General features: G+C 61.9%; 52 protein-coding genes and 5 pseudogenes. 25 read left to right on the plus strand and 32 right to left on the minus strand.

From position 1 onward, the window contains the following. Both BLJ79_RS17605 and BLJ79_RS17610 read right to left on the minus strand, forming a co-directional pair. Positions 1-334 (minus strand): annotated as a pseudogene (locus BLJ79_RS17605) (hypothetical protein); the annotation flags it as partial. A gap of 108 nt (positions 335-442) precedes the next feature. After that, positions 443-724 carry a hypothetical protein gene (locus BLJ79_RS17610; RefSeq protein WP_139194943.1) on the minus strand — a complete coding sequence of 94 codons (282 nt, stop codon included), beginning with the start codon at positions 722-724 and terminating at the stop codon, positions 443-445. Positions 725-2,033: 1,309 nt separating this feature from the next. Here BLJ79_RS17610 and BLJ79_RS17620 point away from each other — a divergent pair. Beyond that, a pseudogene (locus BLJ79_RS17620) lies at positions 2,034-3,321 on the plus strand (IS3 family transposase). Positions 3,322-3,398: 77 nt separating this feature from the next. Here BLJ79_RS17620 and BLJ79_RS23585 read toward each other — a convergent pair. Then, the gene (locus BLJ79_RS23585) at positions 3,399-4,001 is read right to left on the minus strand and encodes an integrase core domain-containing protein (RefSeq protein ID WP_217641931.1); all 603 of its coding nucleotides are present in this window, start codon (positions 3,999-4,001) and stop codon (positions 3,399-3,401) included. A 97-nt stretch (positions 4,002-4,098) separates the two neighbouring features. Here BLJ79_RS23585 and BLJ79_RS24105 point away from each other — a divergent pair. Further along, positions 4,099-4,866: pseudogene (locus BLJ79_RS24105) on the plus strand (integrase core domain-containing protein); the annotation flags it as partial. Positions 4,867-4,954: 88 nt separating this feature from the next. Continuing rightward, the gene (locus BLJ79_RS17635; RefSeq protein WP_071216095.1) at positions 4,955-5,521 is read left to right on the plus strand and encodes a recombinase family protein; all 567 of its coding nucleotides are present in this window, start codon (positions 4,955-4,957) and stop codon (positions 5,519-5,521) included. A 49-nt stretch (positions 5,522-5,570) separates the two neighbouring features. Here the strand turns inward: BLJ79_RS17635 and BLJ79_RS17640 are convergent, their stop codons facing one another. The 7 genes and pseudogenes from BLJ79_RS17640 to BLJ79_RS17665 form a co-directional block, all read right to left on the minus strand. Further along, on the minus strand, positions 5,571-6,836 hold the full coding sequence (locus BLJ79_RS17640) for a M20 family metallo-hydrolase (protein WP_071216096.1): 1,266 nt from the start codon (positions 6,834-6,836) through the stop codon (positions 5,571-5,573). 27 nt (positions 6,837-6,863) lie between these two features. Further along, positions 6,864-8,129, minus strand: coding sequence for a thiamine pyrophosphate-binding protein (locus BLJ79_RS17645; protein ID WP_353615491.1), 1,266 nt, complete (start codon positions 8,127-8,129; stop codon positions 6,864-6,866). Positions 8,130-8,138: 9 nt separating this feature from the next. Then, a pseudogene (locus tag BLJ79_RS23955) lies at positions 8,139-8,486 on the minus strand (thiamine pyrophosphate-binding protein); the annotation flags it as partial. A gap of 6 nt (positions 8,487-8,492) precedes the next feature. Further along, positions 8,493-9,494 carry a dimethylarginine dimethylaminohydrolase family protein gene (locus tag BLJ79_RS17650; RefSeq protein WP_071216098.1) on the minus strand — a complete coding sequence of 334 codons (1,002 nt, stop codon included), beginning with the start codon at positions 9,492-9,494 and terminating at the stop codon, positions 8,493-8,495. A gap of 83 nt (positions 9,495-9,577) precedes the next feature. Then, positions 9,578-10,348 (minus strand): amino acid ABC transporter ATP-binding protein, encoded by a 771-nt coding sequence (locus BLJ79_RS17655; RefSeq protein ID WP_071216099.1) that lies wholly within the window; start codon positions 10,346-10,348, stop codon positions 9,578-9,580. After that, entirely contained in the window at positions 10,341-11,084 is a 744-nt protein-coding gene (locus BLJ79_RS17660) for an amino acid ABC transporter permease (protein ID WP_071216100.1), read from the minus strand. The genes BLJ79_RS17655 and BLJ79_RS17660 overlap by 8 nt, the downstream gene beginning before the upstream one ends. A 2-nt stretch (positions 11,085-11,086) precedes the next feature. After that, positions 11,087-11,938: a transporter substrate-binding domain-containing protein gene (locus tag BLJ79_RS17665; RefSeq protein WP_071216101.1), complete on the minus strand. Its 852-nt coding sequence runs from the start codon at positions 11,936-11,938 to the stop codon at positions 11,087-11,089. 80 nt (positions 11,939-12,018) lie between these two features. Here BLJ79_RS17665 and BLJ79_RS17670 point away from each other — a divergent pair, with 80 nt between their 5' ends. The 9 genes from BLJ79_RS17670 (at position 12,019) to BLJ79_RS17715 (ending at position 20,515) form a co-directional block, all read left to right on the plus strand. Then, a complete protein-coding gene (locus BLJ79_RS17670; protein WP_071216102.1) occupies positions 12,019-13,374 on the plus strand; it encodes an aminotransferase class I/II-fold pyridoxal phosphate-dependent enzyme in 1,356 nt (451 codons plus the stop codon). Positions 13,375-14,670: 1,296 nt separating this feature from the next. Beyond that, the gene (locus BLJ79_RS17680) at positions 14,671-15,291 is read left to right on the plus strand and encodes an isochorismatase family protein (RefSeq protein ID WP_071216104.1); all 621 of its coding nucleotides are present in this window, start codon (positions 14,671-14,673) and stop codon (positions 15,289-15,291) included. Next, positions 15,288-16,559, plus strand: a complete 1,272-nt coding sequence (locus tag BLJ79_RS17685) for an MFS transporter (RefSeq protein ID WP_071216105.1) — start codon at positions 15,288-15,290, stop codon at positions 16,557-16,559. Before BLJ79_RS17680 ends, BLJ79_RS17685 begins: the two co-directional genes overlap by 4 nt. Before the next feature lie 86 nt (positions 16,560-16,645). Next, a complete protein-coding gene (locus tag BLJ79_RS17690; RefSeq protein ID WP_071216106.1) occupies positions 16,646-17,581 on the plus strand; it encodes a LysR family transcriptional regulator in 936 nt (311 codons plus the stop codon). 488 nt (positions 17,582-18,069) lie between these two features. Beyond that, positions 18,070-18,837, plus strand: a complete 768-nt coding sequence (gene istA, locus BLJ79_RS17695) for an IS21 family transposase (RefSeq protein ID WP_175475526.1) — start codon at positions 18,070-18,072, stop codon at positions 18,835-18,837. 56 nt (positions 18,838-18,893) lie between these two features. Further along, positions 18,894-19,217, plus strand: a complete 324-nt coding sequence (locus tag BLJ79_RS17700; protein ID WP_071216108.1) for a hypothetical protein — start codon at positions 18,894-18,896, stop codon at positions 19,215-19,217. Between the two features lie 43 nt (positions 19,218-19,260). Further along, a complete protein-coding gene (locus BLJ79_RS17705) occupies positions 19,261-19,542 on the plus strand; it encodes a hypothetical protein (RefSeq protein WP_071216109.1) in 282 nt (93 codons plus the stop codon). After that, complete coding sequence (locus BLJ79_RS17710; RefSeq protein WP_175475527.1) at positions 19,539-20,183, plus strand: ATP-binding protein; 645 nt, start codon at positions 19,539-19,541, stop codon at positions 20,181-20,183. The genes BLJ79_RS17705 and BLJ79_RS17710 overlap by 4 nt, the downstream gene beginning before the upstream one ends. A 5-nt stretch (positions 20,184-20,188) precedes the next feature. After that, positions 20,189-20,515: a helix-turn-helix domain-containing protein gene (locus tag BLJ79_RS17715; RefSeq protein WP_502686112.1), complete on the plus strand. Its 327-nt coding sequence runs from the start codon at positions 20,189-20,191 to the stop codon at positions 20,513-20,515. A 35-nt stretch (positions 20,516-20,550) separates the two neighbouring features. Here the strand turns inward: BLJ79_RS17715 and BLJ79_RS17720 are convergent, their stop codons facing one another. From BLJ79_RS17720 to BLJ79_RS17740, 5 genes are all read right to left on the minus strand, one after another. Continuing rightward, entirely contained in the window at positions 20,551-21,249 is a 699-nt protein-coding gene (locus BLJ79_RS17720; RefSeq protein WP_083411424.1) for a helix-turn-helix domain-containing protein, read from the minus strand. A gap of 129 nt (positions 21,250-21,378) precedes the next feature. Further along, complete coding sequence (locus BLJ79_RS17725; RefSeq protein ID WP_083411425.1) at positions 21,379-22,581, minus strand: oxamate carbamoyltransferase subunit AllG family protein; 1,203 nt, start codon at positions 22,579-22,581, stop codon at positions 21,379-21,381. After that, the gene (locus BLJ79_RS17730) at positions 22,566-23,198 is read right to left on the minus strand and encodes a hypothetical protein (RefSeq protein WP_071216111.1); all 633 of its coding nucleotides are present in this window, start codon (positions 23,196-23,198) and stop codon (positions 22,566-22,568) included. The genes BLJ79_RS17725 and BLJ79_RS17730 overlap by 16 nt, the downstream gene beginning before the upstream one ends. Before the next feature lie 25 nt (positions 23,199-23,223). Further along, positions 23,224-24,141: an NAD-dependent epimerase/dehydratase family protein gene (locus BLJ79_RS17735; protein WP_071216112.1), complete on the minus strand. Its 918-nt coding sequence runs from the start codon at positions 24,139-24,141 to the stop codon at positions 23,224-23,226. A gap of 33 nt (positions 24,142-24,174) precedes the next feature. Next, the gene (locus BLJ79_RS17740; RefSeq protein WP_071216113.1) at positions 24,175-25,401 is read right to left on the minus strand and encodes an aromatic ring-hydroxylating oxygenase subunit alpha; all 1,227 of its coding nucleotides are present in this window, start codon (positions 25,399-25,401) and stop codon (positions 24,175-24,177) included. Positions 25,402-25,581: 180 nt separating this feature from the next. Between BLJ79_RS17740 and BLJ79_RS17745 the strand changes: the two genes are divergently transcribed. Continuing rightward, positions 25,582-26,877: an amidase gene (locus tag BLJ79_RS17745; RefSeq protein ID WP_071216114.1), complete on the plus strand. Its 1,296-nt coding sequence runs from the start codon at positions 25,582-25,584 to the stop codon at positions 26,875-26,877. A gap of 414 nt (positions 26,878-27,291) precedes the next feature. On the opposite strand, the gene BLJ79_RS17750 is transcribed toward BLJ79_RS17745, so the two are convergent. Further along, positions 27,292-28,296: a PDR/VanB family oxidoreductase gene (locus tag BLJ79_RS17750; protein ID WP_083411426.1), complete on the minus strand. Its 1,005-nt coding sequence runs from the start codon at positions 28,294-28,296 to the stop codon at positions 27,292-27,294. Next, the gene (locus BLJ79_RS17755) at positions 28,293-28,865 is read right to left on the minus strand and encodes a type 1 glutamine amidotransferase domain-containing protein (RefSeq protein ID WP_071216115.1); all 573 of its coding nucleotides are present in this window, start codon (positions 28,863-28,865) and stop codon (positions 28,293-28,295) included. The genes BLJ79_RS17750 and BLJ79_RS17755 overlap by 4 nt, the downstream gene beginning before the upstream one ends. A 261-nt stretch (positions 28,866-29,126) precedes the next feature. On the opposite strand from BLJ79_RS17755, the gene BLJ79_RS17760 reads away from it, so the two are divergent. Next, positions 29,127-30,644, plus strand: a complete 1,518-nt coding sequence (locus tag BLJ79_RS17760; RefSeq protein ID WP_083411427.1) for an MFS transporter — start codon at positions 29,127-29,129, stop codon at positions 30,642-30,644. 531 nt (positions 30,645-31,175) lie between these two features. Here BLJ79_RS17760 and BLJ79_RS17765 read toward each other — a convergent pair. The 4 genes from BLJ79_RS17765 to BLJ79_RS17775 form a co-directional block, all read right to left on the minus strand. Continuing rightward, positions 31,176-31,913, minus strand: coding sequence for a GAF and ANTAR domain-containing protein (locus BLJ79_RS17765; RefSeq protein ID WP_071216117.1), 738 nt, complete (start codon positions 31,911-31,913; stop codon positions 31,176-31,178). Positions 31,914-32,165: 252 nt separating this feature from the next. After that, positions 32,166-32,537, minus strand: a complete 372-nt coding sequence (locus BLJ79_RS17770) for a hypothetical protein (protein WP_071216118.1) — start codon at positions 32,535-32,537, stop codon at positions 32,166-32,168. Further along, positions 32,534-32,920, minus strand: coding sequence for a J domain-containing protein (locus BLJ79_RS23965; protein ID WP_139194948.1), 387 nt, complete (start codon positions 32,918-32,920; stop codon positions 32,534-32,536). The genes BLJ79_RS17770 and BLJ79_RS23965 overlap by 4 nt, the downstream gene beginning before the upstream one ends. A 318-nt stretch (positions 32,921-33,238) precedes the next feature. Further along, positions 33,239-33,661 (minus strand): Hsp20/alpha crystallin family protein, encoded by a 423-nt coding sequence (locus BLJ79_RS17775; RefSeq protein ID WP_071216119.1) that lies wholly within the window; start codon positions 33,659-33,661, stop codon positions 33,239-33,241. Between the two features lie 150 nt (positions 33,662-33,811). Between BLJ79_RS17775 and BLJ79_RS23970 the strand changes: the two genes are divergently transcribed. The 10 genes and pseudogenes from BLJ79_RS23970 to BLJ79_RS17820 all read left to right on the plus strand — a co-directional run bounded on the left by BLJ79_RS23970 (position 33,812) and on the right by BLJ79_RS17820 (position 40,352). Beyond that, the gene (locus BLJ79_RS23970; RefSeq protein ID WP_353615489.1) at positions 33,812-34,000 is read left to right on the plus strand and encodes a MerR family DNA-binding transcriptional regulator; all 189 of its coding nucleotides are present in this window, start codon (positions 33,812-33,814) and stop codon (positions 33,998-34,000) included. Next, on the plus strand, positions 33,967-34,113 hold the full coding sequence (locus BLJ79_RS17780; protein WP_353615490.1) for a MerR family transcriptional regulator: 147 nt from the start codon (positions 33,967-33,969) through the stop codon (positions 34,111-34,113). The genes BLJ79_RS23970 and BLJ79_RS17780 overlap by 34 nt, the downstream gene beginning before the upstream one ends. A gap of 103 nt (positions 34,114-34,216) precedes the next feature. Beyond that, positions 34,217-34,444 (plus strand): hypothetical protein, encoded by a 228-nt coding sequence (locus BLJ79_RS17785; RefSeq protein ID WP_071216120.1) that lies wholly within the window; start codon positions 34,217-34,219, stop codon positions 34,442-34,444. 270 nt (positions 34,445-34,714) lie between these two features. Continuing rightward, entirely contained in the window at positions 34,715-35,476 is a 762-nt protein-coding gene (locus tag BLJ79_RS17790; RefSeq protein WP_217641932.1) for an alpha/beta hydrolase fold domain-containing protein, read from the plus strand. Between the two features lie 547 nt (positions 35,477-36,023). Further along, a pseudogene (locus BLJ79_RS17795) lies at positions 36,024-36,389 on the plus strand (LLM class flavin-dependent oxidoreductase); the annotation flags it as partial. A 578-nt stretch (positions 36,390-36,967) separates the two neighbouring features. Further along, positions 36,968-37,957 (plus strand): DUF4192 family protein, encoded by a 990-nt coding sequence (locus BLJ79_RS17800; RefSeq protein WP_071216122.1) that lies wholly within the window; start codon positions 36,968-36,970, stop codon positions 37,955-37,957. Between the two features lie 696 nt (positions 37,958-38,653). After that, complete coding sequence (locus tag BLJ79_RS17805) at positions 38,654-38,908, plus strand: glutaredoxin family protein (protein WP_071216123.1); 255 nt, start codon at positions 38,654-38,656, stop codon at positions 38,906-38,908. Continuing rightward, entirely contained in the window at positions 38,905-39,147 is a 243-nt protein-coding gene (locus BLJ79_RS17810) for a hypothetical protein (protein WP_071216124.1), read from the plus strand. The genes BLJ79_RS17805 and BLJ79_RS17810 overlap by 4 nt, the downstream gene beginning before the upstream one ends. A 325-nt stretch (positions 39,148-39,472) precedes the next feature. Next, positions 39,473-39,712 (plus strand): hypothetical protein, encoded by a 240-nt coding sequence (locus tag BLJ79_RS17815; protein WP_071216125.1) that lies wholly within the window; start codon positions 39,473-39,475, stop codon positions 39,710-39,712. 163 nt (positions 39,713-39,875) lie between these two features. After that, positions 39,876-40,352 (plus strand): hypothetical protein, encoded by a 477-nt coding sequence (locus tag BLJ79_RS17820; protein WP_139194949.1) that lies wholly within the window; start codon positions 39,876-39,878, stop codon positions 40,350-40,352. A gap of 44 nt (positions 40,353-40,396) precedes the next feature. On the opposite strand, the gene BLJ79_RS17825 is transcribed toward BLJ79_RS17820, so the two are convergent. Next, positions 40,397-40,750 carry a hypothetical protein gene (locus tag BLJ79_RS17825; protein ID WP_071216127.1) on the minus strand — a complete coding sequence of 118 codons (354 nt, stop codon included), beginning with the start codon at positions 40,748-40,750 and terminating at the stop codon, positions 40,397-40,399. A gap of 488 nt (positions 40,751-41,238) precedes the next feature. Between BLJ79_RS17825 and mobF the strand changes: the two genes are divergently transcribed. After that, the gene (mobF, locus tag BLJ79_RS17830; protein WP_071216128.1) at positions 41,239-45,582 is read left to right on the plus strand and encodes a MobF family relaxase; all 4,344 of its coding nucleotides are present in this window, start codon (positions 41,239-41,241) and stop codon (positions 45,580-45,582) included. A gap of 56 nt (positions 45,583-45,638) precedes the next feature. On the opposite strand, the gene BLJ79_RS17835 is transcribed toward mobF, so the two are convergent. The 10 genes from BLJ79_RS17835 to BLJ79_RS17880 all read right to left on the minus strand — a co-directional run bounded on the left by BLJ79_RS17835 (position 45,639) and on the right by BLJ79_RS17880 (position 56,678). Then, a complete protein-coding gene (locus BLJ79_RS17835) occupies positions 45,639-46,403 on the minus strand; it encodes an RES domain-containing protein (RefSeq protein WP_071216129.1) in 765 nt (254 codons plus the stop codon). Further along, complete coding sequence (locus tag BLJ79_RS17840; protein ID WP_007270754.1) at positions 46,400-46,783, minus strand: hypothetical protein; 384 nt, start codon at positions 46,781-46,783, stop codon at positions 46,400-46,402. The genes BLJ79_RS17835 and BLJ79_RS17840 overlap by 4 nt, the downstream gene beginning before the upstream one ends. A 182-nt stretch (positions 46,784-46,965) precedes the next feature. After that, complete coding sequence (locus BLJ79_RS17845) at positions 46,966-47,559, minus strand: hypothetical protein (protein WP_175475529.1); 594 nt, start codon at positions 47,557-47,559, stop codon at positions 46,966-46,968. Beyond that, positions 47,501-49,279 carry a type IV secretory system conjugative DNA transfer family protein gene (locus BLJ79_RS17850; RefSeq protein ID WP_083411430.1) on the minus strand — a complete coding sequence of 593 codons (1,779 nt, stop codon included), beginning with the start codon at positions 49,277-49,279 and terminating at the stop codon, positions 47,501-47,503. The genes BLJ79_RS17845 and BLJ79_RS17850 overlap by 59 nt, the downstream gene beginning before the upstream one ends. Further along, positions 49,266-50,741, minus strand: a complete 1,476-nt coding sequence (locus BLJ79_RS17855) for a putative type IV secretion/conjugal transfer ATPase (RefSeq protein ID WP_286135478.1) — start codon at positions 50,739-50,741, stop codon at positions 49,266-49,268. The genes BLJ79_RS17850 and BLJ79_RS17855 overlap by 14 nt, the downstream gene beginning before the upstream one ends. Positions 50,742-50,857: 116 nt before the next feature. Then, positions 50,858-52,384 (minus strand): hypothetical protein, encoded by a 1,527-nt coding sequence (locus BLJ79_RS17860; protein WP_071216133.1) that lies wholly within the window; start codon positions 52,382-52,384, stop codon positions 50,858-50,860. 2 nt (positions 52,385-52,386) lie between these two features. Then, a complete protein-coding gene (locus tag BLJ79_RS23040) occupies positions 52,387-54,024 on the minus strand; it encodes a hypothetical protein (RefSeq protein ID WP_139194951.1) in 1,638 nt (545 codons plus the stop codon). A gap of 376 nt (positions 54,025-54,400) precedes the next feature. Then, on the minus strand, positions 54,401-55,117 hold the full coding sequence (locus BLJ79_RS17870; protein ID WP_139194952.1) for a hypothetical protein: 717 nt from the start codon (positions 55,115-55,117) through the stop codon (positions 54,401-54,403). 23 nt (positions 55,118-55,140) lie between these two features. Continuing rightward, a complete protein-coding gene (locus BLJ79_RS17875; RefSeq protein ID WP_071216136.1) occupies positions 55,141-55,482 on the minus strand; it encodes a hypothetical protein in 342 nt (113 codons plus the stop codon). Further along, positions 55,482-56,678 (minus strand): MinD/ParA family ATP-binding protein, encoded by a 1,197-nt coding sequence (locus tag BLJ79_RS17880; protein ID WP_139194953.1) that lies wholly within the window; start codon positions 56,676-56,678, stop codon positions 55,482-55,484. The genes BLJ79_RS17875 and BLJ79_RS17880 overlap by 1 nt, the downstream gene beginning before the upstream one ends. Positions 56,679-56,726 lie beyond the last annotated feature (48 nt).

Genomic DNA, 56,726 nt, shown 5'->3' on the forward strand with positions numbered 1-56,726 from the left:
CCGGATCGTTCCCGCCCACAAAAGATCCATCCTCAATGTGGGCGGCGCCGGCGTAAATCCGAACGGACTGTGCGGTGCCGGAGTTGTTTGTCACCTCGATGCGGCGGGTGATCTCAGTGCCCGGAGCCAGACGGTCCACGATGTAGGACCGTGCCCGAGGGTCTTTCTGCGTCGCTGCCGGAATATCCAGCAGCCGCACGCCCACGCCGGTGGGTGCCGGGGGCGGTGTGTCCTTGGCACTCTGGATGGGCACGGAGGTGGGTTGGGCGCTGACCGGTCCTGCGGGAACCAGCATCAGGCCGAGCAGGCAGAAGGCAGTAATCAGATAACGCACGAAAAGACCAGGGACCCCTGTGTTGTGGGCGTTTACTCGCCAGAAGTTTGAAGATTCTCCAGGGCAGGCGAAGGGCGCCCGTGAGTACGGGCGCCTCCCCTTGCGCATTTAGAGAACCGAGTGCGTCAGCGTTGCGGTGTATGTGTCGGCCAACGCCTGGGCCGGAACCTCGATGGCCAGGACGGCACCCCAAATTGCCGTGTTGTTTCCGGTCACGCCCGTGGCCGTTTGGACTGCCACGGCAGTTCCCACATCGGTGGCCCCCAGTACGGAAACCCCAGCTGCTGCTTCTGCCACGGTCGAAGTGCCCGTCAGGGCTGCCAACTCGGGAGTGTAGAGGGCGCTGGCCGGGGCCAAGGTTCCTGTAGAGACACTTTCGAAGGGGCTCATGAAGACAGACGCCGTCCATCCTTCAACGCCGGCACGGGTGTCGGTCACCGTTACATCTGTCAAGGTAAAGTTTGCCATTTGTCCTGGGTCTAGGGTGGCACCTGCCGGTGCGGTTCCGCCATCAATTGCGAGATCTCCGCCATTGACCTCCACGCTGAGATTCGTGGGATCGGTGGGGGCTGCAGAAGCGGGCAGGGCCATCGAACCGATGAGAGCTGCCGAGCCGGCCATGACAAGGGAAACGCGTGTGAGACGACGCATGAGAGAGACCTTTGGTCAAAAGAGACGAATGCCGGTGAGAATCCCGGGCTGGGGCCGGAAAGGAATTTGCACTGTGGCCCTGGGGACAAAATATCATATTAGTGGATTTATTCCTAATCAGTGGGTCATTAAAAATGATCTACGGCGAGGGCAATCGCAAGTGTCATTGGTAGTTGCCGGACAGGCGTGAAGGCAATCCTTCGACCGGGGTTGGCCCCGACAGCCATTTGCCTTCCGGGTTTGCTGGCTCTCTGATCATGCAGCCGCGGAGCAAGCAGCGCAGTGAAGGTGGTAAGCACGTATTGGTTGGAGTGCGTTTCAGCCGCGGGTAAGCAGCGCCCGGGGAGTTTGGCAGGAAACCTCCGTTTCTCAGGCGGAGGTTTCCTGCGCGGACACGACCCCAAGGTCGCCGGTGGGCGAAAAGCAGCCCACGGTGTGCCCGTAGCATGCGGGCGTCTCTAGTTCCCGCATGCCCCCACTATGTCTGGGCTTCCGCTGTTTTTCCGCAGGTAAAGACGCAAGGTTGGCGCAAGATTCGGACGATGGCATTCCTGGCCCGGCAGTACCCGCGGGGATGTGAAACGCTGCTCCTCCTTGTACGCGCGCATCGGCGCGGCATCGTACTGGTGTGCCGCGTTTCCTGGCGGGAAGGGGACAGCGGTGGCGTTTTGCCGCTGGGGTCCATCGCGACTAGCGTGAAGTGTTCGTCCGGAAGTGCGGTTCCCCCAACCTGCCACCGGACGGGATGGAAGGCCCCCGCATCCGCGCCCACCCCCAACGTGCGCGGGTGCGGGGGTTTTCCTTTGGGTCGGGATGTCCTCCACCGGACCCCTTCGAAAGTTGGTTCTCGCCCCGCGCTGGCGCCGGCCCGTACGAGAGGGGGATCATGCGTTTTCGCCTGCTCCCTGGCTGTGCGTCCAATTCCGCCAGATCCCTGCCCGCCGGGCAAGCAACGGGACACGGTAGGCGGAATACCTCGGACCCCGGTACCACCGGCTGAACCGTCCCTGATTTGATGCCGCTGTCTTTCGAGAGAAAGATAGCAACCATGCCCAAGAAATACCCTGCCGAAGTTCGTGACCGCGCCGTAGCGATGGTTGTGGACCGGCTCTCCGAATATCCTTCCGTGTATGCAGCGTGCAAGGCCCTGGCTCCGAAGCTGGATGTCGGTCCCGAATCATTGCGTCGCTGGGTGCTCCAAGCTCAGGTCGATACCGGTGTGAAGGACGGCCCAACGACCACCGAACTTGATGAGCTCAAGGCGTTGCGGGCGGAGAATCGGGATTTGAAGGAAGCGAACGAGATCCTGAAAGCTGCATCGATTTTCTTCGCGAGGGAACTCGACCCTCGCCGCCGCTAATCTGCCGATTCGTTGACGAGCAGCGGGCCGAAGGTCATGCGGTCGAGTCGACCGGGACCGCCCGCACGTGAAGGGCGTGCAGGTCGCCGCACGAACCTACCGGGCCTGGAAAACACGGCTGCCGGCCCTGCGAGCAGTTGAAGATGCGAAGGCCATTGACATATTGCGCGGGCTCAACAAGCGAGATGCCAAAGGACGGCCCCGGCCGGAAATCCTCTACGGCCGCCGGAAAATGACCGCATGGCTGCGTCGCAACGGCTTCCCCGAGGTCTCCAAACACACCGTTGACCGACTCATGCGTGACGAGTCCATGAACGGCCTGATCCGGGGCCGCAAGATCCGCACCACCATCCCTGGCGAGGACGGCAAGCGCGCAGGAGATTTACTGAACCGGAACTTCAGCGCCAGAGCCCCCAACCGCATTTGGGTCACGGATTTCACGTACGTGCCGGTGTATTCCGGATTCGTCTACGTGGCGTTGGTGATCGACCTGTATTCGCGGGCCATCGTCGGGTGGGAAACCTCCACCGTCAAGGACACGGCGTTCGTGGAGCAGTGCCTGAAAATGGCCCTGTGGCGCCGAAAACACAACAATAGGCCGGTTGACAAGGGACTTTTGCATCACTCAGATGCGGGAAGCCAATACACCTCGATCCGGTACACCGACACCTTGGAAATTGAGGGGCTGATTCCTTCGATCGGCAGCGTCGGCGACGCTTACGATAATGCCGCCGCGCAGACCGTGATGGGCTTGTTCAAGAACGAGGCCGTGGCCAAAGGTTCCCCCTTCCGCCATGGTGCATTGAAGACCGATTCCGACGTCGTAGAGGTCGTCTTCGACTGGGTCTATTGGTACAACAATGACCGCTTGCATTCCTCGCTGGATCACCAAACTCCAGAGGAATTTGAGCGAGCCTACTATGATGAAATGACAGGCTCGTTACCCGAAGCTGCCGCACACAAGACGGCGGCATGATTTCCGGGACGGTTCAAGATGACACTTCTGCATCAGGTCATCGGTGACGTTTCGTGTCTCAGCAGATCGGTGACAGTTTATTCTCGGCCGCCCGGTTGGTAGGCGTTGCGTGCGTTTTTCATTCCCCGGTACGCAATGCCCTTCGGGGGCCAATCGAATTCAGCAAGGATCTGTCCTTCGGCATCGATGAAGGTGATTCCGTGGGGATCCCAGTGCACCCCCACGGTGCGGTGGGCCATTCTGGTCGTCAGGGAATAGACGACGTTGCTGAAACGAACGGTTCCGTTGGAGTAGACCTTGAGCAGGTGGTGCCCTTCGGTTGTTGCCGGCAGCAGGCTGCCTGTGGTCTTGGAACTGGTAGCCGGTGACGGTTTGTTGTTCGGAAGCGGAGGTTGCGGAGCGATGAGTGCGCTTTCCTGTGCAGGTGGTTCGGTGCGCGGTTGCGGGCGGGGCGGTTCGGCTACCGGGGTGGCCTCCCATGCTTGCTGAGGGGTGATACGTCCAGGCAGGCTCTGGTGGGGTCGCTGCGTGTTGTAGATGGTGTCGAAACGATCGACTTGCTGTTGCATCTCATCTAGCGTCGCGGCGATGGGTTGCTTGTCCAGGTACCGGAACAAGGTCTGGTGGAACCGTTCGTTCTTTCCCTGCGTCGTGGGCTTATAGGGTTTTCCCGTAATCATGGAGACCCCCAGTGAGCGCATGTAGGTCAGCAGCTGGCTTTCCCAACCACGGCGAATGGGGTTGAGTGCAAGCCCGTTGTCGGTGCTAAGGCGAATTCGCCTTAGCAGCGACAACGGCGCTGCGCTGAACCCCTCGCGCCGCGGGGTCGAAGGGCAGCTGGTCGCCTACGTGACCTCGCTCGGGGTCAAGGCGATCACCGGTAAGCCGTACAAACCGACCACCCAGGGGAAGAACGAGCGCTTCCACCAGACCCTGTTTCGCTGGCTGGACAAGCAGCCCCTGGCCCAATCCCGCTCCGAGCTCCAGGCCCAGGTTGACCAATTCGACCACATCTACAACACCGAGCGCCCACACCAGGGACTGCCCGGGCGCATCACCCCGCAGCAGTCGTGGGATGCCACGGCCGTGGCCGAGGAACCCAGGCCAAGCCCTATTCCTCCAGAGGCCACTGCGCCCGAACCAGGAACCCTTGGCGTTGCCCAACGCCCGGCGGGAGCCATGGAGCAGGAAGCCGCCGCTTCCACCGCCGGCGCAATGAAGGACGACATGCTTGCGGGCGGTGGGCCGGGGCGGGTCACCGGCAGCATCATCCAACCCTCCGGCGCCGGGAGCCGGAAGCTAAAGGCCTATTCCAACGGTGTCGTCAACATCGGACGAACCATGTTCTCCCTGACCGCATCGATGAGCGGACGAACCGTCATCGCGAGCTGGGATGATGACGGCGTCATCTTCGTCAACATCGAAGAGGRAGTCGTTGCCGACTATGCCTGGCCGCCGAAAGGCACGGCCTACGTCGGCATCTCCAAGTCCCGCCCAGTCTTTGGCAAGGACCAGAATCTCGGGCAACTGTCACCGAAGTCCTGATACATCAACCGTCACCGGTGTCCTGAGGCAGAACTGTCACCGATCTCCTGAGACATCACAAACCTTTAACGAGACTTTGGAGCCAAATTTGGCCAGTATCGGATATGCACGTGTCAGCAGGGTGGACCAGAACGCCCAGCTGCAGCTGGATGCCCTGAAGCAGGCCAGGTGCGAACGGATCTTCATCGACCACGGGGTTAGCGGGACCCGGGCCAGCCGCCCGGAGCTGGAGAAGATGCTGGACCACCTGCGTCCGGGTGTGGACGAGGTGGTGGTGTGGAAGCTGGACCGGCTGGGACGCAACACCCGCAATCTCCTGGCGCTGATCGATGACCTCGAATCCCGAGGGATCCATTTCCGCTCGCTCACCGAGGGGATCGCCACCACCGGGCCCATGGGCACGGCCATGCTGACGGTGATGTCGGCCTTCACCCAGCTCGAGCGCGACCAGCTGGCCGAACGCACCCGCGCCGGGATGGCGGTGGCGGCCGCCAACGGGAGGCCCGCGGGCCGGCGGGAGATCACCGCGGACCACGGACAGGTGAAGCGCGCCCGGGATCTGAAGGCCCAGGGGATCAAGCCCGCGGACATCGGCAAGATCCTTGGAGTCAGCCGCGCAACGGTCTACCGTTACCTCAGCTTGGGTGGGGAGTGACCGTTCAATTCCACCGCACCAAGAAGGGAGGGGCCAGTTCGGTGACGGTTCATAATGCCCCATTTACGAGTCGTCTTACCACTGCTGTGAGGTGATTTACGCCGACAAGGAGATCTTCGTCTTTGGTCAACTCATTAAGATTGTGCGAAACTCCGTTGACACTAGGTACGAAGAGCATGATGGTTGGCACCAGGTCCTTCATGTTGGTGGAATCGTGTCCAGCGACTGTCATGACAAGGTCATGCTCGAGTTGGAGTTCTTCGGCAACCTCTCGAGCTAGCTCCACTCCGGACTCCGGGTAGGGATTCTGGTCCCAGCAGTGCTCAGCGACAACTTCAATATACACATGATCCTCCCGCTGGACTCGCTCTACAGTTCGCATGAGCGCCCTGTATGCGGCGTCGATGACTTCGGCACTCGGGGAACGTAGGTCAACAAGCAACCGCACCTCGCTGGCCACCACCACCGGAGAATTAGGGTAAACCGTCAACTCTCCACAGGCAGTGTGCAGTTCCCCAGGTTCGAATTCGTTTACTAGTTCACGCGCTGCGACTACCAAGCGCGCGGCACCGAGAAGCGCATCACGACGTTCCTCCATGAGCGTTGATCCGCTATGCGCTTGCTCTCCCGTTACCCGAAACTCGAACTTGTGCGCTGCCCACGTAGCGTTCACGATTCCGATCGCTATTCCGTCATCCTCCATGCTGCGCCCCTGCTGCACATGGATTTCAGCGTACGAGGCCACATCTAACCCCTCAAATTCACCGCGCTCATCAATCGAATCCAGCGCGTCCTTGACACTGATACCGCGTTGATCGAGTGTCGTTAGGGCAGCGGCAAGAGGCAATTTGCTTGTGAAAACTGAGCTACCCATCATGGATGGCTTGAAGCGGGATCCTTCCTCATTGAACCAATTGACGATTGCTAAGTTGTAGCGCGCCGACGAGATATCGATCTGAAGTTCCTCGGCCACGCGGAAGCATGCATGCGTGGACGCCATTACACCGTACGCGCCGTCGAATCTCCCGGATGTCGGCTGCGAGTCCATGTGTGAGCCGGTCAGAACAAACGGCGCACCAGGTATGAGCTCGAGAAGCCCAAACTGATTACCTATCGGATCGCGGTGAACCGAGAAATTACGCGATTCTAGGAGCCTTGCGAACCACTTGCGCTGTTCCCCGTCGGCTTCGCTGGCCGCTTGACGATCAACACCAGTCGTCCCTAGGACCGCGCCGAAGCGAGAATGAACGGCCCAATCCGAAAGAAATTCCTCGTCTTTCTCAGTCAAAACCTGTTCCCTCTCTCGACCTTGCATCTGGCAAGTACACCTACTTGGTGTTAGCTAGTGGCGCCAAACCGGGGCGTTGAAATCCTCGGCAGCGATTCGAATCAAAGTTGGGCGATCTGCGGTGAGCGCTTCCCGCACGGCCTTTTCGAGCCCTGCCGGAGTTTCTGTAGCTGAGAATCGGCAGTTCAGAGCCGTCGCCAATGCCGCGTACTTGGGAGGAGTGAGGGCTACCGCGAATGGCGCGACCCCTGCATCGCGCATGTTCTGTTCGATCTCCGCATATCCGCCATTGTCAAACACTACGATAGGCAACGCGAGTCGCTGTTCGGCGGCAGTCACCAGTTCTTGGACACTGAACATTAGGGCTCCGTCGCCCAGAAGCGAGACCACGCTCGCCTCGGGTCGTGCAAGCTTCGCACCGATTGCTGCCGGTAGTCCGTATCCTAGGGTGGCGTATCCATCGGTGGTAAGGAAGCTGCGCGGACGTTCAAGCACCGCCGACTGGACCGTCCCCAGCCAAGAAATCTGCGAGCTATCTCCCGTCAGAATCACTGGTTTTTCAGAAGTACCTCGAGCTGCGTTAGTAACTGCATCGTGAAGCACGGCCCAAACCTCTTGTGCCCCCGCACGAGTGGACTTGCCATCCCTTAATACCTCGCGCAACCAAGTGGCGGACATCGTAGGAGGAGAGTTAGCCAATTCCGCCAGGAGTGCTGCTGCTGATAGACCTACGTCGCCAAGCACAGGGAAATCGGATCGATGGTTTTTGTGAAGTTGACCGGCATCGATATCAAACCGCGCAACGCGAACGTCAGCTCCCAGCCCGGCATTCTTCAGTTCGGTACCGAAAGCCAGCACAAAATCTGCACGCTGTAGCGATTGGAATCCACTGGAGCCTCCCGCAAGTGCTCCCACTGACCGCGGGTGCCGCTCAGATACGGTTCCCTTACCCTGAACCGTGGTCACTACGGGAATCCCTGTTAAGTCGACGAGTGAGGAGAGTATGTCGCCATAGTTTGCCGATCCGCCACCGACTAGGATCAGCGGGCGTTCCGCAGTTCGGATCGCAGCAGCCACTGCCGTGATCGCGGCGCTATCAGGAGACGGGATACCTGCATTCCAGGCTGCTTCCGGAGCTCCGGCACTTTCCTCCTCAAGAAGATCTGTGGGAATCTCAATATGTATGGGACGAGGACGACCCGTCCTGAACCTGAGAAAAGCGCCATGGATGGCTTCCTCGAGTGATCTCTGTGACTCCGCGCGGATGCTCTCTTCTGCGAAGCAGTCGATCCCGGACCGTTGATCCTTCGCCTCGTGCAAGAATCCTAAATTCCGGCGTTCTTCACCCCTCCGTGGACCGGGGGAAAGCACCAAGAGGGGCACACTATCAGCGTAGGCGTTGGCGATTCCAGTGATGCAGTTGGTGATGCCGGGGCCACTAGTGGCTATCACGACCCCTGGCTGCCCGCTAGCGCGGGCATATCCGTCCGCCGCATAAGTGGCCCCTTGCTCGTGCCTCGTCAGGATGTGACGGATATTCCGTCGCTGAAGTCCCCGATAGATCTCGATGTTGTGGGTTCCTGGAATCCCAAATACGGTGTCAACACCGTTTTCAGCTAGGCAAGTCGCAGCAAACGAGCCGATCGTTTCCCGGCCAGGCAGTGAATATTCCGTCATGAGCCTCTACTGCCAATCGCGGATGAGTTCGTTTACGGAGCAGTGAATGTTCCCGCCGTTGTTGATAATCTCGTCGTACTCGATCAGTACTACCTCAAAGCCTCGTTTGCGGAGCATGGCTGCGGTGTTGGGGTAAATCGATGCCATGATAATGCGGCCGGGACGGACCATAAGGGAGTTGCAGGAGTTCTGCTCGTCTGGGTGGGGGTGGACGATCTCGTACCCGAGGGATTCGAGCTGAGCGAGGAACTGATACGGCAGGCGGTGCGGGTTCGCCATAACAGTGCGTTCGTCGAGGACCATGAACTGGCCGTCAGTGTGAATCGTATAGCCTGGCAGTGGAACCTTGATTAGCTGGATCTCAAGGGGCTGCAAGAGGCTTTCGAGTTGTTGTGCCCCTTCTTCATTGCAGCGAATCGAAGTCCCGTAGACAGCCAAGTTCCGATTCAACATATGAAACGAGCCGCCCTCGACGAGACCTGTGCCGGTGATCGTCCCAAGGATGGGCATGCCCAACGCTGCAATTGTCTGGGTGATGCTGGCTTCTTCCCCTCGTCGCATGCGAGGAGCAAGGCGAGTGATGATTGCTCCACCGGGAACAGTCAACATGGGGTCGCGAGCATAGACGGACTTGGTAAATGTCCGGGGTAGGTCGGGCGCAACCACGACGTCTACGTCTTCCGCCTTGAGTGCCTCGATTAGCTGCTTATGCTGGTCGAACACCTTGTCCATATCCGGCGGCGTTGCTCTTTTGTAGTACCAGTTCCGATCCGGATCAACCAGTGCCTGAGCCTCATTGCTCCATGCATCGGCCCGGATGTCAGCCATTCCTGGATTGGGTCGACGGACGATGACCATGCGAAGAGGACTGGTTTCGTCTGCGCTGCCCCAGCGCTGTCCCCAGTTTCGTTCGAGTTCCCCAGAGTCACTGAACCCTGGCTCCGCTTCGGGGCCGAGAAGTTTGTGGAAGTAGTTCTCGGCAGGACCATAAAGATCGGTGTTGTTCATGATGTACCTTTCATTTTTGTGAATATCAGTCGTTGTAGGGCATGCCGAATTTAGTACACTCCAGGCAATGCAATTGATCGGAGCTACAGAACATGCTCGAGGAAGGCGGAAGTGCGTTCCGACGCTTCCGGTGAGAAGAATCTGTTGGGAGGCAGATCTTCATGGATGCGTCCGTTTTCGAAAAGGATGACTCTGGACGCCGCGTTTCGCGCGAACCCCACTTCGTGGGTAACGACAATCATGGTCATGCCTTCTTCGGCGAGCGACTCCATGACCCTGAGTACTTCGCGGACCAGTTCAGGATCCAAGGCCGATGTGGGCTCGTCGAACAGCATGATTTTTGGTTTGAGTACGAGGGCCCGGGCGATCGCTACACGCTGCTGTTGACCACCGGAGAGCTCACTTGGGTACTTCGAGGCATGGCCGTCGAGACCGACCCGCTGGAGCATCGATAGCGCAGTGTCCCGGTTTTCTGCGATGCTCCCTCGTTTATGGACGCCTAATGCGAGCATAATGTTTCGCTCCACGGACATGTGGGGGAATAAGTTGAAGTTCTGGAAGAGCATTCCAATGTTCTCCCTGTCCCCAGCCAGCTGGCGTTCCGAAGCTGGCACGAGTTTGCCTCGCCGCTCACGCTGCCCAACGAGCTCTCCTTCGAAGAGGATTTTCCCGTTGTCGATTGGTTCAAGTAAGGCAAGGCTGCGAAGGAATGTCGATTTTCCAGAGCCCGACGGGCCAAGGATCGCCGTAACCTCGCCCTTCGTAGTGCTGAAGGACACCCCGTCCACCGCCGGCTTCCCTTGGTAAATTTTGGTGATTGCGTCCGCCTGGATGAGTGCATGGGGATTAGACACCGAGAACCTCCTTGGTTTGGGGCGAGGAGGATCCTCTACGGAAACGACTCCTGCCCAGCGTGCTTGTCCAAGCGAATTTCCGTTCTGCCCACGCCTGCGCAATCATGAACAGCGAAACGATGACCAAGTAGTAGACCGCGGCGGCAGAGTAGTACTCTGCGTAGCTGAATGTCCGAGATACGTCTTGGGCCGCCGTGTAGAGCAGCTCTTGAAGGGAGATGACTGAGGCGAGGCTGGTCATCTTCACCATGTTGATAAACTGGTTGCCGGTAGGCGGGATTGCGACACGGATCATTTGGGGGATCTGGACATGCCAGATGGCGCTCCACGGTTTCAGCGCAAGCGCCTTTGCGGCTTGCAACTGCCCATTTGGGATGGATGCCAGGGCCGAACGCAGGATCTCAGCCATCAGTGCAGTTTCAAGCAGGGTCAGGCCGAATAGCGCGGCGAGATATGGACTGAACCAGCCCAGTTTCAGCACGGGGATAAGCTGTGGCAGTGCATTCCAAATGAGGATGAGGATGAGGAGCGCGGGCAACGCGCGGAAGACCCAGACGTATCCAGCACTTAGGGTCCGAAGCCAGCCTCGCTTGCTTTCCCGACCCAGCGCCAGGAAGAAGCCCAGTACGATCGAAGCCGCCTGCACCAGCACAGCAAGGGTGATCGCGGTAACTGCGCCCTGAAAGTAGCCCTTCGAGAGCAGCGCCTCAAAGAATATATCCGGTTCGAACGTCATCCTTATTCCGATCCGGGTGCGACGATGCGTGACGGCTGCAGGCCATATTTTTCCGCCACCTCGGCGAACCTACCGTTCTCGGTGAGCTTTAAAGCTACGTCGTAAATGGTCGAAGTTAGTTCGCTGTCCTTCGGTAGGAACATGCCGAATTTGGTATTCGCATCGAATATCGAATTCGTGACCTCGTAATTATCACCAAGCGTCTTTACCGCCTGCATCGCTGCTACGTCGGTTTCTATCGTCGCGTCAACTCGCCCGTTTTTCAGCGCCCCAATCGTCTCGGGTAGCTCCGGGTACACCGACAGCTCAATACCGGGTTTACCCTCTGCCACCAGGCCATCACTAATTCCACGAAGGATCTTCTCATTTGCAGAGGCGGCTTGAGCCGCGATTCGGACCCCGGACAGATCTTCCGGGTTCTTGAGACCCAGGGGGTTTCCTTGAGGAACGATCAAGGCTGGACCAGTTGTCAGGTAGGGAATCGTATCGGCTTTCGCGCTGCGTTCCTCGTTGACGTAGAGGCCAGATCGTAGAATGTCGCAGCGACCTGAGAGAAGGGCCGGCAAAAGACCATCGAAGGCCATCTCGCTGAATGATGTCTCGAGCCCAAGCTCCTTACCGATCTCGCTGATGGAATCGACATCAAAACCGGTCAGCGTTCCCCCATCATTCCAGTAAAGAGGCTCGTAGGCATTCTTGGAAATACAGACCGTCAAGGTGCCGGAATTGATGGTGGGGACGGAGCTGTTCCCAGCTTCACGCGCCTCACCGACTCCGCCGCATGCGGCCAGGGAGAGAGCAAGGGCAGCTGCGGTTACCGTGGTTCCGGCCAGAGTCAAGACTGACTTTCTCATGGGGTGTTTCCTTGTCGTCGTTGGCTAGGATGTACTCGTCAGACTATCCGAGATGTGATGTGGATAATAGGAGATAACATATGAATGATATTGAACCCGTGTTGCTGGTGCTGCAGAGAAATTTGCTCGACTTCAACGCAGATGCCCTCGTCGACGCGGTACTCCTTTCAGCCCGCACTGAACAGTTGGCAGTAGGAACCAGACTTCCAACGATTGCGGTGATGGCGCGAACATTGGGGCTGTCGACGTCCACGGTCAGTCGAGCATGGGCAAGCCTTGTACAAATGGGTGTCATTGAGACGAAGCGCCGCGGTGGGACCCGGATTGCACGACCAGTCGAAGCCACTGCCTATCGATTCCAAGGACTCGAACGGGAACGGTTCCAACATTTTCTGGCTCCTGGATACCCGGATCCTGCCTTACAGGTAGACCTGGGTTTCATGCTGCGGCGCGTGGCAGAACAAGCGTCCTTCGCCGGATACGCGGGCAAGGACGACATTTCTGAAGTATTGCGGTCAAGCCTGCTGCGATGCATCGGCTATGAGCCTGAATCGATGCTTCTCGACACCGAGGTGATCGGCGCTCTCCCGCGAGTTCTGCAGGCGGTGAGCCATCGTGGGGCATCGATCGGAGTCGGGAATCCAGAGTTCCCGCTATACGGCGTGATTCTGAAGCAGTCCGGAATGAGTGCCGCACCCATCTCCTTTTCCGACCAAGGATACGATATCGACGAGATGGACGCTGCGCTGCGAAGTGGGGTCCGTGTCGTTTTGCTACAAACTCGGGTTCATAGCCCCACGGGCTGCATGGTGCCTACGGAGAACCTTGAAAAGATCGGTGCATTGCTTAAGCGGCACGATGCGACCGCCATAGAAGTGGACCATCATGGAGAACTTGTGCCGAACACCGCCGTACGGTTGGCGAGCATCGCACCCGAACGCACAGTGCTCCTCAGGTCGTTTGCCAAGGAAATCCACCCGGATGTGCGGGTGAGCGTTATTGCTGGACCTAGCTCCATTATCGACCGAATAGCAGTATGGCGGGCCGGCGGACAATGGGTAAGTTCAGTGAGTCGGGCGTTGCTCGAGGCCTGCCTGGACGACCCAAAAGTGGAACTTATGATCGGAGTCGCGCGCCAAGAATACGATCGGCGCCGAGGAATATTCCAGGACGCTCTGGCACGGCGAGGAATTAGCAGTTTCTCGAATGCCGGACTCAATTTTTGGGTGCCCGTCGTGTCAGAGCAGGAAACCCTATTGCGGCTCGCCGCGCAAAGTATATCCGTGGCCCCGGGCGCTGCCTTTATTTCCGGTCCCAACCTGAAACCTCACATTCATCTCTCCCTTGGATGCGTTGGAGAGGAAGCGGAGATGTTGAGCGAACATATCGCGGACGCTGCCGCCGCTCGCTCCGGAGAACATGTGTACTTTCAGTGAAAGCAACGAACGATGATGGAAGCTGCCAATCTATTCTACCCACTTTACCCAACCGCTTAGCACATCTGTCGGCGACCATGAAAACTACCCACGGGCGGCTCTATAATTTCCCATTGACGGCTACCGTTTCGGCTCATCAGCGGCCAGCGGAGACACGGATACCTGTATATCCACGTCCACATGGGTGCGTTCAGGTGAAGAACTGGGCTTAGCGCCGACAAAATTTGTTCCTGGGGGACTCAACGCCGGGAATGTGTGCGAAGGCGAGTTATCCAAGAACTCATGTGAAAAATACAACGATGGCAAGGGCTGAACTTGCAACCATCCAATCCTTAGGGCCTGGACCAGCTCTGGTTGTGGACGTCTCACTTGTGTAGCAGGCAGGATTCGCTGACGAAAAGGACGAGTTTTCTTGTATTCGAATGCAAAACAATAATGGTTGAAACTAATGACTTCTTTTCTGGAGTGGTTTTGGCACGCTCATAGAAAGCCGCATTCTCCAATGTGTCGATTTGCATAAATTTAGCACATTGTTTCACATCAAAATTGATTCCTCTGGATTCTTTGGTGGTTCACGAATTAATGGGAATATAGTAAATATCTATTATTTGATGCTTGTGCGTTGGGCGATCCGGTATACCGTGCTGCGTGCAACGCCGAAGAATTCGGCGATTTCCGCGCTGGTATGCTTGCCGCCGTGGTGTCCCCGGCCCGACACGCGGCCAGGGCCTGGTCCGGGGCGTGCGTGGTTGCGTCCGGTGAGCCCGTGGTCGACGTAGACCAGGTCCTCGGGCACTCCGAGGGATTTCAGCCCTGCCTGCTGGGAGGCGAGGTCCTGGTGGTTGGTGGGGACGCGGTGTACCCGAAGAGATGCGGCGACGTGCCCCCAGCGTAGCGTTTGCGCCCACCTTCACCGGGCATTAATGCGAGCGGGGCATGCGCGAATCTGACTTCCTTGAAATCTCAAAGTTTTTTAGGCGTCGGATTTTTGGTTCTGGGGCGTCGCGCTGGGGGATCGGGCATGGTTTTCGTGGACGTCAAGAAAACCAAATTGTCAATGAAAAAGTCCCGTTGAGGCGACACCTTTCCGCGAGCTTTGCCCCGACCTCTTGTGTGCTGGACTCACCGGCGAAGACCGCTAGGGATCTCAAATCGGGAGGGTCTTCACCGCCGGGGGTATAAGAAATTGCTATGACTTAGATCGCTCATTTTGTGGATAGGCTCACACTCGACTCTCTGACGACCTGGGCTCAACTGCCCAAGCACCTATTTATAAAGGAGCTCTGATTGAACGCTATGTGGCGTTTGGATCCCAGCAAATCCGCCCTACTTGTCATCGACATGCAAAACGACTTTGTCCTCGAAGACCATCCGATGGAAGTGCCCATGGCGCGGCGTAAGCTTCCCCAAATACAAGGGGTGATGGAAAACTGCCGAGAGGCAGGAATCCCTGTCATCTTCACGGAACATGTCCTGCTCGACGAGTTTGACGTGTCCCCGCTGGAAAGCACCTACAACGTTGCCCTGCGAACCGCTGGACTGCGCAAGGGGACCCCGGGAGCACGGGTTGTTGATGACCTGAAGCCGGCTAAAGACGAAATAGTCATACAGAAGCACCGCTACGACGCCTTCCATAACACCGCGCTGGATACCATCCTGACGACGATCCGTGGATTGCATCAGATCGATACCGTCATCATCACCGGAACGCTCTCAGAAGTCTGCTGCGAGTCCACCGCGCGGAGTGCATTCATGCGCGACTACAAAGTTGTGTTCGTCAGTGACGCCACCGGGGCATTATCCGAGGAAGCACAGGCAGCGACCGAAAAAAGCATCTCTTCCTTTTTCGGCCGTGTCCTCAGCAGTAGCGACCTCGCCGACGAAATCCGCACAAGTGCTCAGGAGCCACAAGCATGAGACCAGCCCAGTACGACGTAGGTTATGAGCGCCGCACGGTCCTACTTCTCTCTCTGGGGTTCGGACTGGTAGGACTTGACCGCTGGATCATCAGCCCCTTGTTCCCCTCCATGATGCTGGACCTCGGGCTGAACTATCAGGACCTGGGCAATATCATCGGAGCGCTGGGATTGGCCTGGGGCTTCTCCGCATTGGTCATCGGAGGCCTGTCAGATAGGTTGGGACGCCGGAAGGTTCTTTTCACCGCGATCATCTTGTTCTCGCTGTGCTCACTGTTGTCGGGATTGGCCACCGGCCTGTTCAGTCTGATCGTGATCCGCGCCCTGATGGGAATCACGGAAGGGGCCTTCGGCCCCACGGCCGTTGCTGCTACCGCCGAAGCATCCCGGCCCGCCAAGCGTGGCCTAAACATGGGAATCCAACAGAGCACCTTTGCCCTATTCGGCATCGGCCTTGGCCCGATTATTGCCACTCAGCTGCTCCAGGTACTTCCCAGCTGGCACTGGGTTTTCGCCATCATGATCATCCCCGGACTGGTCCTGGCATTCTTCATCTTCCGCACGATCCGCGAACCCCGGGACCTTCCGGCCTTCGAATCTGCAGTCGAGGCAACATCCACCCAGAAGGTCCGCTGGCTGGATGTTTTCAAATACCGAAATATTCGATTGGCCATCGTAGCGCTGTGCGGAGCCATGACATGTATTTTCGTCCTCAGCGCGATGGTCCCCAGTTACCTGACCGATTTCCACGGGATCCAAATGACAACGATGGGAATCATCGCCTCGGGAATCGGATTCGGCGCATTCGCCGGACAACTCGCCATCCCCGGACTCTCGGACCGTTTTGGGCGTAAGCCGGTGGTGATCATCGCCTTGTTGATTGCCATGGCCCTGCTTATGGTGTTCATCCTCCAGGGACCGGTGGTGCCGGTTTTGTTCCTGTTGCTCTTCTTCATTGCCTTCGGGGCTAATGGCTGCCTGGCGCTGCTGGGCGGCACGATCACCGTGGAGTCGGTTCCCGCTGGCTTGATGGCAGCAGCCGCCGGAACGGTCATTGGTATTGCCGAGATCTTCGGTGGGGGAGTCGCGCCGTCACTTGCAGGGTTCCTCGCCCAAAATTACGGCATAGAATACGCACTGTACCTCGCACTCGGCGGACTATTGATCTGCGTCGTCGCATCCGCTTTTCTGCGGGAAACAGCGCCAAGAAAGATTGGCAAAGCACACAATAACCAGGTGCCTGTTTCGGAGCCCGCACGGGAGCACTGAGCCAGCCACCTGATGGACGCCCTGCACCGGCACTCGCTACCAGCGCCCGCCGGTGCAGGATGCTCTACGTAGAAACGGACCTGCCCATGGATGTAGAAACGATACGTTCCTTCCTCGCCGTCGCCAAGCATCGAAGTATTTCAAAGGCAGCGGCCAGCCTCTATGTGACCCAGCCGGCGATGAGCCAACGCCTGCGAAGATTCGAAGAGAGCCTGGGCTTCGCGCTCTTGGAACGCGACTGGCGCGGAGTTTCCTTGACCACCGAAGGCGCCTACTTTCTTCCTTACGCAGCCCAGCTGCTGAGAGAACTGTCCAATGCTTCACAGGTCCTGGGCAAGCAGAAGATGCCGAAGCCCAGAAGCTTCACCGAAGTCGTTGACCACCCGCGCAAGGTTCTTCTGGGCGTTGATAGCTGGCTTTCCGAACAATCCGTGCGGTCGGTCGTGCAGACCGCACTGACTCGCTACACGCTTGATGACCTTCAAATCATTACCCGGCCGGCCACAACAATCATTGACTTGTTGGAACTCAACCAGCTTGATGCCGCACTCTTCTATTCCCCGGACCAGGACTACCCTTTTCACACCGAAATCGTAGATACCGAACAAACCGTGCTCATCCATCCTGAGGGCACATCTTTGGGTGAACACAGCCAACCTTCCCTCAAAGCCTTGCTCGCGGACTACCGCTTTATCCTCTTTGACAATCCGGTGCTCACCCACCACGCCGCGATCACCACCGCGATGATAGATTCCCTCTCGATCACCCAGTTCCACATTGTTGATGATTATCGAACAATGCTCTCCCTCATTCGCCTAGGTGGCTGCGTAAGTATGGTTCCTGCCGGAACCGTCATGGCCCAACAGGCATTAGGGGCACAGGATCTTACCTTCACTCCGCTGACGGGTATCCTGCCGGGAATCAATATCGCCGTAGGCATGAGCGACGCCGGCCGCGCAAAAGATCTGGAGGAATATTTCCCCCAGCAAGTCTCCAAGTTCATGCAAGAATCCCCCTCCTAACGAGCCGAAGAAAGAGTAAATCACATTTCGACTAAGGGAGCACCGGCAATGCGCACCACGCCTCTTATGACCGGCGCGGGCGGGTAAAGTGAGACTTTAGGAGTTTCTCGCCGTCTGGCCGCAGTTCACCTGTGGGGGAGACGTGCCGGTAGAGGGTCTGTCAGGTGATCCCGAGCTCCGCACACAGGGCACCGACCTTCGTGTCCTTGTGTCCCATGGCATCCATGGTGTGTGTGATCAACTATCCGTAGACCGTTTCAGCGAAGAAAATGAGCCAAGTTGGCGGCCCATTTCAGGCCAAAAGCGCGGTAAGAATTAGGTCAGTGAATTCACCCGGGAAATCGTCATTCCGGGGTTGGCTTGGAGATAGAGATCGTCCGGTGGTCCGGGGCCCGTCCAGAGTGTCAAGGGACATGGGCCCCCCACCCCAGATAGGTTCCCTACGGCGCTGCCATTGCAAAGCGTCCGTACAAGAAAATATCAGAACTTTGGATTCCCAGGGAGTCCCCGTGCGGGAGATCGCCCGAAGGCTTGGAGTCAGCCGAACCTCGGTGGCCAAGTACGCCGAGCTGGAGGACTTCTCTCCGGCACCGGCGGCGCCGAAGACCCGACCCGCGGCCTCCGTGCTGAGCGGGTTCGTCCACCTCATCGAGCAGTGGCTCGGCGAGGACGCACACCGGCCGCGCAAGCAGCGACACACGGCCAAGCGGGTCTTTGACCGGCTCGTGGAGGAGTACCACTACACCGGTTCCTATTCGCCGGTCCAGCGGCACGTGAAGAAGTGGCTGGCAGCGAACCGGCAGTCTGGCGAGGGCTTCACCGAACTGGTCTGGCCCGCCGGCATCGTGCAGGTCGACTTCGGTGAGGCGGAGGCTTTCATCGCCGGGATCCGGCAGGTGGCGCACATCCTATTGGTGACCTTCCCGTTCTCGAACATGCGCTTCGTGCACGCCTACCGCGGAGAGACCGCCGAATGCGTGGCCCACGGGCTGCGCACCGAGTTCGAGCACATCGGGGCCGTGCCACGCCACATGGTCTTCGACAACGCCACGGGCATCGGACGCCGGGTCGGGACCAGGGTCGTGGAGACGAAGCTGTTTGGCGCGTTCAAGCTTCATTACAGGTCGGAATCCAGGTCGGAATCCAGGTACTGCAATCCATTTTCAGGGCACGATTATCCCGGGGATTCCGTTATCCCGAGTCTGCCGCCGCATCCCCATGATCCATTGGGGCTTTTGAGGCCTTCCTCGGGATAACAATCCGGGCATACGCTGACTCACCCCTGTTCACATTCACAAGAGGTGAGAAAGAAATGACGACCCCCATCGCCGAGCTGATCTCCACGGCCGATACCGAGATCCTCCGACTCAACCATGCGCCGTCGACGCTGATGCAGTACCGGTGGGCGTGGCACCGATTCGAGGTGTTCTGTTCCGAAAACGGCATCACCGAGTTCACGGACCAAGCCCTGGCCTCGTATCTGCGGTTCCTGGCCACGGAACTGGCCGCGGGCCGGTTCAAGGAATGGAAATACAAGCTCCTGCGCAAGAGCACTCCGAGCCGGTCCGCAGCCTCCCGCGGGTCTTCGGGAAGCAGACCGAGACGATCTTCGAGCCTTCGTCCCTGGTCCCGTTGATGGTGACCAATCCCGGGGCCTGGTCTCATTCCCCGTTGCGGCCTTGGTCACCGACCCGGTGCGCGACTGGCTGGACAAGGCCACGGCCACCGACCGGCGACGGCTGTTCAACGGGGTGGATGCCGCGTCCGGGACCACCGGGTTCGACGCCGCGATGCAGGCCGCCGACTCCCTCATCCAGCGCGGGGATGCACCGGACATGGCCATGCTGGGCATGCTCGTCCGCCGTCTGGCCGACGGCACCGAACCACCGGCGGCCAACGTGGACCTTAGCATCTATGACACCTTCACCACCCTGAACATGGTCACGGGAGAAGTCGCATGAACCCGATCACCGTCCAGGACCTCCTCGAGGCCGGTAAGCACGCCTCGCTGACCGGCAGCGTGCTGACCGAATGGGCCGAGAAGGGCACCCCGAGGCAACGCGAATACCTGCACGGGGTGCTGGTCGCAGACCATGAATCCCGGCTGGAATCCCGACGCCAGCGGCTGTTGAAGGCCGCGCGGCTGCCGGCGATGAAAACCCTGACCGGGTTCGACTACAGCAGCGTTCGGTTCCCCGAGGACTACGGCCGCGAACCCCTCGAGTCCCTGGATTTCATCGACCGCGCCCAGGACCTGGTGCTCTATGGGGACGCGGGCACGGGCAAGACGCACATGGCCACCGCACTGGTGGCCGCCGCGTGCAGGCAAGGCATCCAGGCGAGATTCTTCACCACCTCCGCGTTGGTGATGATGCTGCGCCGTGCCAAGGAGGAGGACCGGCTGGACAAGGAACTGGCGTCCCTGGCCAAGAACCAGCTGATCGCGATCGACGAGCTTGGCTACCTTCCGATCGACACCGAAGGGGCCAGACTGCTATTCCAGGTGGTAGCGGACGGGTATGAAAAGCGGAGTCTGATCATCACGACAAATTTGGAATTTTTTCGGCATCGGCCACCCGCTGCAGGGACGCGGGATCGATGAGCAGGGTGCGGCCGGCGGTGCCCGCCCCGGTGAATCGGCCGGTGCGCAGCATCTTGCGCACTGCGACATTGCTGATGCCCAGGCGGTCGGCCGCTTCCCTCGTTGTCACAAAACGCCAGCGCGAGGGCATTGCCCTGGCGAAGACCCGCGGGGTCTACAAGGGACGCAAACGAGCCTTGGACCCCGACAAGGTCAGCGAGCTGGTTGCCCGGGCGGCCGCCGGGGTCCCGAAGGCACAGCAGGCCCGGGAATACGGGTTGAGCAGGGAAACGGTATACCAGTACCTCCGGCGCTCCGGTCAAGTGATGCTGGAGAGGGCCGATTCGATTTGAGTGGACGGCCCACTGGATTCGGCTACGCCGGATTCCTAGAACCCGCAGGCTTCCCCGGGAGTGGAATCTACCATGCACCAAACGGCACGTACGGTTTCGGTGCCCCCATTCCAGAAACGATGGGGAACCGTCGAATCAAAGGCGATGCTGTCGCCGGGGCCGAGCTCGTATTCCTCGAAGTCGAACTGGACATGCAGAATGCCTGCCAGCAAGAGGCCGTATTCACGGCCCGAATGGCGCACGAATGCGCCGGGCAGATCCGATCCAGCTCCGGGAGGGTAGACGATTTCGCGGAAGTCCACTGGTTCCCGTGTGGTGGGCGTCAGGAGTTCCCAGCGCACACCCGTTTGCAGGTCGATCGTGCGTCGCTCGGCAGCTCGGGTCACGAAGCGTTCCTCGCCCTCCGTGCGCGTGACGCCTTCAAAGTGCGTATTCTTGGCTGCATTGTCGCCGAACAGGTCGCCCATATCGATTGAGAGCTCGGACGCGATGGAATACACCAGCGAGATTGAGGGCCTGACCAGCCCGCGCTCAACTTGCGAAATGTGGCCAGCTGAAATATCCAGTCGACGGGCAAGCTCGCGGAGTGACATCTTGCGTTCTGCCCTGGCTGCCCGGATGCGGCCCCCGAAGGCCGCAGGATCAGCGGAGGCATCCGTAGGCCCCGCCTCGACCGGGGACGGCGTTATTAGGTTGGGATCTGGCCCCATTGTGGTCTTGGGCGCTGAAGCCATCCGTATCTCCTATGCCGATAGGTATTGCAGTGTTTAGCCCAGCCTAACGTCTGGATGAGGAATTTGCTCAAATAGAACTGTCGCAAGCAGCTTCAACTACTTGCGACAGTCCTCTTGATGGGTAGTGGATCAGCCGGCGTAGGACCCTGCGGTTAGCCGGAAGGCATCCACCGCCGGCTCATAGGCGCCTCCGGCGATCCTGCCTTCCAGGCCGCTGGCCTCGATCATGCCCAGCAAGACGACGGGGGTGATCCCGGTCTCGATGATGCGTGTGGCCGAGACGCCGCTGCGGATGGGCAGGCGTGGATGGCTGATGGGCATCAGCTGGTCGGGCCGGTCCAAAATGCCGCCGGGGGAGAAGCTTCCAAGGGCTTCGAGTGTCGCTGGTGCATGGTGCAGGGCCTGTCCCCCCAGGCCGAAGAAGTCCACTACAGCGCTGTCTCCGATGGCACCAAGAACCGGCAAGCCACGGAACTGTTCCGGGACGGGTCCCCGTGGAGCGCTTCCCGGCATCGTTTGCCAGGTTCCGGGATCGGAGGCGACTTGGAAGCCGAAGTCGATACCGTTTCCCCCTGCCTTCGTGATGGTGTCCACCCCCGTCATGCCTTGGGCGGCACGCAAGGCCAAGGCGGCCGCCGCCATCCACAGGTTCAGGGAGAAGGCCAGGGCTCCAGTAATGAATGGTTTTACTTCGGCGCCAAGGGAGGAGCCATCGTCCTCCAACAGGAGCGTTGCGCACAGCGCGCTTCCCGCCATTGTCCTGTTGTGCCCGTCGTCTCCGGATTCCAGTGACCGGGAGAGGATCGGGAAGAGATCCACCGGTCCGATCTGAGTCACCCGTTCCTGGAGCCACTGTGCATACGGTCCGTGCAGCCAGTGTTGGTGCTCGACCAGTCCGTCCTCGATGGTGCCGACGCGCAGGCAATGGTTCATGCCCTCGTTGATGACCGCGTACTGGGTCGTCCCCGCAGCCTGGTCTTGGACCACGTGCAGCGACATCCCCGGGGAAATGACACCGGCCAGGGGAACGAGGCAGTCATGATCCTGGGCGGGAGCCAGATGGATCCCGCCGGAGTCCAGCAGGGATGCCGCATCGGTCAGATCCACGGCCCAAGCCTCGAACACGATTGCTTGCAACATGGAATTGCGCACCGGTGCGGGGACGGAGTCGATAGCCGTGAATGGGGGCCCTGCGTGCAGAAGGGTCCGTTCAGGGGTGCCCTGGGCAGAGAGCACTTGGCCAAGGGTGATCTGACCGGTCCACATCGGCTTGATGCCGGCAATGGCTTGTGCGGCACGGAGCTCGGTGCTGCCCACTACTGTTCGACCCATGTCTCTGAGATCGCCATGCCGGCGGACTGGCCCCGCCCGTTGAGGAAGTCCCGCTCGATGGTGGTACCGGCTAGCCTACGCCCGTCCACGGAGACTTCCCCGCCCTGGGCAATGCGGAAGACCGCGAACATTTCGTGAAGCCCCGTCCCGGATTCCGGTGCAGGCACATCGACGGCAAAGGGATCACCCAGGCCCCGCCAGGTGAGGGAGATGCTGCGGTCTCCCGCGGTGGCCTCCTCGGTCCAGTCGTTGCCTTCGAGGACCTGGTTGAATTCCGCATCCGCCACGTATTCCAGGTCTTCCATCACCTCGGAGGGACGGAACAAGATGAACTTCGCGAGGAAGTCACGCACCAGGTACTGGGCCAGTTCGACGTTATCCGTCAGGACGACGCGTGCCGCCTTGCGATCATCGGCGGCGTAGGGGTTTTCCACCACGACGGCAGCGCGCCCGGTCCCGTAGGGGGAGGCGGCAATGCGGAAGAAGACGCTCAGGGAGCTCCAGTCTCCGGCAGGGTCGGCCTTGAGGTAGATGAACGGGTTATCCCCGGTCCATGCCACCTGGCCCGGGCGGACCACGGGCAGCGGGGCAACTGTTCTCACAGATGTTTCAGTCATTTTAGGGTCCTTTAGATTGTTTTGATCAGCGTGCGGCAGTGGGCGCCGAGCTCAATTCCAAGCCGTTACGGCGCCGCAACTCAAGGAAGTTGCTCGTGGGGTTCCAGCCGAGCTTGGCCTTGGCCTTGTCCGAGGAAAAGATCGATGCCCGGGACGATCCGGCATATGAAGCGGAGTCCTTGGCTGGAGGTGCTTCGCCGATAACCCGTGGGTACCACTCGAGGGTTGGTTCCGGATGGCAGGTGTCGTCCGCGCTGATGAAGAAGGAATCGAAGGAGATTCCTTCGACCTCGACGGCGGCACGGAAGGCACGTGCCAGATCGGAAGCCTCAATGTAATAGAACAGCCACCGAAGATCGGGATTATCGATGAATGCGGTGAACTCCGCCAGATTTTCCTCCAGCACGACCGCCAGCGGGCGCAGGCAAATCACCGACATCCCGGAGCCGCGGGAGACCGCCAGCCCCATGTTTTCCATGATCTGCTTGCTCAGGCTGTAGGCCTGAACCGGGCGCAGCTCATGTTCCTCATCCACGGGAAGATACTGCGGGGTCCAATCCTCACGCATTTCGGAGAGGCCGCAGGCTGAAATGCTGGAACACAGCACGACCTTCTCCAGCCCGTTTTCCTCCGCTGCCTGAAGTACGTTCCAGGTCCCCAGGGTATTGATCCGGATGTACTTTTCGGGGCTGGCCTTCCAATCAAAGTCGATGGCTGCGAGGTGGACTACTGCGTGGGCGCCCTTCAAAGCTGCCCTTACCGCATCCAGGTCCATGACGTCCATGGGCACGTACTCGACAACGGCCGGCGGCCGGCCACCGGCACCGGTGGCGGCAGGTGCAAGATCCGCGTTGCGGACGTCAAACGATTTGGCCAGTTCCTCAAGAACGTAGCGTCCGACACGTCCCGAGCCGCCGGTGACAACAACCTTCTTCAATGCCATGGTTTCGCTTTCTGCTTGATTCGGAATGTTGATTCAGACGCCTACGGGCTGGGATGATTCCCGGCCCTGGGGCTGGGCGTCTTCCAACTGCTCGATGCGGGCCAAGGCATCGGCGGCACGGTACTTCTCAATCAGCCATTCGTTGAAACGAACCAGCACGACCTCGCTGGGTGCGTACTGTCCCCGTGGTGCGTACTTCGAGTGAAGTCCGTCTTGGACCGCTTCCCAGGCGTAAACGTCTTCCTCCAGGACCTGAGCAAGATCATCGAGTTCCATCTTCCACAGCTCCTCGAAACCTTCTGCCTTGAGAGTGGATTCCGGGTAAAGCCAGGTGGCCGCGAAGACCGAAGTCGTGGTGCTGGTGGGAAGCCACATAAAGTACTTCACCTTGTCGGGCATGGCGATGAGCAACAGGTTCGGTGCAATCGTCACGTAGGCGATGCGGCGACGCTGCTCGTCGGTCAGTGCAGGAAGCAGCGGCTGGAGTGCCTTACCCGTTCGGGTCGGAGCCAAATCTTTTTCCGTGCTCACGAGGTCGTAGGCAATAATTCCCTTTTCAGGCTCATTGGACTCGGTGTCATAGTCAATGCGTTCGGATGATGCGTCGTGCATCGGCACCCAGCTCTTGGAATGCAAATGGGCACAGTGGTAGCACTCATCGCCAAAGACCTTCCAGTTGCACTTGACCGGGAAGAAGCTCTGCGGTTCCGCGGACTTCAGGTCGGCGATCCCCCAGTTGGTGAGGTAGTTGGAGAGAGTAGCCAGGCGACCGGCCAAGGGTTCGATCGTGTCGTCGAAGGTAATGAAGACGAAGTTTTCCCAAATTTCCGAACGGATTTCGGGGAGCTTGACCGATGCCTTGACGAAGCAGGGGCTGTCGTTGAGGTCCGGTGCCGACTGAAGGGTCCCGTCCAGGCCGTAAACCCAGGAGTGGTAGTCGCATTTGAAGCGGCGCGCGTTTCCCGAACCGGTGGCAACCTTCATGGCGCGGTGGCGGCAAACGTTGGCGTGAACCTGTACCGATCCGTCGGCTTGACGCACCACAAGCATTTGTTCACCGATCGCGTCGACGGTGAAATAGTCGCCCTTCTTGGGGATGTCGCTGGCACGACCGATGCAAAACCATTCATGGCCAAACACTGCATCGAGTTCAAATTCATGGAACTCGTCCGTGGTGAAGGCCGCCGGCGGCAACGCTACAACTTCGTTGACGTCGCCAACACTGGCGTTGAACTCTTCCACAGGGATGGGGCTGAGCATGGGTGGTTCTCCTTAGGATCGTTGCTCCACGCGGTGCATCTGTTGGAGCGGGTTGCTATGTCCTATAGTGTTCTGTGACACAGAACAAAAGTCAAGCCATCGTTCGCTAACGCAGAAAAATTGTTTTGATCCAGCTGCGAAGCGAACGCAGCACCTGCGGGTAAGGGGAATGAAAAGACCATGAAACTGACAAGAAGAAATTCACTTGCCGCTACGGCAGCGAAACTGCGCGAGGGCGAACTTTCCGCGACACAGGCGGTGCGCGCGGCCTTGGCCCGGATCGAGGAAACAGAGGGGAAGATCAAGGCGTGGGTGGTGGTCGATGCGCAGGGCGCCCTGGCCGAAGCAGCCCGTTTGGATGCCATCCCCACGGGGGAGCGTCAGGCGCTGCACGGCATACCGGTAGGGGTCAAGGACATCATCGATGTGCGGGGACTGCCAACCCGGTGCGGATCGGTGCTGGGTGGATCGTCGCCCGCCGTGGAGGATGCCGCCATCGTCGCACGGCTCCGGGACCTGGGAGCCATCATGCTGGGCAAAACCGTCACCACGGAATACGCCTATTTCAGCCCCGGCCCGACCGGAAACCCCCATAACATCCGGCATACTCCCGGCGGATCCTCGTCCGGTTCGGCCGCTGCCGTGGCCGCCGGCATGGTTCCGCTGGCCCTGGGCACGCAAACCGCGGCCTCCGTCACCCGTCCCGCGGCGTACTGCGGGGTGACGGGCCATGTCGCTGCCCACGGGGCCTTCCCTGATACGGGAATCACCGGGTTGAGCCCAAGCTTCGATGCAATGGGTTTCCTGACCGATACGGTAGCGGACATGGAGTTCCTGCGCCGAGCCCTAGGCCTGGCCGGTGGGAGTGCCGATGCAAGGCCACGGTTCATCGTCTGGAACCCTGAGCCCCCGTTCGGCGTCGCGCCAAAGATGGCCAACGCCCTTGCCGCCGTTGTGAAGCGGCTTGAGCCGTTGGCGACCATTATTGCCTCCACCGAAGCCGGCCTGGGATCCCAGGGAGAGGAAGCCCCAACCGCCGCGGCGGATCTGGCCACTGCCCACGCAACCATCATGGCCTATGAGGCAGTGCGCCTCCGGACACGTGAAGCCGCCCGCCCCGAGGAGCTGAGCCCCCAGCTGACGGCTCTCTTTGCCGAAGGGCACGCGATTGGAGAAAGCGGATATTCCAAGGCAAGGAGCCTGGTGGATGGAACCCGGACCGCTTTTCGCGCCCTGCTCCGGGACGGGAGTGTCCTGCTGGCCCCTGCGGCCCAGTCCATCGCCCCCGAAGGATTGGGGGCCACCGGTTCGCCCATGCTCAGCCGACCGTGGCAGGCACTGGGGTTCCCCGTGGTGGTCGTGGCTGGACTCCGCGATGACGAAACGGGGATGCCGCTGGGAATCCAGCTGGTGGGCGTGCCCGGTGAAGAAGATGCACTCTTTGCTGCCGCCGCCCTTGTTGAGTCCGTTCTGTAGCCACCGGCAAGACCACGGGGCCCAGCCCGTCTTTGGGCGGGCTGGGCCCCGTGGCATCCGGCTTTGGACCAGATATCAGGGGGATTTTCAGAGATTCTCCGGTGGAAACCCGCACACCGGCAATGGATTTCTTGGCCGGAACGGCCCACGGAGTGTAGATCAAACACAAAGGTCCGAACGTGAGCAATACCCGAAGCTTCCGCCGGTGCACTAACCATGCTTCGGCCGCTTTGTGGCACGCACAATCATCCGGGCACCGACCATAGTTCTTGGTTGGCAGCAGCCGTCCTCGTTATTGCAGGGGGCTTCACGGTACGGTTCGAGCACTGCCGAATCCGTGTGGGAAACATGAAAGGCCGCTTGCACGTGGATGGTTCCATCCACGTGCAAGCGGCCTTTCACTTGCCACTTCGCCTAGAGGTTCAGGACGATCCTGGCGCTTCGTGCGCGCGAGACACAAATCATCATGGTTTCATTTGCAGCACGTTCCTCCGCCGTCAAGACCGCATCGCGGTGATCTGGTTCCCCTTCCAGCACTTCCGTTTCGCAGGTGCCGCAAACGCCTTCGCTACAGGACCAATCCACCTCGACACCTGCTTCGCGAAGCACCTTGAGGCACGGCACCCCAGCTGGAATCTGGTGCGTGGTCCCCGACTTGGAGAGCAGGACCTCGAACGGCAGATCCACTCTTCCCGGAGCCACCGGCGCGGCGGCAAAACGCTCACAATGGAACGTCCAGCGTCCCGACTTCTGGGCCATCTTATCCAGGACATCCAGGAGGGGACCTGGCCCACAGGCGTAGACGTGGTCCTCCTCTCCCAGCACGGAAGTGATCCCGGCCAGATCGATCATTCCATTTTCGTCATCACAATGCAGCACGAGCTTCTCTGCCGGCAACCCGGAAAGCTCTTCCAAAAGGGCCAGACGAGCGCGGTTCCGCGCCAGGTAATAGAGCTTCCAAGGAATCCCGTCACGTTCGGCCTGCCTGACCATGGGAAGGATCGGCGTTATTCCGATACCACCTGCCACAAAAACGTATGATTTTGCCGGTTCCAAATGGAAGTGGTTGCGCGCACCGCGCACCCGGATTTTAGCTCCATCGATTAATTGCTCATGCACGCGGAGGGAGCCGCCCCGGGAGGCGGGATCCTTCAAGACGCCGATGCGCCAGGCGCTGCGATCCTCGACAGCACCCCAGAGCGAATATTGCCGGGTAAGCGGCTCTCCTTGTTCGTCTTCGCCCAGGAACACATCGATGTGGGAGCCGGGCTCCCACGCCGGAAAGAGCCCTCCATCATCGCGCCGCAGGGTCAAGGACACGATGTCTTCGCCCACGACGTGGCGTTCGGACACCGATACGTCATAGGTAAGTTCTTCGTGGAGCGCCGGGGACTTGGGGATTTGCGCGACGCTGCTCATGAGGAAACTCCCTCCACAGCGGAACCGGCGGATGCCAACGACTGAACCCGGGTCGAGAGCAGGTCGAGAAAGGCGTTCATCCAAGGATCTAGGTCCCGGGGCAGTCGCGAGGTGACCAGATTCCCATCGATAATGACCGGTTCATCGAACCATTGGGCGCCGGCCCCTTCGATCTCGGGCCTAATGAAGGGGGCTCCGGTGACCTTGCGCCCTTCAAGGATGCCGGCACTCAGTGCCACCCACGCGCCGTGGCAAATCATGGCAACCGGCTTCCCGGCATGGTCCATCTGCCTGAGGAAGTCCAGCGCCTCAGCGCTTCGGCGGACGATGTCCGGGGCGAATCCGCCCGGAATGACCACCGCGTCGAAATCGTCGACCGAAAGCTGGGCGAAGGTGGACTGAGCGGCGAATTGCTCCAATCCCCCTTTGCCCCGCGCCGGGCCACCATCGGGGGTCGTCACAATTACCTTCCGGACGGCGCCCAGCAGCCGGAAATAAGGGAAGATAACTTCCGACTCTTCAAAGAAGTCCGCAGTCAGTATGGCGACCGAGGCGTTGATGGGCTCCATGGGGTATCCCTTCGAGAATGAAATGTGTATGAAGACTAGTGTTCTGTGTCATAGAACAGTTTGTCAATGCCGAGCCACTCCACGGGCAGCCATACCCGCGCCTGGCGGCCCGCCTTGCCGGTCTTTTTTGTGGGGCCAGGACACCGTTCCGGGCGGCTGACGAACGCCTAAGCTAAAGGATGCTCATCGTTTGAGTGACGGTGGCGCCCTGATCCCAAGGAACGCTTTTGTCGTTGGGGTGCCGAGGCCAACAGGAAACAAGTGTTCGTAAAGAAGAAACATTTGCTGCAAGGCTTGACGTTTGTTCTTTTAAGAAGAACACTGTGTGACACACTGCACATCACTTTACTGGGAGATCGCGTGACAAAAAACTATCTGGACCCCGGAGGGCAAACCGCTGCCCTGAACCCTTCCACTGTGGACAGAGCGGTGGTGAACCACCACGGCGATGCGGGGGACCTTGTTCCAAACGACGTCCGCCGCAAGGTCGTCATCGCCGCGCTTGCCGGAAACTTCGTCGAATGGTACGAATTCGCCGCCTACGGCGTGGTCGCAGCCTTCATCGCCAAGTCCTTCTTCTCGCCGGAAGATCCTTTCGCCGCGCTCCTCGGGGTCTACGCGGTCTTCGGCTTGGCCTTCGTCGCACGGCCAATTGGCGGTATCTTCATCTCCCGATATGGCGATCTCGTGGGCCGCAAAAAGGTGATGGCCTGGTGCATCATCGGCATGTCCGTTGCCACCGTCGGTATCGGCATCCTCCCGGGCTACGCCGCAATCGGCATCGCTGCCCCAATGCTCCTCCTCCTACTCCGTTTACTCCAGGGAGTGGCAGCAGGCGGAGAATGGTCCAGCGCGGTGTCATTTGTCTTCGAACACTCTCCCTCCCGCCAGCGTGCACGCTGGATCAGCTACCTGGCCGCTTCCACCTATCCAGGTCTTCTCGGGGGCACCGCCTTCGGAGCCATCCTCGCTGTAACCCTCGGACAGGACGCCTTCGAAACCTGGGGCTGGAGGATCCTCTTCCTCGCTGCCGCGCCGTTGGGCTTGGTGGGCGTCTACGTGCGCCGCCGGGTCGACGAGAGCCCGGCCTTCGAAGCCATGCGCGAAGCCCAAGAACAGGACGAAAAGAACGCCGGTCCGGTAATCCGCAAGCCCATTACCGAGGCCTTCCGCGATTACCGCCGGCCCATGATCGCCCTTTTCCTCATCACGATCACATACATGACCGGTATCTACACCAATAGTGCCTTGTATGTCACCTACCTGGTCGGCAAGGGCTTCACCCCTGCCGAGGCGCTGAACGCCAACCTCGTGGGCCTGGTAGTGCTCACCGTCGGAGTCCTAGTCTTCGGATCGATCAGCGACAGGATCGGACGCAAACCGGTCATCATCCTGGGCAACATCCTGATGGCACTCACCATCATTCCGATGTTCTGGCTCCCCGCTCACTTCGGCACCGTGTGGTCAGCCATGCTCGGAGCGGGACTTTTCACCTTATCCATCTCAATCATCGGTGCGCCGGTGCTTACCTCCCTTCCCGAGCTCTTCCCGGTGAAGATCCGGGCCACCGCCGGATCATTGCCCTACAACTTCGCCACGATTTTGGCCGGTTTTGCTCCCTTTATCGCCATTGCCCTGTTCAAAACCACCGACAACAATCTTTCATTCGCCTTCTACTTCATCGGTCTGGCAGTCGTCAGCCTCCTGGGGACCATTTTCATGTACAAGGACCCCAGCCGACTCTCACGCCGTGAACTGAAAGCCATCCAAAGCAGCTAAGGCCACGGGTGCTTGCTGAAATCCAGATATGCTGCGCCGCTTCAGCGGTGTGAACATCAGGTCGAATGGACCGGTTGACGAACAGGGCAATTCGGCGACTTCTCCGAGTAACAAACACATACACGGAAAGCCGACCATAGCTTCCATACATGCCCAAACCAATCGACGACAGATCACGCGCTAAGCCCCTCAACAGTGCATGTGAAAACATGCCGCTGAGAGGGGCTTAGATGCGTTTTTGTCCCTGATCAGGATTGGCCTTGGAATGGCGAAGAACGAAAATCGGCTCCTATATCCTACTTGGATTGCATTGATTGGCAGCCAACTTTTTGTGTGTGGACAGCGCGGGAAATGTGGAACTGAATATTCGCACTCAGAGTACCTGCATCCGGCATTTTCACGGGCGGGGCATGCGCGCATCGATGCTCACAGAGACCCGCGGGTTTCGGAGGTACTTTAACAGTCATTATTCAGGGCGGGGTGTCGCGGTGGGGGATCGCCAAATGCAACGCATTTTCCGCGTCTTTTGGGTCAGTGTTCGAAGTGGGTGGTGGGGGGCTCGTGGCCTTTCTGGGCGATCATGGCCGCCGCGATCTCGCGCAGCTTGAGGTTTCGGTTGGAGGAAGCGGACTTGAGTATCTCGATGGCCTGTTCCTGGCTGCAGTTGTTCTGCCCCATGATCATGCCCACGGCCAGGTCGATGGTCGTGCGCGACTTCATGGCCTCCAAGGCATCGGTGGCGGTGTCCTTGTGCCGTGCCAGGCGCAGGGCAATCGAGAACGCCTGCGAGGCCTGCAACGCATACCCCCGGGCCAGACGCATCTTTTCGATGGTGAACCCGTGGGGAACCGGGGCGTAGAGGTTCAAGGCGGCGTGGTCTCCCTGTTCGAGTTGGAAGGGGGCAGCTAGAACCGAGCGGATCCCGCGGGCGAGCACGACCTTGGTGTAGTCGGGCCAGCGGTAATCGTTCTGCAGGTCCGGTACATGCACCAAGGATTGGGTCCGCGCCGCACTCAGGCACGGCCCGTCCACGTAGTTGTATTGGACCTCGTCCAAATCCTGGGCCTCCTGGCTGCTGCTGGCCACGGTCCCGGGGCGCTTGTGCCGCAGCAGCGTGATCCCGCAGAGGACTTCCTCGCCCGGTTCGGAGAGTTCGTGCACCGCCAGCCGGGTCAGGGCATTGAGGAAACTGTCGATTTCGTTGGACTCCAGGATCATGCCCTGCAAATCCAGGTTGTCGGTGTCCCGCTGTGACTCATCATCTGGCATGGTGTCGCTCTCCTCTTGCAGGGTCCTGCCCCTTTAACGAGGAAAACCCCCGGAAACGCCCAAAAGGTGTGGCGCGACCGGGGTTCCACGAAGGTCGTCTTGTAAGACATATCGGGGCTGTGTCCTCAACCCGTCCCCTCACCCTAGACATACTCCTGTCGTGCGTCCATACCGCGTGCCAGCGGACCTGGTTTCATCACCGCCCTTACATGGTTTCCTGCAGGGATTATCATGCGTTGGCGGTGCGGGGGCTCATCGATCGGGGTTGCCCGTGATGAAGGCCTTGGCATGCTTGACGGCCTTGGTGAAGGCGTCGTTGCGCAGGTTGATGTCTTGCAGGTGGTGGGATTCGATATAGCCGGTGACCCCAGGGCGCAGCAGCCAGATGTCCCCGGCTGGGGGAAGGTAGAACATGGCGAAGGACCGCTTGGCGTCGTCTTCGGCCCAGATGGGGACCACCGCCAGCGCGGCACCGGTATCGATGTTGATCCACTGGGCCCGCGGCATCGGCTGGTCCAAGACTTCCGGGTCCAGAAACGGGGCGCTGCCCTTGCCCCAGCGTTCCTCGAAGCGTTCATGGAACGCTGGCAGCAACGGCGAATCGTAGCGTCGCCACCCACTCATTTAGATGCGCCTCCTACTCGGGGACTAGGATCCCACCGAAGCGGGGACACTCCCAGCAAATATCCGCTTCCGGGTCCCGGGCCAGGCGCGGAAGCCGAAAGAAGCGTGGCACCGAAGGGCTCCGGGATCGGGGGAGGAGCTGGGTGCCAGTGGCGTTCGCGGTCGTAATGGGCCCGCCGGGTCGGATCGGCCAGCACCGCGTGGGCGTCCATGGCCTGTTGCAGCCGCGCCTCGTGGTGATGCATTTCCTCGGCCGAGGCCGATGACGGGCGGGTATCGGGGTGGTGGCGGCGCAGCAGGACCCGATAGGCATGGGCAATATCCGAGTCCGTGGCGTGGGGATCCAACCCCAAGACGGAATAAAGATCCGGAATATCGCTCATCGCACACCACCGGCCCAAACACTGCTGACCCAACACCGCTCACCGACCATTGTCCTTTTCCTCCCCACACGTCCGTCCCCGTACCCGGTCTTGCCGGGCACCGTCCTGGGTGGTCCTTGGTGTAGTCCGTTGGTCCCGGGCGCCAGGGTCCGGGACCAACGGTGCCGAAAACGTTTCCGTGGGGGCCGCCCTTGCTTGCGCCTTCGGGCGCAGTGGCGGGCCGTAACGGCTCACGCCCGTTTCCCAATAGGTTGGCGGCCGCCGGACGCTTCCGGCGTTGCGGGAGCTGCCAGAGACAAACTCCCGCTGTCCGGTCGTCTAGGCGTCAAGCGCCTGGCGATCGGAGTTTGTGGACGTGATTTCAATCTTGCGCGGTTTGGCCTTCTCGGCCACCGGGATGTGCAGGCTCAGCACCCCGGCGTCGTAGCCGGCCTCGATGTGTTCGGTGTCGAGGTTTTCGCCCAAGACAAGCTGGCGGCTGAATACGCCGCGGGGCCGCTCGGAGGCCAGCATGTCCAGGTCCTTGTCCAGGGCCGGGCGTTCGGCTTTGATGGTCACGACGTTGCGTTCGATATCCAGATCGATCGTCTCAGGGTTGACGCCGGGCAAATCGAATTCCACCTCGAACGTGTCCCCGTCGCGCCAGGCATCCATGGCCATGGTCGCCGGCCGGGTTGGGGTCCCGAAAACCTGCTCGGCAAGCCGGTCGAGGTCGCGGAACGGGTCTGTACGCATCAACATGGCTATCGCACTCCTTCTCAGTGTTTTTTGGAGCCATCTCGGGTTGTTGCCACCCCCTCGATGCCTGAATCGATGGAGGTAGAATTTTTATAACACAGGCCAGGAGATGGCGCAAGAAGGATTTGAGGGGAATTTGGAAGGCAGGTTGTGATGGCTTCCCGGGACAGGGCCCGGGGCGTTTATGCGATTTCGGTGGCCGCGGAGCTGGTGGGGATGAGCCAGCAAAGCCTGCGGATGTATGAACGCAAGGGCTTGCTGGAACCGGGGCGAACCGAAGGCGGCACCCGGTTTACAGCGATGAGGATGTGGCAAGGCTGCGCCGGATCGCCGAACTTCTAGCCATGGGCCTGAACCTTGCGGGCATCGGGCTGGTCCTGGATCTGGAGGCGGAAAACGAATCCTTGCGCAAAGCGCTCTGCGGCCATCGTGCCGGACACCGCAAGAACCCTTGAGCCGGGTTCGTTGCACCGCAAGGAACTCCTTGAGCCCGGACCGTTCAGGTCCTATGGTGGTATCCCACCAAGCATGGGAATCCGAGGGCCAAGGAGAACGATCATGGGTGCAGTTTTCGAACCACTGGACCGGGCCGATGCCCAGGCACTGGCCGAAGAGCTCATGAGCCCCGATGATGCCAGGGTTATGGATGAACCCGAACCCGAAACCGGGCAGGACAGCGAACGGCTGGTGGTGTTGGAGGACCGGCGGGAAGGCGATACCGACCAGGAGCTGGAGCCAGGTGTGAAGGCGGATATCGAGGACGAGGCGAATCCGGCACCCCAGTAGGAAACCAGGCATTAAGGCTCAAAAGGCAGTATAGAGCGAAGCAGGAATCCGTCGGCGTTTTCCCCGCGCTGCCGGCAGGTGGGCTGACCGGCGAGGCGGACCGCCAACATCGTCTCACCCCAGGAGTGTTCCGTGCCCAGTCTGGCCAGCAGGATGATGCCGCCGCTTTTCACGGCATTCGGATACCGGAATCGGTTTGCCAGCGCGCAGGCCACGGCGGACCTCGTGGCAGCGCGCCGGTTGCGCCCCCGCGCTTATGGGCCACCTCGCTTGTTGCCCCGCGGGCTGGAGATCGGGGTGGAGCAGGACGGCGGGTGGCCCCTCTACGAGGTGGCAAGGAGTGCGGGGTCCACCGAACGCCGGATCGTCTACCTCCACGGGGGTACATGGATCAACCAAATATCCCCGCTTCAGTGGCAACTGGTCCTCAAACTGGCGGCAGACACCGGGTCCCGGGTCCTGGTTCCCATCTACCCTTTGGCCCCGCAAGGCACCGCCGGGACCGTGGTTCCGCAGGTTGTCGATCTGCTCCGGCGCCTGGCCGCCACCTACGGGGCTGGAAACGTTTCGGTTCTTGGGGATTCGGCCGGCGGCCAAATCGCATTATCCGCCGCCTTGCTGCTGCGAGACCTTCAGGCTGTTCTGGCCCATACGGTACTCATCTGCCCGGCCCTTGATCTGAGCCTCAGCAATCCGGCCATCGACGCCCTCGAACCAAACGACAAGTGGTTGGTCCGCCCGGGCCTGCGGGCTGCCGCGGATTTGTGGCGCGATGGGTTGAGGCTGGACGAGCCGATCGTGAGCCCCTTGTTCGGAAACATGGACGGGCTTGGTCCGCTGACTGTTTTTGTCGGCACCCGCGACATCACCCATCCGGATTGTGAACTCCTGGTTTCCAAGGCCCAAGCGGCCGGGGTGCACACCATATTCCACCAAGCCCCGGGCATGGTCCATCTCTACCCGCTGCTGCCCATCCCGGAGGGACGTGCCGCCCGGCGGACTATGGCCGAAATCCTGGGCTCGGACCCGTAATTCCGGTGTGGCCGCCGGCTGCGGCTTGATTGCGGCTCGTGCACCGATGGATACTTTGTTGGGCATGGAATACCGGCAAGGAGATGGTGCATGGGTCATCCGGCAGGTTCGAGGGGACCTTTTGGAACTGTGAAATCTCAGCCCCTACCCCCGGATCTGAGTGCATATCCAGTTGCGCGGCAGGGTGTGGCCCTTCTATATCTGTTAAGTGGGACGCATGGCCGGCGTTCAGGGTTCGGTAGACCTTTTTGGAGAGGTGCAGTTTGATGCACCTGTGGACCTCTTTGGTGGTGCGTCCTTCCGGGGTGGTCTATAGGACAAGCGCGGGGACGTCTGCAATCCTGGGAGCCGCACCTCCACGGCAGCCGCGGCGCAATCGGCGATCACCGACAACAGCGAATAGGACCCCGGCACTGATGACGAGCACGCCGTCAGCAAGACCATGAATGCCTTGCCGAAAACCCTCGGCAGGGCATTTTTATGGCCGCTTCATCGTCGTTCCCGGTGACGCGGACATCGTCAAACAACGCACCGGTCAACACATAGCGACAGGGATACTTTCAACTACTCGGTCATGATGGCCCGAGAAGCCGATCGGGCAGGCTTCCGTGACTTCATGATCGGAGAGCATGCGCCCCAAGTCTGGGAAAACTTCCCCAATCTCGAGCTGGTCATCGCGGCGTGTGCCCGGGAAACAGAGCGAATGCGTTTCGCGCCGATGGCGCAAATCCTTCCACGGCAGCATCCCGCAGCACTTGCCATCCAGACTGGTTACCTCTCCCAGATTCTCGGTGGGCGATACTTCCTGGGTGCCGGTGCTGGGTCCTGCGAAGTCGACGCGATCACCCGCGGCCATTTTCCGCTACCTGACAGGTCGAGAGTCGAGGTTTTGCATCCGGTCCTCTCGCGCTAGCGTGAGAGGACCGTTCGGAACTGCCATCCCTAAAGGCCAACGGACGGGTTGAGAAACCCCCGCATCCGCACCCACCCCCAAGATGTGCTGCCGCGGGGTTTTCCTGTTGTGCCCTGGATGGGAGCCGGGATTGCCAGGAGCCGAGCACGGTGGACCACGAGTTAATCGCCCGTCAAACGTTTCAGGGCGTCTTGGGTACTCGCTCGCTCGCACCCAAGAAACCGGACGTCCGCTCCGCGGCCGACTCTTGGCCTGATGCGCCTCCGGCGAATCAGGCTGCGGCCTAGCGGCCGCTTTTTCTTTTTTGTTTGCTGACCTTCGGAGTATATGGGCCGGGTCCAAGCACACAAGCCACTACGCTCCTGCGTCGCTCCGGGCCGGCGGTGGGAAAACTTTCTGGCCGCGCTCCTGCGTCGCTTATTTCGGCCACAAACTTTTCCCGCCCCCGCCCTGCGGGTTGCTGTGCCTGGCCCCGGCCCTGCTCATTTCATTGCGCCAGCAAACAAAAAACATGGGGGAAGACCCAAAGCGCGCAGCTGGCACCGCGGCCCCCGAAACCTTGGAACGAGGACAAGATCATGGACAAGATCACCGCCACCACCAACGCCGACACCGTCGCGGTGGCCATCCACTCCCTCGGCTTCACCCCCACCTCCTCGGTGGTGCTGATGCTGCTGGAAAACCACACCGTGGCAGCCACCCTGCGCCTCGACGCGCACCCCGAAGCCCCCGCCGATTTCTGGGCCGCCCAGGTTACCAACTACGTCGACCGCCTCAAGGGCGTCACCGGGGTGCTGCTGCTCAGCTTCGAAAATGACCGGGCGATGACCCCGGCCCAATACCGGGCCCTGAGCAGCGTCCTGGCCCGGACCGGCCGCCCCATCCACCACGCCCTGCTGATCCGCGGCGGATACCTCACCGACTACGAACACCGGAACCAGGACACGGTTCCCTTCGACATGGTCGCCACCTCGAACGCGGCGCTGGCGCTCATGCTTGGCACCGAGGGCAACCCGAAGCTTGCCGCCGACATCCCGCCCTGCACCACCAAGGATGCGGCGGCACAGGTTCAGCGCTTCACGGAAGAAGCCCGCCCGCTCGATGAGCAGGACCACCCCACCCGCATCAAGGTGCTCTACACCCTGGTCGGAATCACCACCGGGTACCGGGACACCGGAACCGTCACCCCATCACAGGCGGCCTGGCTGGCCGGGACCTGCGCGAACAAGGGACTGCGTGATTTGGTCTTCGCCTCGCTGGCTGTTGCCACACTGGATTTGGAAACCATGAGTGCCGCGCTTATGGGAGAGATCCCCCCGGATAGCTGGGAGCACTTCAGGAACGGAGCCGATGCCATCTACACCGCCCTCGAATACATCCCCCCGGAGCACCGCACCGACCTGCTGGCCGGGCTGGGCTGGACGCGCTGGATCGACGGGAAGGGCAGCGAAGCCATGGCCTTCCTGGACCTCGCCCGCACCACCAATCCCGGGCACCGCCTCACCAAGCTGCTGACCCGACTGATTGCCAGCGGCCAAATGCCCGATTCGGCAACCATCAAGCACTAAACCGTCGAAAAGGAGACCACCCACGGCCCGACACCCGCAGCGGGATGGAGCGAGAACAACAACCTCGCCCCGTCCCGCTCCTTGTGTCCACGAAAAAACGCCCGCCGGACCACTCCAATGTGTCGGCGTTCGTGCTGTACCAGTCGACCGCGCGGAACCGCTCCGGCCAAGTATCTTCCCGGGCTCACCATTTTCGGCGGCGGCCTCCTCCGCAAGCTCCCCCGGCCGCCGCACCCAGGCGCTACGCGCCGAACCCCGCAGGCACGGGCGAACCCACGCCGCTCCGCCCACCAACACCGCAGGGCCGAGGACAGCAGAATTATGCCGCTGCCGGCGAATCATCGGCTGCGCAGGCCTGCCCGGGAAGGACAGCGGTCTCGAGCCCGAAGGCCCGACATGCCCGGATTGCTGCGTCGCATCCAACGGAACACCACCGCAAGAGACCTTGCGAGAGCATCAAAATCGGCATGGACGACACATCCCCGGGTGCCGCATTCCCTAGACATGGCCTGCCCCGCGCCGTGGTCGGCGGTACCTTCACGGCGCCCCAATCACGTTCCCAAAGACCGCTTCCCAAGCCAACTTCTACCGTATGCACAGCGTACAAAAACCCTGAAAAGACGCGGTAAAACAATGGTTTTGACCCTCAAATGAGGGTAGAATTATGGCATAGCGAAAGGGCGGGAGGAGAGGGCAATGGCCATCACCATCTACACAAAGCCGGGATGCTTCGGATGCCGCAAGACGACCGAAAAATTCACCGAGGCACACGTGGACTTCACCGAAGTCGACCTCACCCAAGAACCGGCCGCCCTGGAATACGTCACCGAGGAACTCGGCTATTCCCAGGCACCGATCATCGTCGTGGATGACCAGTTCCACTGGTCGGGGCTCGACCCGACCAACATCGCCCGGGCCATCACGCTCACCCAACAGGAGATGGCGGGATGAGCTCCAAACCCGCTGCGGACGGAACCCCGCAAAAGCGGTTGAACTTCGATGTCCCCGAGGACCTCGCCCGAGAGTTCAAGGCCTACGCAGCCCTGAACGGCAAGACCCAGCGGGAACTTGTGCTCGGATTCATGCACCGCTGCGTCCGCCGCACACCACCGGCGGCAGACCGCCCACGGGAATCCCCGGCCGAACCCCGGGACAAGCAACCTCCACGCCCACCCACGCAACGGCCATAGCCGGCACGAACCGAAGCAAACACCGGCCAGACCGGGGAACGGCGGGGCCGCCGCCTATCGGTCTGTGGGAACATGCTTCCCCGGGAGAGCGCAATTCATGCTGTTTGCCTGATGCCGGGATCCGGTCCCGGAAGATGGCGAACGTGGGCAGTGCTCGTTTCCAAAATGTCGGTGGCCTCCGGTAGCTTCGCACCAACGGGACACCACCGGTGTCCCTGGCCCGAGGCGGAGGCACCATGACGATTTCCGGCGGACAGCACCAACCCCACCGCGACGGCCCAAGCACCTGAGGCCATCGCGCCGCAGGCACACGGGGGAGCAGACAATGATCCTCCTTCTAGCCGCAGGGATCCTGTGCCTCGCGCTGCTTCTGCAGCTCGCGGTCCATCCAATCCAGAGTGTCCTGGCCCTTGCCCGGATGCTCTGCACGGTGCTCGGAATCATCCTTCTGCTCACCGCCCTGGGCCGATTCTGGAATCACGAGTACCTGGCGGCGGCCGGCTGGATCCTGCCCGCAATGTTCCTGCTGTGGTGCACCAACAAGCTCTCACGCCAGGTGGCCTGATGCCAGAGGACCGTGAAACCCGCAGACGGAAGCTCACCGCCCGCCGATGCAACCCATTCAAGGGTTCCCGCACGCTTCCCCGACGGGCTCGCCGCAAATCATCGCGTTGCGGGACCGTCACCTGTGGCGGCCGCACGGAACACGGGACCGGATGACCGAGACCATGAGGGAGACGACAGAGACCGGGGTGAAGGGGAACGCGGAGCACCGCTTTTGGTCCAAGGTCATCCGCGGCCCACGCCCGGAACATTGCTGGATCTGGGTCGGCGCCATTGCCGATGACGGCTACGGCCGCTTCCACCTGGACGGTGCCTCGGTGCGCCCGCACCGATACAGCCTCGCCCTGGACCTGGGACTGGCCCACGCACAGCTGCCCGAGCTGATGCACGAATGCGACGTCCCCCTGTGTGTGAATCCCAGGCACCTGGGGATGGGCGACCGGCAGTCCAACATGGTCGATCGGCAACGCAAACTCCGCGCCGCCAACGGGTCCGGGCTGCGCTTCCGGGGACTGCCGCGTGCGGCCATGGCCGCACGCTCCCGCGCCCTGCGCGAAGACCTCCTGGCCCACGGATGGGATGCCCAACGCATCCATGCGATCAATACCGGCGCGCACGTCGAAGACCCCACCCTGTTCTGAACCAACCACCCAAATCCCTCCCACACACCGCCCGGCACCGGGGCCTACCGTGGTCGTTCTGTCGTGGTGTTGGCTGCCTCCAGCAGCACCCGCAGCTCCCCGGCGGACACCCCCAACCGTTGGGCCACCAACGCCCGGGATTCCCCGGTGGACAGCATCGCCACCACGATGCGTCCGCGCTCGATGTGATCGGCCTCCAGCGCCTGTTTGGCCTGGTCCAGAATCTGCCGCGCCTGCTCCTGTGCCGATGCCATCCGTGCTGCGGATTGGTCCTCCAGCACGAAGTATTCGGCCGCCTTTTCGAGCAGGAGCTCGTGGCGCTGGGTCATCTCCAACGCCTTGGTCCGCGCCTTTTCCCGGGCGGCCAGCGCCGCCGCCGATTTCCGTTCCCTGGCCACAGCTGCCCCTCCATCGAAACCTAACGGTCACCACAGGATAGCCCCGCCAACCACCTAGGACCAGGGGCTGCCGGTCCCGAATATTCCGGGCTTGGCTCCTGCGAACCGGACCGGCTGGCAAGACTGGCACCGGCATCCCGACCTGCATTCCCGTCCACCGTGCCGTCACACCCTCCATGCGTGGATAACCACCGGGGAATTGTGGAAAATCCGTGCCTCCGTGCCTCGGTTGCACACAGTCGAAGCCACCGTGGATAACGAAAAGCGTGTTACCCACCGCGCCTTCTCGTGTGCACAACCGCATCAACACCGTTGATGGCCAGAGCCCGGCACGATGCCGTTCACTGTTTCTCGTACCTCGGATGAACGGCATCGCTACTGGTTCGCCGAGGCTTCTGCTCCTTCGTCGGACTCGTCAAACCACCATGCTTTGTCACACCTCATGCATCCTTGATAAATGAGGTCCCCAGGTTCACACTGGGGGTGTGATGACCGTGCACAAACTCAGTGCGGGCGACGGCTATACCTACTACACCCGGGAAGTCGCCAGCGGTGATGAACTACGCACCAAAGACCGCGAGTTGGGGGAGTATTACCACCTCTCCGGCTACCCGCCGGGGCAGTGGGGCGGGCGCGGGGCAGAGCACCTCGAAATCTCAGGAATGGTCACCGAGGCGCAGATGCAACTCCTCTACGGCGAAGGCCTGCACCCCCGCTTTGGGGAGACCAGCGAGCTGACCGGGGAACCGTTCGGAAAGGACCTGGGGCAACGCTACAAGCGCTTCTCCCAAAAGGAAAACATTCTCCACAAACGCATCACGACCGTGCTGGGAGACTTCGAACGTCTGCAGCACCGTGCCCCGGATGTGGATGAACGCCGGCGCCTGCGGGCCAAGGTGGGCGCCCAATACTTCCGGGAACTGCACGGCCGCAACCCCGCCTCCACGGAAGAACTCGGTCGGTTTGTTGCCCAGCACATGCGTCCCGCGGCGCAGGCCGTCGCAGGTTTCGACTTGGTCTTCTCCCCACCCAAATCCGTGTCCTACCTGTGGGGCGTGGGAGGCGACAGAGTGCGCCTGGCCATCGAGCGGGCGCACCTGGACGCCGTGGAATCGACCATGGCCTACCTTGAGGACACCGCCGTCTATACCCGGCGGGGGAAGAACGGGGTGCGGCAGCAGGACGTCGCCGGCGGCCTGATCTACACCCGCTTCCGCCACTACGACTCCCGCGACGGGGACCCGCAGCTCCACGAGCATGTGGTGGTCTCCAACAAGGTGTTGGGCACCGATGAGAAATGGGGGACCCTGGATGGGGCGCTGCTGTACCAGTTCAACGTGGCCGCCAGCGAACACTACAACCGCCGGGTCATGGAGAACGTCTGCGAATCCCTGGGCGTGGCCACCACGATGCGCCCGGTGCCCGGGAAACGCCCGGTCACGGAGATCGCCGGCATCGACATGGCGGCCATCGAGGCGGCATCCTCCCGCCGCGGACAGATCCAATCGGCACTCGGATTACTGGCGGACAGGTTCCGGTCCGAGCATGGCTACGAGCCGAACCGCAAGCAAATGATCCACCTGAGCCAGCAGGCCACCCTCACCACCCGGGCGGACAAGAAACACGGGAAACCGCTGGCCGAGCTGGTGGAGGGCTGGCAGTTGAAGTTCGGCATCGGGCTGCGCCTTCCGGTCGGGGAAGCCGCACTCAAGCAGGCCCAACGGGCACGACGCCATCTGGGACTCCGCGCCCACCAGACATTATTTAGCCTCTCAGAGAAGACCCTGCAGGACCTCGCCGTAAGTGTGGTGCAGCGGCTCGAATCCGAACGCGCCGTTTGGGGAGAGCACCACGTCCAGGCCGAGGCTACCCGCCAACTCGGCTCCCTCGCCGGATCCCGGAGACTGCCCGACACCCTCGTATTCGCCCTCACAAACACCGTCCTGGAGCACCAATGTTTGTGCCTGACCCCGGATCTTCCGATCCCTGCGCCGGTGGCCGGGGCCATGACCGCGGTGCACAAATACCAGAAAGCCAAGCGCAAGCTCTACACCTCCCACGCCGTCCTGGCGGCCGAAAACGAGCTGCTGGCAGCCGCCCAACAAAGCGTCATCCCCGTGGCCACCCACGATCATTTCACCCGCGTCCTCGGCCAGATCGAGGGTCGGCTCGATGAGGGGCAACGGACGCTGGCCGAAGAATTCACCTGCAGTGACCGGCTGCTGAGGATCGGCATCGGTCCGGCCGGCACCGGGAAGACCATGGCCATGCGCCTGGTCGTGGACACCACCAGGACTGCCGGTGGCAGGGTCCTGGCCGTGGCCCCGACCGCAGCTGCGGCCGCCCTGCTGGGACGCGAGGTCGGCACCGAGGCGATGACGCTGGATGCCTTCGTCCTGGGCGCCAATGAACCCTCCGAACACTTTGTCCCCCTCAAACCAGGAGACATGCTCCTGCTCGATGAGGCGGGCATGGTCGGCACCGGGCTCTTCGCCCGGGCCGTGATCCTGGCCGCCGAGCACGGGGCCCTGATCCGGGCCATCGGCGATGACCGCCAACTCGGCGCCATCGGCTGCGGCGGGGCCCTGCGGCTGATCGACCAATATGAGCCGGCCGTGCGCCTGGAAACCGTGCACCGCTTCCGCCACCTTGACGGGACACCGAACGAGGAGGAAGCCGCCGCCAGCCTGACCCTGCGCCAAGCACCGTTGCTCGGGACCGATGACCCGTGGGCGTTCTACTGGGAGAACCAACGGATCATGGCCGGTGACACGGAATTGATGGAACACCACGTGTTTGCCGGATGGCAAAAAGACCAAAATGCCGGGCACCGCACGCTGATGATCGCCCCCAGCAACGCCCTTGTCGGCGCTCTGAACGACCGGGCGCAGGCCTACCGACTCCAGCTCGGTGAACTGAATGCTGGCACCAGCACCGACCTGCAAAACGGGGCACGGGCCCATGTGGGCGACGTGGTGGTAACCCGGCGCAATGACCGCCGCCTGATCGTGAACCGCGGGCACGACTTCGTGAAAAACAACGACGTCTGGACGGTCACCGGCATCCGGGACGACGGGGCGCTGGATGTACAGCACCGCGACCACCACGGCACAACCACCCTGCCCCCCGAATACGTTCGGACCCAAGTGGAGCTGGGATACGCCTCGACTATCCACCGGGCCCAGGGCATGACCTACGACAGTTCCCATGCCTTGCTGTCCGCCGGTCTGGACCGGGCACAGGCGTATGTGGCCACCAGCCGCGGACGCTACGGCAACAAGGTCTACGTGGCCCTGGAAGCCGGAGAACAAGCCCCAGACGTGTTGGCGCGGATCGCCGCGAACACCGCGGGGAACCTCAGCGCCCACGACACCTCCACGGCCGAACGAGCCCGGTCCCGCAGCATCGAACACCTGGGTGCCATCCACCGCGACCTCGTCGACCAAGCCCGGGAACAACGCCTGCGCACCCTCTTTGCGGACCAGGCCGGATCCCGGAAAGCCGAGCCGTACTTCCGCTCCACGGCGTGGGACGCCGTGGCCCACCACCTGGGGGTCGCCGAGGACCGCGGGCTGGACATGCCCCGGCTCATCCAAGATGCCCTGGAGGTGGGCCAAATCGAATCAGCACATGACCGCTCAGCCGTCATGGCGTGGAGGGTTGAACGACTCATGGAAAGCCGCGAACATGTCCTCGCCGAAGCCCGCCGCCCCCTCAAAGAGGTTTCCACCGAGCACCTCGAGCACCTGCGGGTTCTCGCCCTGGAGCGCCGCCGCAGCATCCTGGATGAACCTGTTGGCAGGCAGACCGCGGGGCTCAAACCCTGGCGGCACCGCCTTTACGGGCATCTGGGAGACGACGAACTCATCGCGCGGATCACCCGGGCCGAGGATGAACGGGACCGGCAGATCCCTTCCAACCCGGAGAACAGGACCCAGGAGCTCACGTGGGAATTGGATTCCCTGCGCCAGGAACAAGCGCTGCGGGGCACCATGCCCGAGGCTGTGCACCGGGCCGAGACCTTTGAACGTGAACGCACCGGCCGCATCCGCGGCGCCGACACTGTCCTGGAGCGGATCAACGGCGAACTGGAAGTGCGCTCCCTCATGGACCAGCGCGAACACGAAACACCGAAGGACCTGCCCGAATGGTTCGCCCCCACCGAGCACCTCTGGAAGCCCGAAACCCCCGCCGCATGGGCCGCGCAAATCCAGCAATACCGGGCCGTGGTGAAACGCGAATTCACCCGGGTGGGCGCCGAACTGGCCCAAAACCCGCCGGCCTGGCTCACCGATCTGGGACCGGTGCCCCGGCGCAGCGACCGACACCGGGACTGGTGCGACCTCGCGGCCGAAATCGCCGCCTACCGACACACCTACAACATCCCCGACAGCGAACCGCGCCTGGTCCCCAAGGAACACCGCAACAACGCGATCGCCCTGGACCTCAAGGCCCGGGCGACCTCGCTGCACAAACACAGCAGCCTCACCACCAGAGCGCCGTTGAACTTGGGGGAGCGGACCGCGGATCGCCTCGAGGCCGAGCTGGAGGCCCCCGGCACCGCACCCACGGCAGCCGAGGAAGCGATTGCCGAACTGCGCCGCCGCCGCACCGAGAAGCGGCAACCGGGCGCTGTGCCGTTCGCGGAGCAGGACGCGGGGAAGGAAGCCGTGCCCGCGGCGGCGCAGCCCGGTGACGAAGAGGGCGGGCCGCGCACCTTGCGGGAGCGGCTGGCCCGGCTCCAGGATTCACAGGCGCGGAAGGCCCGCGGAGTCCGGCGGCACGACGGCCCGGGAGCCGGCCCGGAGTCCGAGGGGCCACGGCTGGGCTGAGGCAGCGGAAACAGCACGTCCGGTGCCTCCGTGTGCGGGTGGCCCCGGGGGTGCTTCTACCAGGAGCGGATTCCCCACGCATTCGTGACGGCGACCATGGATGGCTCCCGGTTGCGGATATCTCTTCCCGCGTCCGCGTGTGCAACTTCAGCCAGTCCCAGGTCGGTCCGTCTCATCCAGTAGGCCCAGCAGATGCCGTTGCCGACCCTGGACCTGAAGCGGACGCCCGCGAGTTCGGTGCCGTCATCCAGCACCACGCTGCGAAGCCACTGTGCGATGCGCGTGGTCACGTCGCGATCATTGGAGTAGGTGGCGGACCTGTCGATTTCCTCGCGCCCGGTGAAGGCCTTGACCCCGGACGACGGTCCCAAGGACAGAGCGTCCAGCGTGGCTTGGTGTTCCATGTCGACCCATGGCCCGGCGGATTGGGGAACCGTGATGCGATGGATCAGGCGTGAATCTCTCCACGAGAACGGGAGGTGCCCTGGCTGCATGTGGCCGAGCTTCTCGAAATCAGCCTGGACCTCGCGCATGACCTCGTCGGGGTCCATGTCCCAGAGCGTTGCGAGCCGGCCCAGCTTTTTCTGGTGGCTGGGAACCATGCGCGCCCAGGCCAGGCATTCGCGAAAGGCCGTGTCGAGGGTGCCGGCAATGTAAACGGTGCGCCCCGGGGTGTCCCAGCGACTCCAGTCATCCCGCAGGCCATCGTCGTGGCGTTTCTCGGGGTTCAGGGCCCCGTAGGTGGCGTTGGCAATGCGGTACCCGGCGACCGGACCTTCAAGGAGGGCAAGGCCGGTCTTTTGGCAGATGCGCGTGCTCAACCCGAGAATCCTCCGGTGAGCATGGCGTTGGCCGCTGCCCGGGTCTCCTTGTACCTGTCTTCCATGATGGCCTCCACGGGGGAGTCCTCATCCAGCCAGGGGTTCGAGCCGATGAACCACAACCGTGCCACGTGTTCCCCGTGTGCCTCGGACAGCTCGGTCCACAGGCGGATTGCTGCCATGAGGCGTCGGACTGCCGCCTGGTTGGGTTCCGGGCCGTCTTCCTTGGCCCATTTGTGGGAGATTCGGCGGTCCTTGCTGCCGGCCAGTCCGGCGACCAGGGTCGGTCCCAGTCCGGCGTTGAGCCGGCGTACGATTTCCCGGATGCCGAGTTCATTGGTGCGGACCGCTGCGGATCCCACGACTGCGTCGATGGACATGGTTGGCCTCCCTTGGTGGTTCACGTACCTTCATTCTACCCATGAAGCCTATTAAAATCTACATAGAAGCTACATCGATCAGCACCTTCTGGTGATGACATTGGCCGGTTTCCACGTGTTGCCCGGTCACCAGGCCGCACCTTGGCAGCATCTTGGGTAGTCCACGACACCGGGAGAGAAACTCACGTGCCGCCCTGGGTGGCAAGCCAGGCCTGGAACGCCTCACGATCGGCGCCGCCGGTGTCCGGTGGATGCGGTTCCCGGTGGGTGCCCAGGCAATTGCCCCACCCGGCGGCCTTGTCGCTCGATAGCCGTGCGATCGTGGGGTGAAGGATCCGTTCGTGCCAATATGCCGGGGCGTCGTCGGGTTCCTCCAGGCCGCAGTATGCTGCCTGCCACGCCACGAACACGGCAACCAATTCCTGGACGACGGCGCGGTGGCGGAACCAGCATGGCGGGATCACGTGTTCCTCCACCCCGGGGTAGGTGTCGTTGTACCAACCGATCCAGTCGTAGAGCTGGCCGAGGATCTTGCCCCGCTGCTTTTCGGACCCGTCCTTCAGGTTCCACGGGGCGGAGTCTTGTTGATCGGGGGAGCTGCTCGGTCTCTCCAGGTGCTTGACCAGCGCGGCGAGCGTCTTCTGCTGGTCCTGCATCATCGCATGGAGATACTCGATCTTGGCGTCGTGCTCCAGGACGACTTCTTCGATCGTGCCCTCAGGTTCCGCGGCGGGCGAGCCGTTCCCCGATCCTTCCGATGAATCCTCCGTGCCCATGGCCATGCGCCCCCGCCCCGGGTTCCCCATCGGCGAAGAGCTTCCCGCACATCAATTCCGCCTGCCGGCTTTGTTCCTCGAGTTCCTTCCAGTCCTTGCGTTCCCACAACGGGTGCATCCGCCCCACGAAGGGCGGCAGGTTCCGATACACCACCAACGCCTCCCCGACGCGCAGGTGCTTGATCTCCTCGGCCTTCATCACCTGCACCTCTTCGAAGCTGGTGGTCGTGGATCCGCCGTTGCGGCCGGTGGAGTGGCTGCTCCGCTGCCGGTGCCTGGTGCCCATTTCCGCCGCATAGTCCCTCAACGCCTCCCGCTTGAGCCCGGGCATCAGGATGATGACGTTGGCGGTCTCCTGGATGGCCCTGGCCGCGTCGGTTCCCCACCGGGCCTCGTTCTGGGCAAAGGACTGCGAAAAGCCCAGCACTCGGATGCCGCGTCCGCCGGATTCGGAGAGCACCGCCGGCATGTCGCGGATGGCCGCGACATTGGGGGCCTCGTCCAGGAACATGGTGAACACCGGCCACAGCCGGCCCCCGGCCCGCTGCTGGGACAAACCCTTGGCAGCACGGAACACGAAGTCGGTGAACATCGTCACCAATGGCGCCAGCGGGGAGGCGTCCCCGTCGGCGATCACATACAGGGTGTTGCGTCCGGCCAGGAATTCCTGGGCGTCGAAGGCTGTCCGCTCCCCGGGAACCAACAGTGAGAGCACCCGGCTGGAAGCCAGGGGTTCAAAGAGTCCCTGGAGGGTCATCTTGATGCCGTCCACCGCCTCCCCGGCACGCGAGGAGCGCAGGTCCACCAGCCGGGCCACAAAGGATTCCGGGGCTCCGTTGCGACGCAGGATCTCCACCGGCTCGGCGTCGGTAAAGTCCGAGGCCCAACGCATGACATCGCGCAGGTCCTTGCCCTCCAAGGCCGCGGCGTGCAGGAGTCGTCCCAGGACGGCGGCGGCCTGGTCGGCGAACCAGTCCCCGTTTTTCACGTTGCCTCGGGAGGTGGCCCGGGCCCAGGCCTTGCCGCGGGCCAGGGCCTCGTTTTCGTCCTGGCATCCGTGCACCGGGTTCCACAGGACCTGGTGGGGCCAGCCGGTGATTTGTTCCAGGTCGAAGGCGAGCACCTGGCCGGCCTCCAGCCGGGGGATAGCGGTGTGGGTGAGGACATCTACCTTGGTGGAAGTTGCCAGCACCGGGCCCGGCGCCGAGAGGATGCCGGGGGCGACGATGGTGAGGGTCTTGCCGGCGCGGGCAGGGGCGTAGGTCCAGCAGGAATCCTCGAACTGCATATACAGCGGCTTCCTCCCCTGGGGTGTGGCTGCCATGGACACCACGAGGTCCTTGTCCTTGGTTCCGGCAGGGACCCGCAGGGCCTTGCGCGCATACCTGGCGGCGCGACGCAGGGACAGCGCGCGCAGGGTGGCGGGGGAGGGACCCGGTCCGTCCTTGCGGGTTCGCAGGTTTTTGGTGCCTTCAACGAGGAGCGCCGCCATCAGGACCAGGGCGATGAACAATCCGACGGCGATGAAGGTGGAGGCGACGGGCCACTGAACTTGGCCTTGCGCGAGGCCCGCACCGAGGTCTCGGGCGTTCCAGGTGATGGCCGATCCCGTGGGCGTGAGTGCCTCGCCCAGGTTCAGCGCCGCATAGGGGACCGTGAGAAGCAGGGCCAGTATCAGCAGCGGGCCCATCGCGGTGCCCCGTGGATTAGATGCGGGCATGTTGCATCTGCTTCATTGCTGCGTCGGTGTCGGTGAGCGTGACCTCGCTGGGGCTGCGCAGGTGCCTGGCCCTGATGGGCACCTCACTGCCGATTTTCAGCAGGCAGCTCCCGGTGGGCATCTTCAGGATGTCTAGGTAGCTGGAGGCCGGCAAGTCATACATGTCCAGGACCGCCCGGGCGTCGGCCGGTTTTTTCTGCTGGTAAATGAAGATGGTGTCGCATTCCTTGATGATGGCTTGGGCCGTGGAGCCTTCGGGAACATCGCTGATGTGGTGGAACGCGAAGTGGCTGGACAGGCCCAGGGCGCGGGAGAGCTTGAGGTTCCGGGCAATCACCTCGGCGACGGTGCCGCGCACCAAGTGCCAGGCCTCCTCGACCAAAAGGTGCGTGGGCCTGTTTTGGGTGCGGCGGTGCAGCATGTTCGCCAGCCAGGTGTTCACCAGCGTCATCACGATGGCCAGCGCGGGGCCCGATTCGGGAAGGTTGGACACGTCGAACACCGTCAGGCCCTCGCCGAGTTGGACGTCGGGGGAGGTTTCCCCGTCGATGAGCCCGGCGAGGTCGTCGCTGATCAGCCGTTCGAGTTCGAAGGCAATCTCCAGGCCCCAACCGCGCAGTTCGGCGCGCGGGACCTCAACCTCGGCTGCGTCCTGTTCGTCCGGGTGCAGCAGGGCGTCCAAGACGTGGCTGATGGTCGCCACGTATCCGTGGTCGGTGGCGGTGTGTAGCGCACGGCGGTGGGCGGTGCGCAACGCCTTTCCTTCAAAGGGGGACAAGGAGCGGCCGAGGGCTTCCTCGGTGACTGCCCGCAGCAACATGGATTGCCCGGCCGGGGACCCGGTGTTGCGCTCGTCTTGGTCCCCGGTCCCGATCCGGGGGTCCAGGATGTTGATGCAGGATCCACCGCCGCCGATCCTGAAGATGATCGGTTCGCGGCCCAGGTGCCGGCACAGGGGAGCGTATTCCCCTTCGAGGGTGTTTTTCTGGAGTTTCTTGTCCAGGACGACGATGTCGCGGCCCAGGATCAGGGGACGGAGCAGTCCCCAGGTTTTCATGGCGGAGCTTTTCCCGGATCCGAGATCCCCGATGTAGCAGACGTTGGGGTTTTGGACGGTGTGTCCGTAGGCGAAGAAGGGGTCGTGGCTGATGATCCAGCCGGTGCTGGTGTCGAGGCCGAAGATCAGTCCCTTGTGGTTGGTGGGGGGAGCGGCAACGGCCAGCAGGCTGGCTTCCATTTGCCGGGTGGAGGACGGGGCACCGGGAGGGGCCGGGTCGTAGAGTCCGAGCTTGGAGCCGGTGGACAGTCGTCGGTGGGCGTGCCACCGCAGACTGTTGTCCCCATGGGAGGCACTCTGGGGTTCCGGGGGTCGGGGTTTCTTGCCGCGTCGGTCACGGCCCTTGGCCGCCGCGCCACTGTCTGTTGCCTTGGATGGCAGGCTGCCCTGTTGGGGCGTCGGCATTTGCTCGGTGGTATCTCGTGCCTGGCTGTTTCGTCGACTGCGGCGCCGCGCTCCCCTGACTTTGGAAATCGCGTGGTCCTGGTGCTTTTTGCTCGTCCGTTTGTTCTGGGTCAGGCTCATGTCCGGATTCCCCGTCCCAGGGGAAGGACGACGGCCAGGGCCAGATCCTGTTTGAGATCCAGCCATTCGATGTGCCGCACCCCGGCATTTGAGGCGGCCGCTTCCAAATGCGTGGCGACCGACTCCAGCTGGTCCTCGCGCTCCACCGTATAGCTCAGGTACGCGGCCCATGACGCCCCGTGATGTCCCTGGCCGGGCATCAAGTCCAGGGCCCGCTGCTCGGAAGCACCGAGCATCACCTCGTCCGTGCCATCAGAGATCGTGCCCTTCTTGGCCCGTTCCCGCTTTTTCGCATAGTCCCTCGTCCGGTGCCGGCGTGCCTTGACGCGCGCTTGCTGGCTGTCCTCCAGCGCGTTGATCCACGACACCGAGTGGATCACCGGAGGATAGATCCCCGAGACCAAGTGCTTCAGCGCCTGGACCGGAAGTTCGCCAACCTCGAACCCGTCGCGCGGGATATAGCCGACCCTGGTGAACCCTTTCCCGTTGACCTGCACCCCGTGCCTGGACGCGTTGGCATCAAGGCACTGCCACACCTTCTCAATGGGGGCGGCCGCGTAGTCGTCGATGGCGTAGGTGTAGGGGTCTTGGCAGTGGGCGAAGAGGGACGCGACCAGGGAATGGTCCAGCGGGCGGAAGGCGGTGATGGCGTTCAGGGAGACCGCCAGTTCCATGATGGCCCGTGCCTCGTTGACGATGGCCCGGTAGGTGCCCTCGAGGCCGCCGCCGTGGGCCGTGCCCATACGGCTCAGGATCACGGAGGAATTGAATCTGAGCACCACATAGGAGCGGTGTTGCTCGGCCCGTGCGTCGGCTTCCAGGCAGAGGTCTTGGTAGGAGCGCAGTACCTCGTCGTTCGCGTCGGGGGAGATGTAGGCGGCCAGCCATTGGGTGTGGTCGGTGATGTCGGAGGGCACGGAGCGGGCGAAAGACTGGACGTGGCTGACCGGGGAGGTGCGCCGGGCGCAACGCGCCAACACCTGCCCCCACCCAATATGGGATGCGTCCTCGAAGTCTTCCTCCTGGACCCCGCTGGCCGCGCCCTGGACCTCCAGAATGATCGTGTAGTAGGAGGTGCCTCCGGCTTGCTGGCGGAATATCGTGGCGCGGTCCCGGGCCGAAAAGGGAACCTCGGTGATCCGCACGTCCCCTACCATCACAGGGGCGTTATCCTGGATTCCCTTTTTGGCCCTGGCCGGTATCGCTCCCGGCTGCGTTCCGGTGCCTGGTGTCTCGGGGTCAAAGACGTTTCGTCCGGTGCGGCGACGGTAGAAGGAATAGAAACGTTCAACCAGCAGTCCGGCGGGGCTGCGTCCGCCCCAGATGGAAGCCGGCGAACTCACCGCCACCCCGGCGACACCCACCAGAATGGCGAGGAAGAATGTTCCGAGGTTGTCCCCTCCGGAGAAGCCAATGACCAGAGCGAGCAGCAAGCTGGTCAGTGCGAGGGCCCATTCGTAGACGGTTCGTCCTCCGGCGTCGCGCGCGCGGATTTCCCCGCCGAGGATGACACTTCGGGACATGGCTATTCCCCCCAATTCTTGGGAATCATGGCATCGGAGGCCTCGCGTGCGCGTCGGGCGCCTTCCCGCCCGGCATGCAAGGCTCCAACGGCGCCGGCCTGTAAGGGGGTCACCGAGGCGCGGGCCACGGAGCCGACCGCGCCGCCCAAGGTGCTGCCGACCGACCGTATCTTGGTGCCCGGGGCGGCGCCGCCGCGTTGGTTTGGCGGTCCGGCCGGCGGTCCGCCCGGGGATGCGTCCCCGGCAGGGGTGGTTCCGGGACCGACCACCGGTGAAGTGGGTGAAGGTGCCGGTGTCTCACCCGCTGGTTTCTTCGGGTGCTGCGGAGCCGTCGTGTCGTCGGGGCCCCCACTATTTCCCTGGTGCCGAGGTCCCTGGGGAGCGGGGGAGCTATTGGCCCTGCCGGCGTTGCCATTGGTGCTGTGGCTTCCGCCGGCCTGCGCGAGTTGCCCGGGCCGGGGTGCAGGCCCGGGGCCCGGCTGGGGCGGTGGGACCGGTGGGGGCCCTCCGGAGCCGGGTCCGCCTCCGGGATCACCGGAACGTGCCGCGCCCGTTCGGGGACCCCAAGATCCCCCGCTTCCCTGTCGGCCGGAGGATGCGGCTCCGCCGCGCTTGGAAGAGATGGAGCGCGACACCGCGGCACCGGCACCTGCGGCCAGCGCGGCTCCGGCCACGTTGGGACCTCCGCCAAACTGGAAATCACCGGCCGGCATCGCGGGCATCAGCCTAAAGATCGCGGCCGGGGCAAACAATACGGCGATCAACACCATGGCCGTCACCGCGAGGCTGACCGCGGTAGACAGGACGCTATCTGCTCCGGCGGTGAGGGCTTCCTGGTGCGCGAGGATCCAAAAGATGCCACCCAGGAGCAGGTACAAGACGGGTTTGAGGAACATCAGCCCCAGCACGGTGGTGCCGATCTTGAGGGCATAGGGCCTGGTGCGGGGGTGGATGAACATGCCCACCAGCAACGCCAGGGCCAGCGCGGCGGAGGCCTGCAGGAAGGGGACCATGGCCAGGTAGATCAATACGCCCCACGAACCAATCAGCAACAGCCCGAAGAAGAGCAGTGCGATCAGGGGTCCGAACCAATCTGTGGCTTCCAGGGCGCCAAAGCGCGCGATGACGGCAATGAAGTCGGTGACCTGGGAACCGGCGAAGACTCCCGTCCCCGCAGCGAGGCCGGAAGACCAAATGCCGAGTTGGTGCATCAAGGGTGGCCCCCAAATGGCCAGGATCGCCCCTCCCGGTGCGTAGTACATGAGGGCGTTTTGGTAGGTATCGTCGGACATTTCCCCGCGGCTGTAGGAATGGTGGAGGGCGAAGATCATCAGGCCCATGAGCACAAGCCCGACACCGGCGAAGGTCGCCCACATGCTCCGGAATCCTGCGTCCCCGGCATCAAAGGACGAGACGGTGGTTATTTGCTCGAGAACCTTCTGGGTGGAGTTCACGCTTTCGGCCTTGGCCGTGTTGGCCATGCTTTCAAGCTCCGACTTCGGATCGGCGATGAACTTCACCACGGTGATTCCTCCCTCGGTAAGCCCGAGGACCAGGCGACCGCCCGGTGTCTGCTGGAGAGCAATTTTTACCAAGGGGCCCGCGGCGATCTTAAAGGCGGCAACTAGATTCTTTGACACGCACCTATGCGTGGCTAGAACTGAGGCACCTTCCCTTCTCAGTGCTTTGCAGATGCCCATAGGTATGAACGCCATTCCGAGCGCGTGTTCGGCCGTCGGCCACACATGAACGGAAGCCCGTCTGACCAGATCTTCGCAGGCAGCACCCTTGCCAAGCAGGCTATAGAACAGGAAGTCGCCGCACCGTTCCTTGGCGTTTCCGCTGATGATGGCGTCCCGGATTTCCAGCTTCTGCGCCGGTTCCAGTTTTTGGAATCTCTTCCATTGATCCGGAGTCATGCTTGCAGGAACCTCGTCGGCAGCCAGGGCAATGGGTGCCGACGCCAGCTGAAGCGCAAAGACGGCGGAGAACACCAAAACCACGACTTGGATGAACCTAGCGTGTTGCATTGTTCACCACCATCCATCCTTCACGACTGACTGTCTGTCCATCGTCGGCCGTGAACAGTGCGTTGATGATCTCTGGAATCATGGCAGGAGCCGTATCGGTCTGCAGTTCGAGACTGAGGAGTTCTGTTGATTCGAGGCTGGGGTTCGAAGCAATTTTCCAATCTCCGTTCTGCCATACGACCTCAACAGGAGCGGCCTGAACCATGACGGATGGATCGCTCTCTGGATAATGAAGCGTGCTCACGTCGGACACAATTAGCCGAGCTGACTTGCCTTTCTCGCATTCCAAGGGCTTGAATATCCCGAGAGACTTTATGTCAGCAGAAACAAAGTTCCCCTTGCYATACTGCTCCACAAGTTCATCCGTGATTTCGATCCTTGATTCGACTGCCTCTGGATCGGCTGAAATTAGAAGCAGCGTTTCGCGGACTCTTGGCCAATTTGAATCTGTCGTTTGAAGCGTCTTGCGGTAGTTGATGGCTGCGGCGTAGGCGCCCTCGCATGTCGGGGGATAACCGATGGGTGTCACTCCGTCGGGGCCCAGCGCAGTGCCGCCCTCGCCGGCGGCCACCGGGGAGATCTCGAACCCCTCGGGATTGGTTCCCAGGGAGGCCCCCGGGTTTGGTGTGTTGTCACGTTTCCCGGACAGCATGATGCTCGCCGTGACGACGGAGGCGGCCAGCAGCACCAAGATGGTGATCACCAGGGCCCGCTTCCTGGTCATGGCTACAGCATCCCCGCCACAGCCAGGAGTGCGCCGAGGATGATGCCGGCGATCGCCGTGCCGAAGAACGCGATCGCGGAACGCTTGGCGCCGGCGGACCCGTCTTCGACGTCATCGATGTTGCCGCGTTGCCCGGCCAGTCCCCACTTGGTCAGGTTCCAGAGGAAAGCCGCTGCGATGACTGCCAGGCCCAGGGCCCAGATGGCACCCAGGACCAGGGTGACCATGTTGGAGAACCTCACGCCCAGCAGTTCCAGGTTGGGGGTGACCCCGTCCAGCGGGTTCGGGCCCGCCGCCAAGGGGCCTTGAAGCAGGAAATCCGTGAGGTGTGGGTGGGGGTTCATCAGCTTCGTGTTCCTTTCAAAGCCGGGTTCTTCTTCTCATCCAGCGCCCAGGCGTAAAGCCCGTCGGCGATGCGTGCACAGACCCGTTCAAAGGCCCTGCGGGTGTCGTCGCTGACCAGTTGCCAGTCGATGATGGCCCCGGTGTCCAGAGCCGGGTCAAAGGGGATGTCCACAAGGTGGCCGCGGTCCCCGATCGCCTCGGCAACAAGGTCACGCAGGCGCTGCTGTTCCTTCGGGTCAGCTTGGGTGCGCTGGGATCCGGGGGTGATCACGATGACCGCGCGCCGGCACAGTTCCTCATAGCGGGGGGTCCTGTCCATGTCGCTCATGGATTCGAGTTGCTCGATCATCCGCAGCATGGAGGCCACCGAGTTTTGCTTCAGGGTCACCGGGATCACCAGTTGGTCGGTCTCATCGAGGCAGGCGAGCCAGTTGGCGGCGCGGGTGTTGTTGCCCGAATCCACGACGACGATGTTGTAGAACCGTTCCACCACGGTGCGGATGGCGTTGAATTCGGTGTTCCCGATCATTTTCATCCGCTCGGGATCCTCATCGGAGATCAATGCCGCGAAGCGGTTGTTGCCCTGGTGCCGCGTGTAGAAGGACAGGTCGCCCTTGCGGGTGTGCTCCGCTTGGAGGTTGGGCAGCTCCTGAAGCAGGTCGCAGACGGTGGTGCGCGATCCGTTGGAGTTGGTCCTGATGCCCAGGGACCCCATGGTTTCGTTGTTGTCCCACACCAGGGTGTCCAGGGTGCTGTGGATCCCGAAGGTGGAGCCGATCCCCACGCTGAGCATCGTTTTGCCGGCCCCTCCCAGGGGCTGGACGACAAACACGGTCATGGGCCGGGGGAAGACCCGTTGGATCGTGGAGATGTCGTTGCGCCGTTCAAGCTCGTCCTTGCCGGCGGCGGGTTTCCAGAGTCCCGCGGTGAGGGTTCTGGCCCAGCGTTGCCATCCGTCGCCGGCCGGCAGTTGCTGGTCCACGTTCTCGTCCTTCAGGACCGCGGCGCTCCTGCGTCCCCGGACCAAGCCGGCGGGTGCAGTGGCCGGGGGAGGACTGGAGGGTGGGGATTGCTGGTCTGAGAAGTGGTTGTCCTCGTCGGGAGGTTTTTCGGGTGGTTCGGCGAGGGGTGTGAGTGCGGCCACGGCCGCAGTGCGTCGTCGAGCCGTTCCCGGCCAGTCAGGTTCCACGGCCATGATGCCCTCCTTATGCCTCGTGGCCCTAGAGTATCACCAGGCCTAGGG

The organism is Arthrobacter sp. UCD-GKA (genome assembly GCF_001863355.1).
GTDB lineage: Bacteria > Actinomycetota > Actinomycetes > Actinomycetales > Micrococcaceae > Paeniglutamicibacter.

Excerpts from the sequence above, each read along its gene's own strand:
- BLJ79_RS17610 (WP_139194943.1), bottom strand. The coding sequence starts at position 724 with ATGAGCCCCTTCGAAAGTGTCTCTACAGGAACCTTGGCCCCGGCCAGC.
- BLJ79_RS23585 (WP_217641931.1), bottom strand. The coding sequence starts at position 4,001 with ATGATTACGGGAAAACCCTATAAGCCCACGACGCAGGGAAAGAACGAA.
- BLJ79_RS17640 (WP_071216096.1), bottom strand. The coding sequence starts at position 6,836 with ATGCAAGGTCGAGAGAGGGAACAGGTTTTGACTGAGAAAGACGAGGAA.
- BLJ79_RS17650 (WP_071216098.1), bottom strand. The coding sequence starts at position 9,494 with ATGAACAACACCGATCTTTATGGTCCTGCCGAGAACTACTTCCACAAA.
- BLJ79_RS17660 (WP_071216100.1), bottom strand. The coding sequence starts at position 11,084 with ATGACGTTCGAACCGGATATATTCTTTGAGGCGCTGCTCTCGAAGGGC.
- BLJ79_RS17665 (WP_071216101.1), bottom strand. The coding sequence starts at position 11,938 with ATGAGAAAGTCAGTCTTGACTCTGGCCGGAACCACGGTAACCGCAGCT.
- BLJ79_RS17670 (WP_071216102.1), top strand. The coding sequence starts at position 12,019 with ATGAATGATATTGAACCCGTGTTGCTGGTGCTGCAGAGAAATTTGCTC.
- BLJ79_RS17680 (WP_071216104.1), top strand. The coding sequence starts at position 14,671 with ATGTGGCGTTTGGATCCCAGCAAATCCGCCCTACTTGTCATCGACATG.
- BLJ79_RS17685 (WP_071216105.1), top strand. The coding sequence starts at position 15,288 with ATGAGACCAGCCCAGTACGACGTAGGTTATGAGCGCCGCACGGTCCTA.
- BLJ79_RS17690 (WP_071216106.1), top strand. The coding sequence starts at position 16,646 with ATGGATGTAGAAACGATACGTTCCTTCCTCGCCGTCGCCAAGCATCGA.
- BLJ79_RS17700 (WP_071216108.1), top strand. The coding sequence starts at position 18,894 with ATGACGACCCCCATCGCCGAGCTGATCTCCACGGCCGATACCGAGATC.
- BLJ79_RS17710 (WP_175475527.1), top strand. The coding sequence starts at position 19,539 with ATGAACCCGATCACCGTCCAGGACCTCCTCGAGGCCGGTAAGCACGCC.
- BLJ79_RS17720 (WP_083411424.1), bottom strand. The coding sequence starts at position 21,249 with ATGGCTTCAGCGCCCAAGACCACAATGGGGCCAGATCCCAACCTAATA.
- BLJ79_RS17725 (WP_083411425.1), bottom strand. The coding sequence starts at position 22,581 with ATGGGTCGAACAGTAGTGGGCAGCACCGAGCTCCGTGCCGCACAAGCC.
- BLJ79_RS17730 (WP_071216111.1), bottom strand. The coding sequence starts at position 23,198 with ATGACTGAAACATCTGTGAGAACAGTTGCCCCGCTGCCCGTGGTCCGC.
- BLJ79_RS17735 (WP_071216112.1), bottom strand. The coding sequence starts at position 24,141 with ATGGCATTGAAGAAGGTTGTTGTCACCGGCGGCTCGGGACGTGTCGGA.
- BLJ79_RS17740 (WP_071216113.1), bottom strand. The coding sequence starts at position 25,401 with ATGCTCAGCCCCATCCCTGTGGAAGAGTTCAACGCCAGTGTTGGCGAC.
- BLJ79_RS17745 (WP_071216114.1), top strand. The coding sequence starts at position 25,582 with ATGAAACTGACAAGAAGAAATTCACTTGCCGCTACGGCAGCGAAACTG.
- BLJ79_RS17750 (WP_083411426.1), bottom strand. The coding sequence starts at position 28,296 with ATGAGCAGCGTCGCGCAAATCCCCAAGTCCCCGGCGCTCCACGAAGAA.
- BLJ79_RS17755 (WP_071216115.1), bottom strand. The coding sequence starts at position 28,865 with ATGGAGCCCATCAACGCCTCGGTCGCCATACTGACTGCGGACTTCTTT.
- BLJ79_RS17765 (WP_071216117.1), bottom strand. The coding sequence starts at position 31,913 with ATGCCAGATGATGAGTCACAGCGGGACACCGACAACCTGGATTTGCAG.
- BLJ79_RS17770 (WP_071216118.1), bottom strand. The coding sequence starts at position 32,537 with ATGAGTGGGTGGCGACGCTACGATTCGCCGTTGCTGCCAGCGTTCCAT.
- BLJ79_RS23965 (WP_139194948.1), bottom strand. The coding sequence starts at position 32,920 with ATGAGCGATATTCCGGATCTTTATTCCGTCTTGGGGTTGGATCCCCAC.
- BLJ79_RS17775 (WP_071216119.1), bottom strand. The coding sequence starts at position 33,661 with ATGTTGATGCGTACAGACCCGTTCCGCGACCTCGACCGGCTTGCCGAG.
- BLJ79_RS23970 (WP_353615489.1), top strand. The coding sequence starts at position 33,812 with ATGGCTTCCCGGGACAGGGCCCGGGGCGTTTATGCGATTTCGGTGGCC.
- BLJ79_RS17785 (WP_071216120.1), top strand. The coding sequence starts at position 34,217 with ATGGGTGCAGTTTTCGAACCACTGGACCGGGCCGATGCCCAGGCACTG.
- BLJ79_RS17800 (WP_071216122.1), top strand. The coding sequence starts at position 36,968 with ATGGACAAGATCACCGCCACCACCAACGCCGACACCGTCGCGGTGGCC.
- BLJ79_RS17805 (WP_071216123.1), top strand. The coding sequence starts at position 38,654 with ATGGCCATCACCATCTACACAAAGCCGGGATGCTTCGGATGCCGCAAG.
- BLJ79_RS17810 (WP_071216124.1), top strand. The coding sequence starts at position 38,905 with ATGAGCTCCAAACCCGCTGCGGACGGAACCCCGCAAAAGCGGTTGAAC.
- BLJ79_RS17815 (WP_071216125.1), top strand. The coding sequence starts at position 39,473 with ATGATCCTCCTTCTAGCCGCAGGGATCCTGTGCCTCGCGCTGCTTCTG.
- BLJ79_RS17820 (WP_139194949.1), top strand. The coding sequence starts at position 39,876 with ATGAGGGAGACGACAGAGACCGGGGTGAAGGGGAACGCGGAGCACCGC.
- mobF (WP_071216128.1), top strand. The coding sequence starts at position 41,239 with ATGACCGTGCACAAACTCAGTGCGGGCGACGGCTATACCTACTACACC.
- BLJ79_RS17840 (WP_007270754.1), bottom strand. The coding sequence starts at position 46,783 with ATGTCCATCGACGCAGTCGTGGGATCCGCAGCGGTCCGCACCAATGAA.
- BLJ79_RS17845 (WP_175475529.1), bottom strand. The coding sequence starts at position 47,559 with ATGGGCACGGAGGATTCATCGGAAGGATCGGGGAACGGCTCGCCCGCC.
- BLJ79_RS17850 (WP_083411430.1), bottom strand. The coding sequence starts at position 49,279 with ATGCCCGCATCTAATCCACGGGGCACCGCGATGGGCCCGCTGCTGATA.
- BLJ79_RS17855 (WP_286135478.1), bottom strand. The coding sequence starts at position 50,741 with ATGCCGACGCCCCAACAGGGCAGCCTGCCATCCAAGGCAACAGACAGT.
- BLJ79_RS17860 (WP_071216133.1), bottom strand. The coding sequence starts at position 52,384 with ATGTCCCGAAGTGTCATCCTCGGCGGGGAAATCCGCGCGCGCGACGCC.
- BLJ79_RS17875 (WP_071216136.1), bottom strand. The coding sequence starts at position 55,482 with ATGAACCCCCACCCACACCTCACGGATTTCCTGCTTCAAGGCCCCTTG.
- BLJ79_RS17880 (WP_139194953.1), bottom strand. The coding sequence starts at position 56,678 with ATGGCCGTGGAACCTGACTGGCCGGGAACGGCTCGACGACGCACTGCG.